The organism is Pseudooceanicola profundi, from assembly GCF_050897955.1.
GTDB lineage: Bacteria > Pseudomonadota > Alphaproteobacteria > Rhodobacterales > Rhodobacteraceae > Pseudooceanicola.
Genome location: NZ_JBPAXZ010000001.1, coordinates 1,611,587 through 1,668,920, shown reverse-complemented (window position 1 = coordinate 1,668,920; position 57,334 = coordinate 1,611,587). Strand labels below are relative to the sequence as shown.

Genomic DNA, 57,334 nt, shown 5'->3' with positions numbered 1-57,334 from the left:
GTGCGCTGCTGTCCAAGGCCGCCGTGCGCGACATCGGCCGGGTTCTGCAGATGCCCTATGGCCAGGTCGACCGGCTGTCCAAGATGATCCCGGTCGAAGGGGTGAAGCCAGTCAGCATCGAACAGGCGCTGGCGCAGGAGGAACGCCTGCGGCAGGAGGCCAAGAACGAGGAGGTCGTCGACCGCCTGCTGCAATATGGCATGCAGGTGGAGGGGCTCTTGCGGAATGCCTCTACCCATGCGGCGGGGGTGGTGATCGGCGACCGGCCGCTGGACCGGCTGGTGCCGCTCTACCAGGACCCGCGGTCCGACATGCCCGCCACCCAGTTCAACATGAAATGGGTGGAGCAGGCGGGGCTGGTGAAGTTCGACTTCCTCGGCCTCAAGACGCTGACCGTCATTCAGAACGCCATCGACCAGATCCATGCGGGCGGGCGCGATCTGCATACCGCCGCCGATGGGACGCAAATCTACGAGCCCGCGCCGGGGGCGGAAAACCAGATCAATCTGATCCCGCTGGATGACGAAAAGACTTACGACCTCTATTCCCGGGCCAAGACGGTTGCAGTGTTCCAGGTGGAAAGCTCGGGCATGATGGATGCGCTCAAGCGTATGAAGCCAACCTGTATCGAGGATATCGTGGCGCTTGTGGCGCTCTACCGGCCCGGCCCGATGGAGAACATCCCGACCTATTGCGAGGTCAAGAACGGGCTGCGCCAGATCACCTCCGTGCACCCCTCCATCGACCATATCCTGGCAGAGACGCAGGGCATCATCGTCTATCAGGAACAGGTGATGCAGATTGCCCAGGTGATGGCGGGCTATTCCCTCGGCGGTGCCGACCTGCTGCGCCGCGCCATGGGTAAGAAGATCAAGGAGGCGATGGACGCCGAGCGCCCGAAATTCGAGAAGGGCGCGGCGGAGAACGGCGTCGACAAGAAGAAGGCCTCGGAGGTCTTCGACCTGCTGGAGAAATTCGCCAACTACGGGTTCAACAAATCTCACGCGGCAGCCTATGCGGTGGTGTCCTACCAGACCGCCTGGTTGAAGGCGAACCATCCGGTGGAATTCATGGCCGGCGTCATGAACTGCGATATCCACCTGACGGAAAAGCTCGCCACCTATTTCGAAGAGGTGAAAAAGGCGCTGCAGCTGCCCTACGTGCCGCCCTGCGTGAACCGCTCGGACGCGTCGTTTAAGGTGGTCGAGGGGGCGCTTGTCTATGCGCTTGGTGCGCTGAAGAACGTCGGGCTGGAGGCGATGCGGCTGGTCACCGACGGGCGCAGGGTCGACGGGGTGGAGAAGCCCTTCGTCAATCTCTACGATTTTGCCCGCCGGGTTGAGCTGAAGAAGGTCGGCAAGCGGCCACTGGAGATGATGGCGCGCGCCGGGGCTTTCGACGTGCTGGACGGCAACCGCCGCCGTGTCTTCGACAGCCTCGATGCGCTGGTGCAGTATTCCGCCGCGATCTGGGAGCAGAAGCAGTCGAACCAGGTCTCGCTCTTCGGTGATGCGGGCGAGGATCTGCCAGAGCCGCGCCTGGCCCCCGTGCAGGACTGGCTGCCTGCCGAACGGCTGGCAGAGGAGTTCAAGGCGATCGGCTTCTACCTCTCCGGCCATCCGCTCGACGACTACGCCGGGGCGTTGAAGCGCAAGGATATCAAGACGCTGGACGAGGTCTCACGGCTGGCGCAGGGCGGGCCGCAGCTGGCCAAGCTGGCGGGCATCGTGGCGGGCCGGCAGGAACGCAAATCGGCGCGGGGCAACCGGTTTGCCTTTGCCCAGCTCTCGGACACGACGGGCGCTTACGAGGTCACGATCTTCTCCGACACGCTCGAGGCCAGCCGCGACTACCTCGAAAACGGCTCCATGGTGGTGGTGACGGTGGAGGCGACGGTGGAAAGCGACCAGCTGAAACTGCTGGCCCGTTCCATCGCGCCGCTCGATACGGTGGTGGCCGATGCAGGCGGTTCCGGGCTCAGGATCTTCGTGGACGATCCGATGGCGATCCCGGCGGTTGCCGAAGTGCTGGAAAGCGCGCAACAGGCCATGGCCGCCGCCGCCGCCCGCGCCGCCGCCGGACCAATCCGCTTCTGCCTGATCGGGTCGGACCTGCCGGGTGAGGTGGAGATCGAGACGGGGGCGGAATTCCCCGTGACCCCCCAGATCCGCGGCGCGATCAAAAGCCTCGCCGGAGTGATGTCCGTCGAAGAGGTCTGAGCTCCGGAGGACCACCCCGCCCCTTCATCTTTCCCGAAATACTCCGGGGGTGAATTGGCCGCAGGCCAAGAGGGGGCAGCGCCCCCCTCCGCACCGCCCTACCAGTGCGGCGGCTTCTCATCGGCGACGAATATGCCGCCGCCCTGAGCCTGTTCGCGCTCCGCTTCGCGTTCCAGCAACATATGGACGCGGCGGGTCAGAAGGTCGATCTCGTCCTGCTGGCGGGCGACGATCTCCGACAGGTCGTCGACGCTGCGTTCCAGATGGGCGATGCGTTCTTCCAGGGCCTGCATGGTCTCTCCCGCCGGGGCCGTCACGGGCCCGTTTCACTTGGCCTCTATAGCGGCCCGGCCTTGTGCCGCAAAGGGGCTTGGGCTAGACCGCGCCCCGGATGGCCCCCGTGCCTTTCGATGAACGCCAAGAGGTTCCCAGATGGCGAAAGAGAAGAAGACCCCGCGACCCCGGGCAGAGACGCCTAAAGGGTTCCGCGACTATTTCGGCTCCGAAGTGACCGAACGGTCCGACATGCTGCGCAGCATTGCCGGGGTCTATCATCGCTACGGGTTCGAAGCTCTGGAGTCGTCGGCCGTGGAAACGGTTGAGGCGCTTGGCAAATTCCTGCCCGATGTGGACCGCCCCAACGAGGGGGTCTTTGCCTGGCAGGAATCCGAGGAGGACGGCAAGGGGAGCTGGATGGCCCTGCGCTACGACCTCACCGCGCCGCTCGCCCGCGTTTATGCCCAGCACCGCAATGACCTGCCCACGCCCTACCGGCGCTTTGCCATGGGGCCGGTCTGGCGGAACGAGAAACCGGGGCCGGGGCGGTTCCGGCAGTTCTATCAATGCGATGCGGATACGGTCGGCACTGGGTCCGTGGCTGCAGATGCGGAAATCTGCGCGATGCTGGCGGATTGCCTGGAAGAGGTCGGCATTCCGCGCGGCGATTACATCGTTCGGGTGAACAACCGCAAGGTTCTGAACGGGGTGCTGGAGGCGATGGGCGTCTCTGACGCCGGTCAGCAGGCCGATGTCCTGCGCACCATCGACAAGTTCGACAAGGTCGGAGAGGCGGGTGTGCGGGAGCTGCTGGGCAAGGGGCGGCTGGATGCCTCGGGCGCCTATATCGACGGGGTGGGCCTGAGCGAGGCGCAGGCGGAGCCGGTGATTGCCTTCCTTACCTCCAAGGGTGCGAATGCGGCGGAGACGCTGGAGAACCTGCGCGCGGCCGTTGGTGGCTCTGCCATCGGGGCGGAGGGCGTGGAGGAGCTGGCCCAGATCGCCGCGCTGCTGGAGGCCGGCGGCTATGGCGCCGATCGCATCGATATCGACCCTTCGGTGGTGCGTGGCCTTGGCTATTACACCGGGCCGGTTTTCGAGGCGGAGCTGACCTTCGAGATCCTCGATGAGAAGGGCCGCAAGCGGCAGTTCGGATCGGTGGCCGGGGGTGGCCGCTACGACGGGCTCGTCAAGCGGTTCACGGGGCAGGAGGTTCCGGCGGTGGGGGTCTCCATCGGGGTTGACCGCCTGCTGGCGGCTTTGCGCGAGAAAGGCCGGATCGGCGGGGAGGCGCAGGGGCCTGTTGTCGTGACCGTCATGGATCGCGACCGGATGGCCGATTACCAGGCCATGGTGGCGGAGCTGCGCAATGCCGGCATCCGGGCGGAGGTCTACCTCGGCAATCCCAAGAACTTCGGCAACCAGCTGAAATATGCGGACAAACGCAACTCTCCAGCCGCCATTATCGAAGGCGCGGAGGAGAAGGCGCGTGGCGTGGTACAGGTCAAGGACCTGATCCTCGGCAAGCTGATCGCGGAGAATGCGACGCTGGAGGAGTGGAAGGAACGCCCCTCCCAGGCGGAGGTTGCGCGCGGCGATCTGGTCGCCCATGTAAAACAGCTTCTGGCCGGGCAGGCGGGCTGATGGCCGTCTGGCAGGGACATTCGCCCGAGGAGCGGGCGCAGGTCCGCGCCTGCGCCGCCCGGCTGCGCGCGGGGTTCGAGGCGGCGGGCGCCGTGCCCGTGGAATGCCCGATCCTGCTGCCGGAGGCGACGCTTCTGGACCTTTATGGAGAGGATATCCGGGCGCGGGCCTATGTGACCTCTGACGCGCTGCGCGGCGAACAGGTGATGCGGCCCGACTTCACCGTTCCAGTGGTCGAATTCCACATGGCACAGGGGGCGGAGCCCGCGCGCTACACCTATTCCGGCGAGGTTTTCCGTCGCCAGGAAGAGGATGAGGCGCGGGCCAATGAATATATCCAGGTGGGGCTGGAGATCTTCGACGGCTCCGACCCGGCGGCGGCGGATGCGGAGGTGTTTGCCCGCTTGCTGGCTGCGACCGAGGGGCTGACACTGACGGCCACGACCGGCGACATGGGCCTGCTGCTGGCGGCGGTCGAAGGGCTGAACACCAGCGAGACGCGCAAGGCGGCGCTGCGGCGTCATGTCTGGCGGCCGCAGCGGTTCCGGTCTCTGCTCGACCGGTTTTCGGGCCGGGTGCCCGTGCCCGCCTCGCGGGTCGCGCTGCTCACCAGTGCCGATCCCTTTGCCGAGGCCGGGCCGGAGCAGGGGCTGCGCAGCCGGGCGGAGGTTGAGGCACGAATCGCGGCGCTGCGGGCCGATGCGGAGGTGCCGCTGATCGCAGAGCGTGAGGTGGCGCTGATCGACCAGCTTCTGGGGGTCCGGGAAGTGCTGCCCTATGCGCTGGAGCACCTGCGCGACATCGCCGTCGACATGCCGGCCATTGCCGGGGCTGTGGACGGGGTGGCACGCCGGGCCGATGCGCTGGCGGCGCGTGGCATCGACATTGCGACGCTGGATTTCGAAGTCGCCTATGGGCGACTGCACATGGAATATTACGACGGGTTTGTCTTTGGCCTGCATGTGCCGGGGCGGCTGGACCTGCCGCCGGTTGCCACGGGCGGGCGCTATGACACGCTGACCCGTATACTGGGCCAGCGCGCCGGGAAACCGCAGGGCATTCCGGCGGTTGGCGGCGTGGTCCGTCCCGGGCTGATCGTGGAACTGGGGGGCGGGGCATGAGCGTGAAGCTGGGCGTGCCCTCCAAGGGCCGGCTGATGGAGAAGACCTTTGACTGGTTCGGCGAGCGCGGCATCGTGCTGGGCCGGGCCGGGTCGGACCGCGAATATGCCGGCCGGGTCGAGGGGATCGGCGGGGTGGAGCTGGTGCTGCTCTCGGCGGGCGAAATCCCGCGCGAGCTGGCGGCGGGGCGCATCCATCTGGGCGTCACCGGGACCGACCTGATCCAGGAGAAGCTGGCCCGCTGGGACCAGCAGGTGGAGATGCTGGCGGAGCTGGGCTTTGGCCATGCCGATCTGATCCTCGCCGTGCCGCAGGGCTGGGTCGATGTGGAGCTTCTGGACGATCTGGATGCGGCGGCGGCGGCCTTTCGGACGCGGCACGGGTTCCGGCTGCGGATCGCGACCAAGTATCACCGGCTGGTGCGCGACTTCCTTCGGGTCAACGGCGTGGCCGATTATCAGCTGGTCGACAGCCAGGGGGCGACCGAGGGCACGGTGAAGAACGAGACGGCAGAGGCGATTGCCGATATCACCTCCACCGGCGAGACGATCCGGGCGAACCACCTGAAAGTGCTGTCGGACGGGCTGATCCTGAAATCTCAGGCGACGCTCTTCCGGTCGCGCCGGGCGGAGATGTCGGATGTCGACCGGGCGGTGCTGGGCGAGCTGCTGGAGCGGCTGCACGTCGACTGACGTTGTGGGACCGGGCTGCGCCCGGTTGCCTCCGGCGGGGATATTTTCAGCAAGAAAAAGGGGGGCGTCAGAGCACGCCGATTTCCGCCAGCGCCTTGGAGAGGTCCTCGGGCAGGGCGTCTTCGTTCTGGCGGTGTTTTGGCAGGTCGGGCGGGGAGTCTTCGGGTTTGAGGTAGCGCCAGCCCTGGAAGGGGCGCCGGGGGGAGGCGGCGGTGGCGTGCAGCTCCGGGTCGAGGACGATGGCGCAGCGGCGGATGCCGTCGCCACGGTCGACCTCATCGAGGCGGATGACGCGCTGGCGGCACTGGATCATGCCTTTGATGACCCAGTAGATGGAGCCGCCGGAGATGATCTCGCCCTCCCGCTTGGGCCACATGCGGGTGACATGGCGGGGCAGTCCGTCGGTGGTCTGAGCAATGGGCTGGGATTGCCAGGCCGCGAGGTCTGCCATGCTTTCAGTGCCAACGGAAAGTTTGAGGATATTTGTAAAGCTGCCCATGCGATGATACAATATGTTGTGGTATGGTGTTCGTCAACGACTACTGTTAGTGTGGTGTTCGGTGATGGGCAGAGCGCCCGATCCTTGCCCGCAACCGCCTTGCGGTTCGGACGGGGCTGGTCCATCACGGCCTGCAATGTAAAACTAGCCCTTCCAAGGCACCATCCAAAGGTGATTCCGACATGACCCGCTTTGCCGCCCCCATCGCCGAACAGGTCTGGGACATGAAATACCGCTTCAAAGAGGCGGATGGCACCCCCATCGACCGTTCGGTCGAGGACAGCTGGCGGAGAATCGCGCGGGCGCTTGCCTCGGTCGAGGCGGAGCCGGAGGTCTGGGAGGAGCGGTTCTACGGCGCGCTGGAGGATTTCAAATACCTGCCCGCGGGCCGGATCACGGCAGGTGCGGGCACGGCGCGCAAGGTGACGCTCTTTAACTGTTTCGTCATGGGGACGGTGCCGGACAATATGGGCGGCATTTTCGACATGCTGAAGGAGGCCGCGCTGACCATGCAGCAGGGCGGCGGGATCGGCTATGATTTCTCCACCATCCGGCCCAAGGGCGCGGATGTGAAGGGGGTGGCGGCGGATGCCTCCGGTCCGCTCAGCTTCATGGATGTCTGGGATGCGATGTGCCGGACGATCATGTCGGCGGGGTCGCGCCGGGGCGCGATGATGGCGACGATGCGCTGCGATCACCCCGATATCGAGGAATTCATCGGCGCCAAGAGCGATCCGGCCCGGCTGCGCATGTTCAACATGTCTGTGCTGGTGACCGATCCGTTCATGGAGGCTGTGAAGGCCGACGGGCCCTGGGAGCTGGTTTTTGACGGCAAGGTCTATCACACGCTGCAGGCGCGGGATCTGTGGAACCGGATCATGCAGGCGACCTATGATTATGCCGAACCGGGCGTGATCTTCATTGACCGGATCAATCAGGCCAATAACCTCGCCTATTGCGAGACGATTGCCGCGACCAACCCCTGTGGGGAACAGCCGCTGCCGCCCTATGGCGCCTGTCTGCTGGGGTCGATCAATCTGGCGCGGCTGGTGACGGATCCGTTCACCGACAAGGCGCGGCTCGATCCGGCGGCGCTGGACGATCTGGTGCGCATGGCCGTGCGGATGATGGACAATACCGTCGATGCGTCGAACTTCCCGCTGGAGGCGCAGGCGCGGGAGGCGGAGGCCAAGCGTCGGATCGGTCTGGGTGTCACTGGCCTCGCCGATGCGTTGCTGATGCTGGGGCTGCGCTATGGCTCCGACGAGGCTGCCGCGCAGACGGAGGCCTGGATGCGGGCCATCGCACGTGCCTCCTATCTGGCGTCGGTCGATCTGGCGAAGGAGAAGGGGGCGTTTCCGCTCTTTGACCGCGACGCCTATCTGGGCTCCGGCACGATGCAGGCGATGGATGCGGATGTGCGGGCGGCCGTGGCCGAACATGGCATCCGAAATGCGCTGCTGACCTCGATCGCGCCGACGGGCACGATCTCACTCTATGCCGGGAACGTGTCCTCAGGGATCGAGCCGGTCTTTGCCTATGAATATACTCGCAAGGTGCTGCAGAAGGACGGGTCGCGGACCGAGGAGAAGGTCGTCGATTACGCGGTGAAGATGTGGAAGGATCTGAAGGGCGACGCCCCGCTGCCGGACTATTTCGTCAATGCGCAGACGCTGCCTCCGCTGGAGCATGTGAAGATGCAGGCGGCGGCGCAGAAATGGATCGACTCGAGCATCTCGAAGACGATCAATTGCCCGGAGGATATCTCCTTCGACGCATTCAAGGACGTCTACATGGAGGCCTGGGACAGCGGCTGCAAAGGCTGCACGACCTATCGCCCGAACGATGTGACGGGGTCGGTTCTGTCCGTATCCGAGGAGAAAGAAGAGGCGCCCGCCGTCATGCCCACCGAAGGCGGCGAGGTCATCTATATGGCCGATCCGCTGGACCGTCCGACCGCGCTGGAAGGCAATACCTACAAGCTAAAGTGGCCCGACAGCGAACATGCCATCTACCTGACGATCAACGATATTGTCGTGGGCGGGCGGCGGCGCCCCTTTGAGGTCTTCATCAATTCGAAGAACATGGAGCATTTCGCCTGGACCGTGGCGCTGACCCGCATGATCTCGGCCGTATTCCGGCGGGGCGGGGATGTGTCCTTTGTGGTTGAAGAGCTGAAGGCGGTCTTCGATCCGCGTGGCGGCGCCTGGATCAAAGGGAAATACATCCCCTCGATCCTTGCCGCGATTGGCGGGGTGATCGAGACGCATCTGGTCTCCATCGGGTTCATCGAGGGCGAGGGCAAGGGGCTGAAGGCCGATCCCACCGCCAAGGTCGTGGGGCTGGAGAGTGGCCAGCGCGGTAAGGCCTGCCCCTCCTGTGGCCAGTACACAATGCAGATGATCGAGGGCTGCATGACCTGCTCGTCCTGTGGGCATTCGAAATGCGGGTGACAGTGTTTCCCCCCCCGGGTGACCTGACGGCAAAGGTTTGGCTATCCGATTGATCGGACAGCCATTTGGGTGTCGGAGGCTGAGCCTTCCTGCACAGCGAAAGGCGTCGGTTCCGTCGCCGCTGTTTCCGTTGGTTCCTTGATCGGGTCCATGACCGGGGTTGTCGCAGGGTGCGCCGTGCGGGGGCCGGCCACCAGGCCCAGCCGCCTGTGGCCGCTGTATCCGGTTACAATGTGACCGGCTTCCCGTGCGGCGTGCGCAGATAGGCGGCCTCCCATTCCGCGCGCCGTATCTGGCGGGTATCCGGAGATATGCCGGCTTGTTCGGTGAGCGCTTCCAGCGCGCTCAGAACGGCCAAGTAATAGGTCTGCAGCGTGTCAGGTGCACCGCGGTCTTCGGCGTTTTTCAATTCTGCGCCAAGCGTGTCTGCCCAGGCCGATCCGGTTATATGGCCACCCCGGACCAGGCCCGCGGCCAGGGCAAGCGCCTGTGCCTGCCAGGGTTCGTCAAAAACCGGGCTGGGTGGATCCAGCGGATCGTCAGGTCGAAACAAGGTAGCTTTCCCACAGGTCCAGTGTGACGTCGTCGCGCGGATTGGCGCCGTCACCCCAAAGGGCAACGGCCCGGAAGCAAATGGTATAGAGGTGTTCGGGGACCTCAACACCTTCGGCGTTGCGGTCTGGCAGGACATGCGCGCCATGATGTGCGATCACCTCGCCTTCGCACCCACGGACATATCCGGGAAGGCGGGTGTGGTTCGACGTCATCAGCCGCCGCGCGCGCACCCTGTCGCCAATGGTAAAGAGGGGCGCCTGCGACGTCTGTCGCGCGAAATCAAACGCGGAGGCCGCAACACCCGCGATTGTATCCTCGACCGTCATCGCAGAGGGCGGCGCCACCGGGTCATTGACGTGCCCGCGCATCACATCGTCGAGCGTGATCGTCCCGGCCTCGAGCATGATCACCAGATCCGCAGTGCACCATTTCTGAAAATACGAGAAGTTGAGATAGTCTTTGGGGACCATCCTTTCGATGACATGGCGGAACCAGTCGATCGTGCTGCCCGACGTGATCGGCGACCAGTTCAGGGCCGTGACCCGCTTTTCCCAGTCCTCCAGGTCCCGGAACTCTTTGTCGCCGGTCGCAATGGGGATAGGGCCGAACCCCTGGGCCCCGCCGAGGTCATGAATGCCATTCATCACGCCGTCTCCGCCTGCAGGACGCGCTGCGTTCCGATCATGGCATTGCGGGTGACGAGGGCGGCTAGCTGCGGCTCGGTCCAGCCTTCTGTGCCGGCAGGGCGTTGGGGAATAACGAGATACCGGAGCTCGGCCGTGCTGTCCCAGACGCGGACACCCACGTCCCGGGGCAGGATCACGCCGAATTCTTCGAGAACCTTGCGGGGCTCGCGCACGGCGCGGGCACGGTATTCGGCTGATTTGTACCAGGCCGGGGACATTCCAAGCACCGAAAACGGATAGCAGGAGCACAGGGTGCAGACGACCAGATGATGCTGCGTGTCCGAATTTTCGACCGCTTTGAGATGGGCCGTCGCGTCGCCCTGAAAGCCGAACGCCGTTATCGCCTCTGCGGCATTCTCCAGCAGGCGGGCCCGAAATGCCGGGTCCAGCCAGGACCGTGCCACGACCTGCGCGCCGCGCTTGGGTCCGATATGTTCGGAGTAGGTTTCGACCCAGGCGTCGAGGCTTTCCGGCGCGACCAGACCCTTCTCCACGGCAAGGCTTTCGAGGGTCTTTACCCGAAGCGCGGGGTCAGACGGCAGATGTGAATGCAGTTCGCGGTGCAGCGCCGCCGCTTTTTCACTGTTGAATGTGGTCACGCAGCCTCTCCCTTCCGCCAGAGTAGCACCGAGCAGAGGCCGGGGGCGATAGTTTCTGCGGGAGCCGACCCAATTCGCGGGCCTTCGCCCGGAAATGGAGCGGTGCCGGGTCAGGTCCGTTTTCAATGCGTCGTTGGCTGAGACCGGCCCAGAAGGCCCATCACGGTGCTCACGATAGGGATAAGGGCCGCGCCCACGGCCAGACCGATGACGCCGTCGCAGAAGGCGGTGACCACCCAGGCGACGGTCCCATTGCCGTCAGGCGACACGCTGTGAGCAGCGGCTTCCGCCAGGTGGTGGATCGCCTCGTATGGCCAGGGCCAGCCGAGAACCTCCAGCCCGTGCACGAGAATGGACCCGCCCACCCAGATCATGGCGGCGGTGCCGACAACGATCAGGATCTGCATGAACACGGGCATGGCGCGCACGATAAAGCGGCCCAGGCTCCGCGTCGCGCCAAGGCGCCCCCGCGCCGCCATCGCAAGGCCAAGGTCATCGGCTTTCACGATCAGGCCAACCGCGCCATAGACGGCCAGCGTGATCAGGACCCCGGCCACGGCAAGCGCCATTGCCTGCATCCAGAAGGGCTGGCCTTCCGGCAGGGCCGACAGAATAATCGTCATGATCTCGGCCGAGAGGATGAAATCGGTCTTGATGGCACCTTTGACCTTCTGTTCCTCAAGATGGGCGCCGTCGGTGATCTTTTTCTCGACCGCCTCGGCCTGATCGTGGTGCGCGGGGCTGACCGCATGCCAGACCTTCTCCGCCCCTTCGAAACAGAGATAGCCGCCGCCAAGCATCAGCAAAGGATAAATCAAGATCGGCGCGAAGGCCGCGAGGAGCAGCGCGATCGGCAGCAGGATGACGAGCTTGTTGAACAGGGACCCGCGTGCGATCTTCCAGACGATGGGCAGCTCCCGGTCCGCGGAAAAGCCATGGACATATTTGGGCGTGACCGCAGCATCGTCGATGACCGCCCCGGCAGCTTTGGTGGAGGCTTTGACCGCCTGTCCGACCACATCGTCGATAGAGGCCGAGGCGACCTTGGCAATGGCTGCAACGTCGTCGAGTAGGGCGATCAGTCCGCTCATGTCAGGCTCCGGTCCGGGAAGTCAGTTCTGGCTCAAGGTAATGGTTTGGGCCGATCAGGGAAGGGGCAAGTCTCAGAAAGAGTGACGTTCTTTGTCTCTGGCCGGGCCGATGCCTGGCGACAGGCGCGCGCGGACATGCATATTGGGGCAGGCCATCAAGAGGTACGGATATGAGACATGGGTATGAGAGCGGGCGTCTGAACCTGCCATTTGTCGGGATCTGCACCTTCGGGAAATATCCATATGTGGAGGACTGGGACAGCATCGACGCGGATGTCGCGGTCCTGGGCGCCCCGTTTGATGGCGGCACCCAGTGGCGCAGCGGTGCGCGCATGGGGCCACGGGCCATCCGGGAAGCCTCGACCCTGTTTTCTTTCGGGCATGCCGGGGCATATGACCATGAGGATGACGTCACCTATCTGGAACCGCACCGGGTGAGCGTCGTCGATATCGGGGATGCCGATATCGTGCATACGGACACGCTGCAGAGCCATGCGAATATCGAAACGGGTGTGCGCAAAATCCTGTCGGCGGGGGCTTTGCCGGTTGTCATCGGCGGGGATCATTCGATCAATATTCCCTGCATCAGCGCGTTTGACGGGGAAGAGCCGTTTCATCTGATCCAGATCGATGCCCATCTGGATTTCGTCGACGAACGCCATGGCGTGCGGTACGGGCATGGCAATCCGATGCGGCGCGCCGCGGAGAAGCCCTGGGTCAGCGGCCTGACGCAGGTCGGCATCCGCAATGTTTCGTCCACGGCCAAGGACGGGTATGATGCGGCGCGGGCGATGGGGGCGGATATCCTGTCTGTCCGCCAGGCGCGGGAGCTTGGTGTGGCGGGCGTGCTGTCGCGGATACCGCCGGGCGAACGCTACTACGTCACCATCGATATCGACGGCTTCGACCCCTCCATCGCGCCGGGCACCGGCACGCCCAGCCATGGCGGCTTTCTCTACTACGAAGTGCTGGAGCTGCTCGATGGCATTGCCCGGCAGGGCGATATCGTGGGGCTCGATCTGGTTGAGGTGGCGCCCGATCACGACCCCGCCGGGATCACAAGTATCCTCGCGGCACAGCTTCTTATGAATGTGATCGGCCGGGTTCTGCACCATCGTGATGGCTAGCCGGTGGGGCTGGCCGGATTTATGTGCCGGGAGCGGCACACCGGCGCCACGTGAACAAACCTGTGTTAAATAAACCTGTGTTACAAGTTGGGCGGGTGCCGGTCTGGCCGGATGCAATCAGACTTGGTCTAAGAGCCGGTTTGAGATAGGCGTGCCGCAATCACCGGCAGGAGGAATCATGCCCGCTCGTCTGTTGACCCTTTTGTTCGTGCTGAGCCTCTTTCTTGTGTCCGGGGCGGGCCTGACGCAGGTCGCGCGGGCCGACCCCGCAGAGGGCGGATACCGCTATCTCGGACATGGCCGGATCGTGAACAACGATTTCTACGGGGACGGGCATGACCGCTGGCGGACCGGGTCGGTCATCGGCAGCCGCATCTACGGCCGGGGCTGGGAAGGCCGGCTGCCGACCCAGCCGGGCGACATTATCGAGATCAGGCTGGGCGGCGAGATTATCGCGCCGCGTCAGCTGTCGGGGCGAACCGCCGGGGACAGGCCCTATGCCGCGGCCCTGTCGCTGGGACTTCATACGCATTTCAGACTGGGCGAATGGGATACGGCGCTCGGGGCGGATGTGGTCGTGACCGGCCCGCAGAACGGGCTTACGGATCTGCAGAACTGGATCCATGACGGGCTGGGCGTGCGCAAGGCCTCTCCTGCCGTGCTGGCGGGGCAGGTGCCAGACGGGGTACACGCCGCCGCTGTCTGGGAGATGGGGCGTAACTTTGTGGCCGGATCGGCCACGCTCCGCCCCTTTGTCGAGGTGCGGGCCGGGCCGGAGGATATTCTGCGTGCCGGGTTCGATGTCAGCGTCGGTCCGGCCGGGCAGGGGGAACTGCTTGTGCGTGACCCGGTCACCGGTCAGCGGTTCCGCGCTATCCGCCGGGCGGCCGACGGGTGGAGCTTTGTGGCCGGAGCAGATGTCGCGCGGGTGATGGACAGCCTGTATCTGCCGGATGCGATCCGGCGGGACGTACGGTATCGCGTGCGAAGCGGCGTCCACTGGCAGAACAAGCGATGGACCGGATTTTACGGGCTGACGCTTATGGGGCCGGAATTTGTCGGGCAGTCTGAGGCACAGCTGCTGGGATCGCTTCGGATTCAGATCGCCTTCTGAGCAGTCGGCGCGTCGCGCCCTGTCCCTTTCCCGTGGCCTGCTTCTCTGCTATCGTGCGAACAGGGAAAGGCGAGCCGTCAGATGTTCGCCGCCCTGAGAGTGGTCCGCCGGCGCAAGACCGGCAGCAATACAGGCGGTATTCATGGCAACGGGCATTCGGGGCACGTTTGTGCTTTCTTTGCGTCAGATCGAGATCGACGGCATGCAGGGCCAGTCCAGCCATGCTCTGCGCGCCGGGTCGACATGGTCCTGGGAAGGGCGGGCGACACGGGTCGACGGTCCGGGCGAACTTCTGACGCTCGATCTTTCAGAGGCCGATATCCAGCTGCGTCGCCGGGCCGGTCGTGTTGCCCGGAGGTTGCTTGACGGGCGCGGCGCGGCCGCACGCGCTGCGGTGCCGGACATGGAGCCGGTCATTCCGAACAGTTTTGTGCTGACCGACGGGCTGAACCGTTTCACGGCCATGCTTGCATCGGGGCGCGACGGGCAGGAGGTTGTCATATTCGAGAACGATCTGCCGCCGGCGGGACGGATGCACTGGGTCGTGTCCTGCAATATCGATCCGCTGCCCGCGCGGGCGGATAATCGGGGCATGATCTGTTTCACCCCCGGCACGGTGATCAGCACGCCCCGCGGTCCGAAACTGATCGAGGCGCTGCGCGAGGGCGATCTTGTCTCGACCCGGGACAGCGGGCCCAGGGAAATCCTCTGGATGGGGCGGCGCAGGCTTTCCGGGGCGCGTCTGGCGCTGGAGCCGGACCTGTGCCCGGTCTGCATCGGGCCCGGGTCTTTTGGCATTCAGCGTCCGGACCAGAGCCTGCTGGTCTCTCCGGATCATCGGCTGTTGTTGCGTGGCGGTGCCGCCAGAGCCTTGTTCAATACGTCAGAGGTTCTGGTCTGTGCCCGAGATCTGCTGAACGGCACGACCGTGACGCGGGCGACCGGCCTCAGGTCTGTGGAATACATTCATCTGATGCTGGCCACGCATGAGGTGATCTGGGCCAATCGGGTCGAGACGGAAAGTTTTCACCCCGGGAGCGCCGATTTCTCCGAGCTGGATCCGGGGGACCGGTCGCGGTTGCTGTCGGGGCTGACCGGCGTGCGCACGGCGCCGGAAACCTATGGCCCCCATGCCCGGCGAAGCCTGAGCAAGGCCGAGGCGGCGATCCTGCTGCATGATGCGGCGTAACCACCGCTCAGGTCTGGCCAGCTCTTTTCCGTAAATCAGGCCGTTGACTCTCGGTTCCGGCGCAGTATAAGCGCGGCTTCATTGGTGTTGGTGGCCCCCGCAAGGGGATGCCTGTCAGGGTTCGCCCAGAGGACAACGCCCTTTATCGCCGCGGCAGGGCCGGGAGCGGGACTGACTTGGAACGGTTGGCCGGAGAGATCTCCGCAAACCGAAAAGTGGGACCCGGTTTTTGGTCAGGTTGCGGAGCCAAATATAAAGGAGATCAGCCGTGACCAAACGCACGTCTGCCAAGTACAAAATCGACCGCCGGATGGGCGAGAACATCTGGGGCCGTCCGAAATCCCCGGTCAACCGTCGTGAATACGGCCCCGGCCAGCATGGTCAGCGCCGCAAGGGCAAGATGTCCGACTTCGGCCTGCAGCTGCGCGCAAAGCAGAAGCTGAAGGGCTATTACGGCGACCTGACCGAAAAGCAGTTCAAGCGCATCTACGGCGATGCCGCCCGGACCAAGGGTGACACCGGTGAGAACCTGATCGGCCTGCTGGAGCGCCGTCTGGACGCGGTTGTTTACCGTGCGAAATTCGTGGCGACTGTGTTTGCCGCCCGTCAGTTCGTGAACCACGGCCATGTGCTGGTAAACGGCAAGCGCGTGAACATCCCCTCCTACCGCGTGAAAGAGGGTGACGTGATCGAGGTCCGTGACAAGTCGAAGCAAATGGTTGCGCTGCTCGAAGCCGTTCAGCTGGCAGAGCGCGACGTTCCCGACTATCTGGACGTTGACCACAGCAAAATGGTTGCAACCTTCGTTCGGACCCCGGGCCTGTCTGACGTGCCCTATCCGGTGCTGATGGAACCGAACCTGGTTATCGAATATTACGCGCAGAACTGATCTCTGATCTGCGTGAAAATCGGAAAGGCCGCATTCATCGAATGCGGCCTTTTTCATTTGGTCTCTGCGCCGGTCTTTTGGCGATCGCGTGACGTGCTGCGCGTTTCGGCCTCCGGTCCATGACGGAGCGGTCGTCAATCCGAGCAATCTGCTTCCGGTGACCGGCCCCGGCACATATTTCGCGCCAGTATCCGCAGCGGGCTCTGCCGTCGCATGGACCTTGCGGGCCAATCCGCTATTGTCGGGGTGAAATGCACATCCGACAGGAGACCCGTTTGACCTATCCCGTATATGCCAAGATAGATGGCCCAATTATCCTGATCGGTTTCGGGTCAATCGGACGCGGCACGCTGCCCCTGATCGAACGGCATTTCGACTTTGACCGCAGCAAGCTGACGATTGTCGAGCCCAACGAAGCGCTGGCGGAGGATATCGCGAAAACCGGTTATGCACATGTGGCCGAAGCGCTGACCCCCGACAACTATCGCCGTGTGCTGGGAGAGCTGGTCGCGCCGGGCGGGTTTGTCGTCAATCTCTCGGTCGATACGTCTTCGCTGGACCTTGTGCGCTTCTGCCGGGAGGCCGGAGTTCTTTATATTGATACGGTCGTCGAGCCCTGGGCGGGCTATTACTTTGGGACCGAAGACAATGCCGACCGGACCAATTACGCGCTGCGTCAGGCGATGCGCGATGAAAAAGCGGCCAATCCGGGCGGGACGACCGCCGTCTCCTGCTGTGGCGCGAACCCGGGGATGGTGTCCTGGTTTGTCAAAGAGGCGCTGCTGACGCTGGCCGCGGACCTCGGCGTGGAGGCCAAGCCGGAAACACGGGAAGACTGGGCAGGGCTGATGCAGAGGCTGGGCGTCAAAGGGGTTCATATCGCGGAACGCGACACCCAGGTCCGGCTGACGCCGCGCGCGCCGGGTCATTTCGTGAATACCTGGTCAGTGGAAGGGTTTATCGCCGAAGGCTTTCAGCCGGCAGAGCTGGGCTGGGGCACGGCCGAAAGCTGGATGCCCGAAAATGCGCATGGCCATGAGACGGGATGCCAGGCGGGGATCTGGCTGGAACAGCCCGGCGCCCACACCCGCGTCAAGACCTGGTGCCCGACGCCGGGGCCTCAGTTCGGGTTCCTCGTGACTCATAACGAGGCGATTTCGATCTCGGACTATTACACCGTCGGGCCCGCCGAGGCGCCGGAATTCCGTCCGACCTGTCATTATGCCTACCATCCCTGCGACGATGCGGTGCTGTCGCTGCATGAAATGTTCGGCTCCGGACAGATCCAGGAGGTTCATCATATTCTTGACGTGGATGAGATCGAAGCGGGCGGCATCGACGAGCTGGGCGTGCTGCTATTCGGGCATGAAAAGAACGCGCTCTGGTATGGGTCGCGCCTGTCCAACGAAGAAACCAAACGGCTGGCGCCGGATCAGAACGCGACCGGGTTGCAGGTGACATCGGCGGTGCTGGCCGGCATGGTCTGGGCGCTGGAAAACCCGCAGGCGGGGATCGTGGAGACCGACGAAATGGATCATCGCCGGTGCCTGGAGGTGCAACGCCCCTATCTTGGCCCGGTCGAGGCGCATTATACAGACTGGACGCCGCTGACGGACCGGCAAACCCAGTTCCCGGAGGATCTCGACGAGGAAAATCCCTGGGCCTTCCGGAATATCCTGGATCGTCAGGGCTGAGCGATGGGCGCGCCGGACCGCCGCGTCAGCGTCTGGTACGATACACGCGTCGTCCATTGGCCTGAAGCAGCCCGGGCCCTGCGGCAGATATTGCTGGATGGCCCGCTGGACGAGGCGTTCAAATGGCGCGGTCCGGTCTATGTTCTGGGTTCGGCCAATCTCTGCATGGTCGGGGATTACCGCGATGCCGCCGTTCTCTCCTTTTTCAAGGGCGTGCTGCTCGGCGATCCGGAAGGTATTCTGGAGCCGTCGGGCCCGAACAGCCGGGCGGCCCGGGTTGTGCGGGTCACTTCGGCCGAAGAGGTCGCAACTCTGCGCCCGGTACTGGAGGCCTACATCCATGAGGCGGTCGAGCTGGAAAGGGCCGGCGCGAAGGTCACGCTGCCACCAGATGACATGGATTATCCCGAAGAGCTGGTCCAGCGGCTGGATGGCTACCCGGAGTTTTTCGAGGCCTGGTCGGCGCTGACGCCCGGTCGCCGTCGCGGATGGGTTCTGCATTTTGCGGGGGCAAAACAATCCGCGACACGCGCCTCGCGGATCGACAAGGCCGAAGCGAAAATTCTTCTCGGGCGCGGGCTGCATGACCGCTAAAGGTGAATGAGGCAGGCTGAGAGGCCGCGCGAATCCGGCTGGATTTTTGAGTCATGAACGAGTCTCAACATTCTGAAATGTTTTAGTTTAATTGATGCGCGCCGGAATTTTGCGACGCCGTCCTGCCGCGGCCGCCGATAGCCGGAATATCCGTGCATCTTGCCCGACACACGCGATGCAGGTTGCTCTTCTGGCCTCCGTACCCGGGCGGGGTGTTCTGATCTTTGCGCAACAGGGGTGGGGCTGTAGAGTTGGGTGAAGGCTCACGGCCGCGCTGACCATGCGGCCCATATGACTGGAGGCCGGAGATGACAGAGCGCGCGATCTATCTCGGTCCGTTGACCGACAGCCGGCGATGGGATCAGGTCACGCTCCGGCCCGACGATGTGATTGTGGTTTCCCCGCCCAAATGCGGTACGACATGGATGCAGACGATTATCGCTCTGCTGCTCGCGGGGGATCCCGACATCACGCCGGAGTTTTCCGTCAAGATGCCATGGGTCGATATCCGTGTGCGTGACATGACAGAAGTGGCGGAGCGGCTTGAGGCCATGACCCACCGCCGCAGTATGAAAAGCCATACGCCAATGGATGGACTGCCGCTGCATGATGCTGTCCGGTACATCTGCGTGTTCCGGCATCCTCTGGATGCGCATTTTTCCTTCCGCAATTACGTCCGCAATCTACCGGTGTCGTGGTTCGACGCGTGGTATCCGCAGGAGGATACCGCCGGCGACACATTCCGGCATTTTCTGGCGGGCGGTCCGGATGGCGACACCTGCGATGCCATGCCGCTGGCTCATATCCTGCAGCATTACGAGGCGGCGCGGGCCCTGTCCCACCAACCGGGCGTCTCGCTGTTTCATTATGCGGATATGAAGCGGGATCTGCCGGGGGTGTTCGACCGGCTCTGTGCTCTGCTGGGGATATCATATCCTCCGCCGGTGATGGCGCGGCTTGTTGAGGCGGCGGGCTTTGAGAATATGCGGCGGAATGCGGACCGGTTTGCACCTTCGGGGGGCAAGGGGTTCTTTAAATCGGATGCGGATTTCTTTCGGAGCGGCACAAACGGGACCTGGCAGGGCCAGCTGACGCAGGAAGAGCTGGCAGCCTATGATGCCATCATGTCCGACAGGCTGTCGCCGGAGGACCGGCGCTGGCTGGAGTACGGCTCGGGATCGGGCGAGGGCGGTACGGAGCTGTAAGATGCGGTCGCGTCTCCGGCGGGGTCACAGCCGGATGTATTCGGCCAGCTCGCCCGCCCGGGCCGCAGGTGCATGAGGTGGCCGGACCAGAAGGGCGGAAGCCGCTGACAACACGGACAGCAAGGCGCTGTCCTGCCGGCGATCCGGGCGTATGCCATCGGCGGTCAGCTGTGCGCGCATATAGTGTTCGCGCGGGCCGTTTTCGGGAAGGTCCTCGATCAGCTGTGCCTGCTGACGCGGGGCGGGGGCGGCACCCAGGCCCAGCATGTGGCGGATGACCGGAACAACGAAAATATGGCCACAAACCATGGCCGAGACCGGATTGCCGGGCAGGCCGATCATCGCGGCCCCGTCCAGCCGCCCGGCCATCAGCGGTTTGCCGGGGCGCATGGCGACCTTGTAAAAGCTCTGCTCCATGCCGCGCCCCTGTGCGGCCTGCGCCACGAGGTCATGATCGCCGACCGAGGCGCCGCCGATGGTGATGACGATATCGGCGCCTGCTGCCATATCGAACACCGTTTCCAGGCTCTCGATCCGGTCGCGGGCAATGGGCAGAAGGCGCGGCTCTGCTCCTGCGGCGGAGAAGAGCGCATGCAGGCCGTAGCTGTTAGAGGCGACGATCTGATCGGGGCCGGGGGTCTCGCCCGGCTGGACCAGCTCGTCTCCGGTCGGGATCAGCGCGACGATGGGGCGCCGGGTGACCGGCACGCGGGGAATGTTCATCGCGGCCAGCAGCGCTACATCGGCAGGCGTCAGAAGACGGGGGGCACTGATCGTGTCGCCAATGCGGAAATCATTGCCGGCGGGTCGGATATTCGTGCCCTCGCCATAGGCGCCGGTTACGGTGATCCGGTCGCCGTCGCGGGTCACATCCTCCTGTATGACCACGCGGTCGGCGCCCTGGGGCAGGGGCGCGCCGGTGAAGATGCGCGTGCACTGGCCGGCACGCACTTGGCCGGCAAATCCGGCACCGGCTGCGGCCTCTCCTATGATGTCGAAGGTCGCGCCGGGGGCCAGATCGGCGTCGCGCAGGGCATATCCATCCATGGCCGACGCGGCAAAGGGCGGCTGATCGCGGCGGGCAGAGATATCACAGGCCAGGATACGGCCCGATGCCTCGGTAAGCGGGACCTCTTCGGCGCCGAGAGGCGCGGAAAGGGCAAATAGCGCCTCCAGTGCCTCGGCGACGGAAATCATTCCGCTGATCCGGTCGGTGCCTCGTAGCGCCCCGATTTGCCGCCATCTTTCAGCAGAACGCGGATGCCGCCGATTTCCATGCCGCGATCCACGGCCTTGCACATGTCATAGATGGTCAGCGCCGCCGTCGAGGCGGCGGTCAGGGCTTCCATCTCCACCCCGGTTTTTCCTGTGGTCTTGACCGTGGCTTCGATCCGGATGCCGGGCAGCGCGGTGTCGGGCGTCAGATCGACCGTGACTTTGGTCACAGGCAGCGGATGACACAGGGGGATCAGATCGGCGGTCTTTTTTGCGCCCATAATCCCTGCGAGCCGGGCAATACCCAGGACATCGCCCTTTTTCGTATCGCCCTGCAGGATCAACGCAAGTGTGTCCGGCAGCATGCGGACAAACCCGCCGGCGGTCGCAATGCGGTCTGTGTCGTGCTTGTCCGAGACGTCCACCATATGGGCCTGACCTGATTTGTCGAAATGGGTCAGGCTCACAGCGCGTGTCCCATCCCCATGCCGCCTGCCGGCTGTGCCAGCAGATCACGGGTGGCCTGTTCCACATCGGCCTGCCGCATCAGGCTTTCGCCGATCAGAAAACAGCGGGTGCCATATTGCGCCATATCGGCAAGATCGTCGGGCGTGAACAGGCCGCTTTCCGAAATCAGGGTGCGGTCTTCGGGTGCCAGGCGCGCAAGGGTCCGGGTGGTATCGAGGGTCGTTTCAAAGGTTTTGAGATCGCGGTTGTTAATACCCAGAAGGCCGGATTTCAGCGCCGATGCGCGTTCCAGCTCTTCCGCGTTATGCACTTCGATCAAGACGTCCATGCCCCAGGTTAGCGCGGCGTCCTCAAGCTCCAGCGCCTGGGCGTCTTCCAGCGAGGCCATGATCAGCAGGATGCAGTCCGCCCCAAGCGCGCGCGCCTCGGCCACCTGATAGGTGTCGTACATGAAATCCTTGCGCAGGGCGGGCAGGTCGCAAGCCGCGCGGGCCTGAACGAGAAACTCCTTGGCGCCCTGAAAACTGGGTGTGTCCGTCAGGACAGAGAGGCAAGTCGCGCCGCCGGCTGCATAGGCGGCTGCAAGGCTGGCCGGGTCAAAATCCTCCCGGATCAACCCTTTGGAGGGCGAGGCCTTCTTTATCTCGGCGATCAGGCCATAGCCGGTTCGGGCCGCTTCGTGCAGCGCCTCTCCAAAGGGTCGGACGGGCGCGGCATCGCGGGCGCGGGCCTCCATCTCGGACTGAGGGACCGCCTGCTTATCCGCGGCGATCTCTTCCAGTTTGTAGGCTTTGATACGGTCGAGGACGGTTCCGGTCATTCCGCGTGCGCTCCGATCCAGTCGATTTCGGGTTCTCCCCGGGATTTAAGCCAGTTGTTGACGGTTGAAAATGGGCGGGAGCCGAAAAATCCGCGACGGGCGGAGAGCGGCGAGGGATGGGCGGAGGCCAGGATCAGATGCCGGTCGCCGGATGCGGGGGGGCGGATGTGCTGGCGGAAGGATTGCGCGTGGTTGCCCCAGAGCACAAATGCACGGGGCCGGTCCGACAGCCGGTCGATCACCTGCATTGTCAGTTCGGCCCAGCCAAGGCGCGCATGGCCGCCGGCTTTGCCGGCAGGGACGGACAGGGCCGTGTTCAGCAGCAGAACCCCCTGCCGGGCCCAGAACCGGAGGTCGCCATTGTCGGGCTGTCCGCCAAGGTCGCTGCGTAGCTCTTTGAAAATATTGTAAAGCGATCGCGGCAGGGGCAGCACGTTGGGTTCCACAGAGAAGGCAAGCCCGTGGGCATGGCCGGGCGTCGGATAGGGGTCCTGTCCGAGGATAATGACCCGCGTCTGGTCGGGCGGGCACAGGTTCAGCGCGGCAAATCGCTGACATTCAGGCGGCAGAACAGCCGGCAGGTCCGAAAGGACCCCGGATATCCGGGGGTAGGAGGTTTCAAAGAACGGCAGCGCGGCCCATGGCTCCGGGATCATTTGGCAGCGCCCGAGGTCAGGCGTGCCAGGGCCTCGACCTTGGAGCGGGCGGCGCCGCTGTCGATGCTTTCGGCGGCGCGGCGGGCGGCGTCTTTCAGATCGGTCTCCTGCCCCGATACGACGAGAGCAGCCGCGGCATTCAGAAGTGTGGCGTCCCGGTAGGCGGTTTTCTCTCCGTTCAGCAGGGCGCGGAAGGCGCGGCCGTTTTCTTCTGGCGTGCCGCCGACGATGGCGCTGAAGGGATGTTGGGGGAGCCCCGCATCCTCGGGATGGAGCTCAAGGTCCGACACCGTGCCGTCCGGCGCCAGCGCCGCCACCCAGCTGACGCCCGAAATGGCCAGCTCGTCCGTGCCGTCCGATCCGTGGACAAGCCAGGCCTGTTCGGAGCCGAGAAGGGCCAGCGTCTCGGCCATCGGGCGGATCAGATCGCGTGAGAATGCGCCCGTCAGCTGACGCGTCACACCGGCGGGATTTGTCAGCGGGCCGAGGATGTTAAAGATGGTGCGGGTGCCAAGCTCCTGACGGACGGGCATCACATGGCGGGTCGCGGGATGGTGCATCGGCGCCATCATGAACCCGATCCCAACCTCTGTGAGGGCGCGTTCGACGATATCGGCCCCTACCATGACATCCACACCCATCTGAGACAGGGCATCCGCCGCGCCGGATTTAGACGACAGGTTGCGGTTGCCGTGTTTGGCCACCGGCACGCCCGCCCCCGCCACGACAAAGGCCGTGGCGGTCGAGATGTTGAGCGTACCCTTGCCGTCACCGCCGGTTCCGACGATGTCGATGGCGCCCTTCGGTGCGGAGACCGGCACGCATTTGGACCGCATGACCGCGGCTGCGGCGGCATATTCGTTCACCGTTTCGCCACGGGTCCGCATCGCCATGAGCAGCCCGCCTATCTGCGCAGGGGTGGCCTGTCCTTCGAACAGTATCTCAAACGCGTCCTCTGCCTCGGCGCGGGTCAGATTGCGATCCGCGGCTGCGGCGATGATCGGTTTCAACGCGTCACTCATGTGCCGCCTTTCCTGGCTGCGGAGCCGCGCGGACTGGCACAGGTTCCGACTTGTGATATCATGGCGTTCGACTGTCGCATTCAGGATGCACACCGGGGATGCCGAACCGGCCCTAGATGCGACACAGCCGGAGCCACCGTCAAGAGGCGCGGCCAACGGTGGAAGAACGGCAGATCGGGACAAAGCCCGGCAGAAGGAGAGCAGAAGGTGACGAAAGGTGTCCTTCCCGGACTCATGATCGGTTTTGTCGTGGCTGTGGTCATTGCCGCAATCAGTTCGCTCAGCGCTCCGCTGCCGGGCACTTTGAGCGATGGGGCCGGGACACGTCCGCCGGTGCCGGAAGGCGCCATGTTCAACGTGCCGCGTGACGATGCACCGGCCCAGATGCCAGCCATCGCCAGCCCGCCTGACAAAGCCGACAGCCCCGCCGCGCCCCGCGCCGACCGGGACAGTGTGCCGACGGCTGTGCAAGAGGCGCCGGCGGTCCGTGACGTGCCTGTGGAGACCGCCTATGACGGTCTGCCCGAGGCGGCACAGCCTGATGCCGGTCTGACGGAGGCCCCGTCGCCGGAGAATCCGGTGCTGCCCAGCCCGCTTGCGCAGGGGCCTGTGCCGGCCGCCGTCGATACTGCGCCCGATATCACGACCCGGCCTGCTCTGCCGCCACGGGCGGAGCCGGGCGAGGAGGTCACCGGATTTCCCGGGGCCGATCTGGCTCAGGCCGCGGATGGGCCGGAGGATGCGCCGTCCGGGGAGGCAGGCGGCGCGGATGCGCCCCCCGCTGGACAGGATCGTGAGGCTGTCACCAGCGCGGGCGACGGGGCTGCCGTCGCCGATACCGGCCCAGCGACTGGGGAAGAGAGCGGCACTGACGCCATGGTCAGTGAGGCCGATGCCGCCGAAACGGCCGCCGAAGATGTATCTGATGACGTTGCTGCCAGCGCGACCGAAGGCGCCGGCACAAGCGCTGTCGATGCGGGCAGGCCGGCAGAGCCTGAAGCCGTCGATGCCACAGATGCGCCGGATCAGTCGGTTGCCGAAACCGCCGATGAGACCGACCTTTCGGCAGGGGCGGACGCTCTCGTCACGGCTGCCCCGGAGGCGACCGAAGAGAGGCCGGAGGTTCAGGTCAGCCCCGCCTCCGACGCCCAATCCGGTGCCGGTCCGGATGTCGTGCCCGGCAGTGCGTCCGATCCGGAAGGGGCGGCTGATCCTGTCGTGACGGAACGCGGCACCGGCCCCGGTGAGGCCACGCCAGAGGATACCCCGCCCTCCGGCGCGGCGGATGAGGCAGAGCCGCAGGTTGCGGCAGCGGCGCCGTCTATGCCCGGCACTCCGGTTCGTCCCCTGACCGAGCGCGAGGCGGAAGCTGCCCCGGCCGAGGCGCCTGCAGAGCCACCGGCCGAAGACTTGCGCCCGCCGTTCGAGAAGTTCGCGAGCCCCCCGGTATCGGCAAGCGACCGGCCCCTGCTGTCTATCATTCTGATCGATGACGGGTCGGGGTCGCAGTCGTTGCCACGGAATTTTCCCTATCCGGTCTCGGTTGCAATCCCGACCACTTCGCCAAAAGCCGCAGAGATCATGCAGACATATCGCCGTCGCGGGATCGAAGTGCTGGCGCTGATGGACAGCCCGGCCGAAGGCGATATCGACGCGGCGCTTGGCGGTATCACCGAGGCGGTGGCCGTGATGGAAACCGGCAGCCGATCGCTTCAGGGGGGGCGGGCACAGTCCGAAAGGCTCGCCGAAGGGCTGAAAGAGGCCGGCTATGGCCTCGTCCTTTACCCCGAGGGGCTGGATACCGGGTTGAGGCTGGCGCAGCGTCAGGGGGTTCCGGCGGGCACGGTGTTCCGCGATCTCGATTCCGAAGGGCAGTCGGCAGATGTGGTGCGCCGGTTCCTAGACAATGCCGCCTTTAAGGCGGGGCAGGAAGACTCTGTGATTCTGGTTGGCCGGATGCGGCCCGAGACGATCTCGGCCCTGCTGGTCTGGGCGCTGGCGGACCGCGCCAGTCGCGTGGCGATGGTCCCGGTCACTCAGGCTCTGGCTGCGCCCGCCAACTGATCGGGGGCAACGCGCTTTTCTCCGGTCGGCGGCTACGCCATGCTGGCGCCACGCGGGGGTCCGCGATGTCCGGTGCTACGGAGGAGGATGCAGCATGACACAGCCCGTTTTGGGGTTTATCGGCCTGGGCGTCATGGGAGAGCCCATCTGCCGCAATATCATGACCGGCTCGGGCGGCCCGATGATCGTATCAGATCTGGCTACCGCGCCCATCCAACGGCTTGTGAGCCAGGGCGCGGTCGAGGCGCGCCCGGAGGCCCTGGCGGAGCAGGCGGATATCATCTTTCTGTCACTTCCCGGCGGACCCGAGGTCGAGACGGTTGTGTCCATGCTTTTGCCCACGCTTCGTGAGGGGCAGATTCTGGTGGATATGTCGACCGCGCCGGTTGCCCTGACGCGCGATCTTGCTGCGCGTGTGGCGGCGCGCGGCTGTGCCTATGCCGATGCTCCGGTGGCCCGGACCCGTGCCGCGGCCGAGGCGGGGACGCTGGCGATCATGGTCGGGGCCGATGATGCCACCTATGACACCCTGCTTCCGCTGCTTTCCCATGCCGGGGAGGATGTGCTGCATTGCGGGCCGGTCGGATGCGGCCAGATCGCCAAAATTCTCAACAATATGGTCCTCTTCCAGAATGTCGTCGCCCTGTCGGAGGCGCTGGCCCTTGGCCGGGCTGCGGGAATGGAGGGGGAGCGGCTTTTTCAGGTTCTCTCGCAGGGCTCGGCGGACAGTTTTGCGCTGCGCAACCACGGCATGAAGGCCATGCTGCCGGACACCTATCCCGAACAGGCGTTTCCGACCGGATATGCGTTAAAGGATGTGGGCTATGCGCTGGAGCTTGCGCGGGACAGCGGCCTTTCGGCGCCCGGGGCCGAGCTTGCCCGGGCGCGGATGGACCTGGCGCGCGAAGCCGGATTCGAAAGGGAATATTTCCCGGTTCTGGCACGTCTGGCCGGGCGCGATTCCGTCTGAAGCGCCGTTCTGCTGGCCGGATCAGGCCCTCTGCAGGCGTTCCGACGCGGGATCTGTGCGCAGGAGCGCGACTGCGCATCCGACATCTGCCACAGGCACATACCCGTCATACCATATTTTGCCCTTTTCCCCCTGCGGCATCCATGTAATAGGGAAGCGCCAAGTGAACATCCCCCATGGAGGTATCCGATGGAGATTCGCGAGGCCCTGACCTTCGACGACGTGCTACTTGTTCCCGCAGCATCTTCGGTGCTGCCGTCCACTGCGGATACCCGCACGAAGGTGACGAACTCCATAAATCTGAACATACCGCTGCTCTCTTCGGCCATGGATACGGTGACTGAGGCACGCATGGCAATTTGCATGGCGCAGGCCGGCGGGATGGGGGTTATCCACCGCAATCTCGACATCCAGCAGCAGTCGGACGAGGTACGCCGGGTCAAGCGGTTCGAGAGCGGGATCGTCTACAAGCCCATCACGCTGCGGCCCGATCAGACCCTGGCTGATGCCAATGCGCTGATCGACCAGTACCGGATCTCCGGCTTTCCGGTGGTGGATGCCGACGGACGGGTCGTCGGGATCCTCACCAATCGCGACATGCGTTTTGCCACGGACGAGAAAACCCCCGTTTCGGTCATGATGACCTCAAAGGATCTGGCGATCCTGCAGGAGCCTGCGGACCGCGGCGAGGCGATTTCCCTGATGAAGGCGCGCCGGATCGAGAAGCTGCTGATCACCGACAAGGCAGGCAAGCTGACCGGCCTGCTGACGCTGAAGGACAGTGAGCAGGCTGTGCTGAACCCGACCGCCTGCAAGGACGATCTGGGCCGCCTGCGGGTGGCTGCGGCGACGACGGTCGGGGATGCCGGGTACGAGCGCTCTGCTGCGCTGGTCGATGCGGGCTGCGATCTGATTGTGATCGACACGGCGCACGGCCATTCCGAAGGCGTCGCGCGGGCCGTCGAGCGGGTGAAAATGCTGTCCAACGAGGTTCAGGTGATGGCCGGCAATGTCGCCACCGCCGCCGCAACACGGGCGCTGATCGATGCCGGTGCGGATGCGATCAAGGTGGGAATCGGCCCGGGCTCCATCTGTACGACACGGATGGTGGCAGGCGTGGGTGTGCCGCAGCTCACCGCGATCATGGATTGCGCCCGGGAAGCCGGAGATACGCCTGTGATCGCCGATGGCGGCATCAAATTCTCGGGCGATTTCGCGAAGGCCATTGCTGCGGGTGCATCGGTGGCGATGGTCGGGTCGATGATTGCGGGTACGGATGAAAGCCCGGGCGAGGTGATCCTCTATCAGGGCCGGTCGTTCAAATCCTACCGCGGGATGGGGTCGCTGGGCGCCATGGCGCGCGGTTCGGCCGATCGGTATTTCCAGAAGGATGCGGCGTCTGACAAGCTGGTGCCCGAAGGCATTGAGGGGCAGGTGCCCTACAAAGGGTCTGCCGGCGCGGTGATCCACCAGCTGGTCGGCGGCCTGCGGGCGGCCATGGGGTATACCGGATGTTCCACGGTCGACGAGATGCGTCAGAACTGCCAGTTCGTGAAGATCACCGGCGCGGGGCTGAAAGAAAGCCACGTGCACGATGTTCAGATCACGCGGGAAAGTCCGAACTACCGGATTGGGTAGGCCGAGCTTTCGAGCGGAGCATCGTCAGTGCGTCCATGAAGTCTTGATGGCTTGAGGAGGAGACGTGATCGACGGTCGCCTGACGAGCTTCACGAGGTGGTTCGACCGGAACGAGGTCAGGCAGGGAACGTTTGTAGCCCAGCAGGTGGGTTGCGGGAAACGGGGCGGCGTGTCAGCTTGGTGTGCGCGCTATCGATACAGGGTTGAACGTTGACGAAGAAGCCGTTGAAGAACCGGTCGGAACTGATTTGTTCAGCACTTCGATCTGCCATTCTCGAGCGGGCCCTTCTGCCGGGCATGAAACTGCCCGAGGATTCTCTGGGCGAGCGTTTCGGCGCAAGCCGGACCATCGTGCGGCAGGCGCTGGAACGTCTGGCTGCCGAAGGTCTGGTCGAGCTGCGCCATAACCGTGGGGCGGCTGTTGCCTCGCCCAGTCTGGACGAGGCGCGGGACCTTTTCGAGCTGCGGGCGCAGATCGAGGATATGGTCATTGCGCGTCTCGCTGCCGGACTGACGGCGGATCAGGCGCAGGCGCTTGAAGATCATATCAAGCGGGAGGAGGATGCGCAGGACGGGCCCGAGCCGATCTCGATCCGCTTGGCGACCGAATTCCACATTCTTCTGGCAGAGCTGACCGGCAGCCCGGTTCTTGTCCGCTATGTCAACGAAATCGCTTATCGCTGCGGCCTGACCCTGTCGCAGTTTTCGCGCCCGCATTCTGCGGATTGTGGGATCCAGGAGCATCGCGAGATATTGAGCGTGCTGCGCTCCGGCGACGTCGCCCGCGCACAGCAGATTGCGCGGGACCATCTTGAATCCGTCTCCTCCCGCGCGCAGTTCCGGGATGCAGAGGCGGGCACGTTTTCCTACCTCGACGCGCTGGAGCCCTATGCCAGTCAGGTGCGCGAGGCCTCCTGAGGCGGGCAGGACAGGGGCCTATGTCTCAGGCCTCGATCCCGCGGGCGGTCAGGATACGTTCGGCGCTGTCGTTCCAGACGTCCATCTTCACGATCTTGCCGTTTTCAACGACGAACCGGTCAATATAGCGATTGCCTTCGAAGGGCGTCCCGTCCGGCCATTCGCCATAAAGATAGCCGGTGGAATAGACCACCGTCCCCTCGTCCCCCTGTGCCACATCGAACTGGCGCATGTCCTTCTTGACCCATGCGTAGCGGGCCGCGTTGAATTTGGCGGGGCCGGACGGATGGTGGAACACGCGGCCACCGGTGAAGGTGATGGTGACAGTGTCGGCCACATAGGTCGCGGCGCGCTCTGGGTCGGGCACCATTGAGGCTTCCAGAAAGTCGTGAACGATCCGGGCGTCTTCCGGCAGGCTCTCGGGGGCGGTCTTTTTAATGCCGGTCATGGCGGGTCCTTTCCTTTCAGATACGATTCGGTTTTCGCACCTCACGACCTGTCCGCCTAGCTGCATGCGAGAATTTCATACAAAGATTGCATGCAATCTGATGAAAGCTTGTGCAGGAGGGAGTTTTATTGGGTCAAATGGGCCTCAAAGGCCGCCAGATACTTTGACACCCGCCGCTCTCTTGCGCGCCATGGAGCCACCAAAACGCCCTTACCGGAGAAACCGACCATGAACCGCCGACTTCCCCTGACACGACGTACCCTGCTTGCTGGCGCCACCGCGCTTGGCCTTGCCACCGCTTTTCCCGCCACCGCTCAGGATGGCCCGATCAAGCTCGGCCTCGTCGCCGCGCTGTCCGGTCAGTCCGCCAAATCGGGCGAGGCGATCACCCGCGGCATCACCCTCGCCATGGACAAGATCAACGCCGAAGGCGGCGTGCTGGGCCGTCCGCTGGAGCTGGTCAGCCGCGACGATGAATCAAACCCCGGAAAAGGTCTGGTCGCCGCGCGTGAGCTGGTTCAGCGCGAAGGCGTTGCGGCCCTGATCGGCGGTCTGGACACGCCCGTCTCGCTGGCCATCGTGCCCTTTGCCAATGACGCAAAGGTGCCCTTCATGGGGCCGTGGGCCGCTGGCACGCCCATCACCATGAACGGCGCTGAAGAGAACTATGTCTTCCGTGTCTCCGCCGTGGACGAGATCGTGGACGAGGCGATCACCGAATATCTCGTGTCCAAGTACGGTTCGAAAAAGCCGGGCATGATCCTGATCAACAACCCCTGGGGCGAGTCCAACGAAAAGGGCCTGATGAAGGCGCTTGAGAAGCGTGGCATGGACCATGCGGGCATCGAGAAGTTCGAAAACAACGACGTTGACGTCGTCCCTCAGCTGACCCGCCTGAAGGAAAACGGCGCGGACGGCCTGTTCCTTGTGGCCAACGTCGCGCCCTCGGCACAGGTGGTGAAATCGCTAGACAAGATGGGCTGGGACGTGCCGGTCGCGTCGCACTGGGGCCCGGCTGGCGGTCGCTTTACCGAACTGGCTGGCGACAGCGGTGAGAAGGTGCACTTCGTCCAGACCTTCCTTTTCGACAGCGAAGAGCATCCGCTCTACATGAAGCTGACCGAGAAATTCCCCGAGGTGACCAGCCTTGCCGACGTGACCCCCGCGACCGGTATCGGCAATGCCTATGACGCGACGCTGCTTCTGGCCGCCGCGATCGAAGCCGCAGGCTCCACCGAAGGCCCCGCCATCCGCGAAGCGATGTACGGTATCTCGGGCGTGGAAGGGGTCATCAAGACCTATGACACCCCCTTCACCCCCGACAATCAGGATGCGCTTGGTCCGAACGACTACATCATGTCCCAGTTCGTGAAGGGCGAGATTATCCCGATCTCCGAATAAGATCGACATAAGATCAACGGCCCTTCCGGGAGATCCGGGAGGGCCAATCCAATCGAAGACCCGATAACGCGCCGGAGCAGGACATGACCCTACTGATAACAGCCCTTGTGACTGGCCTCGGCCTTGGGGCGATGTACGGGCTGATCGCCCTTGGCTTTCAGATCACCTATTCCGTCTGTTCGCGGGTGAACTTTGCCCAGGGCTCCATGGTCATGCTGGGCGCGGTGCTGGGCTATGTGCTGACCGCCCGCGCGGGCCTGCCGGCCATCGTCGCCTATCCGCTGGCGCTGGTTGGCTGCGCCCTCATGGGGATGCTGGTCGAACTGTTTCTGGTGCGCCCCTTTGCGAACCGCGGGTCCGAGGCGTGGCTCATGGCAACCGTCGCCGGGGGCATCCTGCTGGACAACGCGGTGCTGTTTACCTTCGGAAACGAACCCCGCAGCCTGCCGTCGCCGCTGGTCGGCCAGACCTGGCAAATCTTGGGAACCGGCGTCTATCCTCAACAACTTCTGATCCCGGTGGTCGCCGTGGGCCTTGCCGTCGCGCTGCATGTCCTGTTCCGCCGGACCCGTCAGGGCAGGGCGCTTCTGGCCGTCGTCCAGAACCCCGAAGCAGCCCGGCTGATGGGGATCAACACCAGCGCCATGATCTCTGGCTCTTTCGCGCTGTCGGCTGTGCTTGCGGGCATCGCGGGCCTGCTGATCGCACCGCTCTTCTCGGTGCATTCTGACATGGGCACGCTTTTTGGGATCAAAGCCTTTGCGGTCGCCATTCTGGGCGGCATGACCTCGGCCTCTGGCGTGATGCTGGCGGGCTTCATCTATGGGTTGATCGAGGCGCTGGTGACCACCTATCTCGGGTCCTCCTACACCTATATCGCCGTCTTTGGCCTGCTGATTGCTGTACTGGCGATCAAGCCAAATGGCCTCTTTGGCAAAGCCGCGCTGCGCAAGGTGTGATGTGATGAAACTGACCGACGCCCGCCTTCTCGACCTCACCATCCTTGCCGTTGCCGCCGTGTCGCTGGCCTGCCTTGGCCTGCTCAATGGCTACATGCAGTTCGTCTTCGGCCTTGTTGCGGTCTGGACGATCCTCTGCACCGGCCTCAACGTCTTCTACGGCCTGACCGGGCTGGTCTCCCTTGGCCAAGTCGGGTTCTTCGCCGCCGGGGCCTATGCCCATGCGATCCTTGTGCAGGCGGGGCTGAGCTTCTGGCTCGCGCTGCCCGCCGCCGCTATTGTCGCCGCGCTGATCGGCTGTGTTCTGGCCATCCCGGCAGTGCGCATGGGCGGGCCGTTTCTGGCCATGGTGACCATCGCCTTTGCCTTCATTATCGAACACCTCGCCATTGAATGGCGCGGGCTGACCGGTGGGCAGAACGGGCTCTTCGGCTTCGATCAGCCCAGCCCGTTCGGCTATACCTTCACTGAAACCAACCTCTTCGCGCTTGCGATCATTCTGGCCGCCGCCGGTCTGCTGGCCTATCGCCGCTTGTCCGTCAGCGGCTGGGGTATCGCCATGGCGGCGCTCAGGGATCAGGAGATCTCGGCCGGGTCGCTCGGCTACGATCCGATCCGCACCAAGTTTGCCGCCTTTGCCATCGCGGCGGGTGCGGCGGGTCTGGCGGGGGGCCTTTTCGCGCAGATGATGCAGTTCATCGCGCCGTCGAACTTTGTGCTGTCGCAGTCGATCCTCTTCCTCTTCGCCGTGATCCTAGGCGGCGCGGGCACCGTTCTGGGGCCCTTGGTGGGCGCGGCTGTCGCGGTGATGCTGCCGGAGTATCTGGCGGGGCTCGCGGAATACCGGCTGCTCTTCTTCGGGGCGCTGCTGGTCGCCGTCCTTCTGATCGCCCCGCGCGGGGTTGTGGGCACGGTGGCGGCCTTCCTGCCGCGCCGGTCCGATCCGGTCGCGCCCGCCGATCCGGCGCAGGTGATGGCATTCATCACCCCGACCGACCGTCAAACCCTGACCGTCACCGATCTTGGCATCACCTTCGGCGGCGTCCGCGCGGTCAATGGCGCGACCTTCGAGGCAAAGCCGGGCGAGGTCACAGCCGTCATCGGCCCGAACGGCGCGGGTAAGACCACGCTGCTCAACATGGTCTCGGGCTTCTACCGTCCGGGCGAGGGGCGGATCGAGACCGCGGGTCAAAACATCGCCGGCTGGACCATGCACGCCACCGCCCGTATCGGCATCGCGCGCACCTATCAGGCAACGCGTCTGTTCGGGGCCCTCACGGCCGAAGAAAACGTCATCGCCGGTTTCCCGCGCGGCGCCTTCGGCGGCATCTTCACCGCCCTCGGCACGCCCGAACGCCGCGCCATGGCGCGCGGGTTGCTCGACCTTGTTGGCTATCGCGGCGATCCCGCCACCCGCGCCTCTGACCTGCCGCATGTCGACCGTCGCCTGATCGAGATTGCCCGCGCGCTGGCCATGCGCCCCGGTGTGCTGCTGCTGGACGAACCCGCCGCAGGCCTGATGCAGGGTGACAAGCGTGCGCTGGCCGATCTGCTGCGCAGGCTGGCCGATACAGGCATCGCCGTTGTGCTGGTCGAGCATGACATGGAGCTGGTCATGGGCATTTCCGACCGCATCCTCGCGCTTGACGCGGGTGAGCCGATCGCCTTTGACACCCCCGCCGTCATCCGCAGCGACGCCCGCGTGATCGCGGCCTATCTGGGCGAAGGCACGCTGAGTGTGCCGGGGCGGGTGCTGGCCCATGAACCGGGCGCCATTGACCGTCTTGTTGCGCGGAACCTCTGCGCGGGCTACGGCGCGGCGGATGTGCTGCAGTCGGTCAGCCTGCATGTCCGTCAGGGGGAGATGGTTGCGCTTCTGGGCGCGAACGGCGCGGGCAAATCCACCTTCCTGCGCACCGTGGCCGGGCTGATGGCCCCGACCTCTGGCCAGATCGTCATGGACAATGCCGATATCCACGGGCTTCCGCCGCATCAGATCGTGGATCGCGGCCTCGTGCTGGTCCCCGAGGGGCGGCAGGTCTTCCCCGAACTGACCGTGGCGCAGAACATCGAACTGGGCGCCTATCGCCGCAAGACACAGCCCGAACCGGGTGAACTTGAGGCGCTGCTGACCCGCTTCCCGCGCCTGCGTGACCGTCTGCACCACCCGGCTGGGCTGCTGTCGGGCGGGGAACAACAGATGATGGCCATCGCGCGGGGTCTCATGTCGCAACCGCGACTGCTTCTGCTGGACGAGCCGTCCCTCGGCCTCGCCCCCGCGATGATCGAAGAACTTTACGCCATTCTGGCCGAATTGCGCGATGACGGGATCACCATCCTGCTGGTCGACCAGATGGCTTCGCTCGCACTGGCCGCATCCGACCGGGGCTATATCCTCGAACAGGGCCGCATCGTGGCCGAGGGCAGCGCGGCGGACCTGCTGGCGGATGACGCCCTGATCTCGGCCTATCTGGGTGGCGGAGAGGCACGGGCGGAGGCCGCGCAATGACGCTCGATCTGGTCATCCGGAACGCCCGCCTTGCGGACGGCGCATCCCCCGTCGATATCGGCATTGCCTGCGGCCGTGTCGCGACCATCGCACCGGGCCTCAAGGCCGATGCGCGAGAGCTGGACGCAGGCGGAGGCCGCCTGATCCGGGGCTTTGCCGACAGCCACCTGCATCTCGACAAAGCCTGCCTGCTGGATCGCGCCTCTAACCCCACGGGCACGCTGAAAGGCGCGATTGAAGCCGTGAGCGCTGCCAAGCGCGACTTCACGACCGAAGATGTCTATGCCCGCGGCGCCCGCGTGCTGGAGAAAGCCATCGGCCAGGGGACCAACCTTGTCCGCGCCCAGACCGAGATCGACCCCGTGATCGGCCTTGCCGGGTTCGACGCGGTGCGCCAGCTGAAGGCCGACTATGCCTGGGCGCTGGACCTGCAAATCTGCGTCTTCCCGCAGGAAGGCCTGCTGAACTATCCCGGCACCGAAGACCTGCTGCGTCAGGCGCTCGATCAAGGGGCGGATCTGCTGGGCGGCTGTCCCTATACCGATACGGATCCGAATGGTCAGATCGCGCGCCTGTTTGACATGGCGCGGGAGTACGACGTCGATCTCGACTTCCACCTCGATTTCGACCTCGATCCGGGCTGGCGGCACCTTGACGAAGTGGCGCGTCAGACGATTGCACACGGCATGCAGGGCAGGGTCGCAATTGGCCATGTGACCAAGTTGTCGATGCTTCCGGCCCGCGCGCTGGACGACACTATCGCGCTGATGCGCGACGCTGGCATCGCCCTGACCGTCCTTCCCGCAACTGACCTCTTCATGATGGGGCGCGAGCATTCCGAAGCGATCCCGCGCGGCGTCGCCCCGGCGCACAGGTTCCACGCGGCAGGGGTCTGCTGCACGGTCGCGACGAACAATGTGCTGAACCCCTTCACGCCCTACGGCGACTGCTCCCTGCCGCGCATCGCAAACCTTTTTGCCAATATCGCCCAGATCGGCGACCCGGCAGGGCTGAGTGCCTGTTTCGACATGATCACCACCGCGCCGAACCGCCTGCTGGGCCGGGACGACCGGATCGTGGAGGGAGACGTGGCCGACCTCGTACTTCTTCCCTGCGATGACGCGGTCTCAGCGGTGTCCGAAATCGCGCGCCCCCTCTGGGGGATGAAGGCGGGACGTCTGACCTTTGACGCGCCCCGGCCGACGCTTCTGCGGCCGGCACTGGTGCCAGCATGATGACGGGTCGCGCGGATCGGACCGCGCCAATCCATGCGGAAGGCGCGTACAGCAAGCAATTCAAAGCAAACAAGGGGTCCGCATGAGTGACGTCAGCTTTAATTTCGACGATCTCACCCCGAAAGAGCGTTACAAGCTGCTGATCGGGACAGTGATCCCGCGCCCGATTGCGCTGGTCACGACCCGGTCGCTTTCAGGTCAGGCCAACGCCGGCGCCTTCAGCTTTTTCAACGTGCTGACCCATGACCCCGCGGTCGTCGCCATGGGGATCGAATACAAGCCGGACGGCACCCCCAAGGATACCGCCCGCAATATCCTTGATACCGGAGAGTTCACGGTCCACATCGCCGATTACGCGCTGGTTGACCAGATGGAGATCTGTTCGATCAAATTCGCCCCGGAGATAGACGAGCTCGACGTCGCTGGCCTGGACACCGCTCCGGGTGACACTGTCCACAGTCCCCGCATCCTTGCCGCCCCCGCGGCGTTGGAGTGCACGCTGCTCCAGTCTATCCCCGTTAGCCCGGCACGGGTGATCGTGTTGGGACAGGTGAAGAAGTTATTCCTGCGTGAAAGCCTGCTCGACCCCGAGACGATGTATATAGATCAACAAGCCTTTGATGCCATCGGTCGTCTCGGCGGGTTTCTGTACGCGCGGCAGCGGGATCAGTTCGAACGCGTGACGCCGACGCCGAATGCGTTTTTCGCAGCAATCGATTAGAGTGTCGTCCAGGTCGCACCGGGGAAGGGCCGCCGCCTGTCACGGCGATACCGCGGCTGGCACTGCCTCTATGCACAAGACTCAGAGATCTGAATGGCATCCATCAGAACATTTTTGCTGAAAGTTCTTGCGACCCCATAGGGTTGCAGTTGTCAGTTTATGAGCTGGCCAAGCCTGCCCGCGTGCACGCCGTTCACATCAAACGGGAGAGGCGGGACGGACGTGTAAAGGAATGCGCGTGACCGAATTCCGAGACCGTGTGTTCGCGTGGCCAAGCTGACATGAAAGAGATTTTGTCCGCAGAAGCCGACAGCCCACCAACATGCGACGCAGGTAGGTGGTGTGGCCCTTTTCCAGCCAAAGCGTCTAACCGTTCAAGCCAAAGGTATCTGGGCCGAACCGACCATCGCGGCGCGATATCTTGCGTCAGGACGCCATGCGCCCGGTTTTTTGGAGCTTCGCCCAGATAGCAGTTTCGGCTTCTGCTTTCTTGCCAATCAGGCGCGTTGCGACCGTCGCGATTCTTGGGGTCGGCAGAATGTCGGAAAAGCTTGTCAGCTCACTACTGTTGTTCGTGTTCTTGATCATTGAGGCCGGGATCCAGGCGATCCCGACACCTGCCGCCGCGAGTTGCATGGCCGCGACAGTAAGGGCCGTTTCAACCTTCACCTCTTTGCGCCATCTCTGGTCGATGTGAGGGGTCACATTGGTGTCCATGAGTTTTCCGAGAAAGACGTCGGAGGGATAAGCGATGACGGACAGGTCTCCGTCCGAGATCCGGTCGCGCAGCGACGATCTGCCAACCGGGATCAGGTCTTCTTTGGAGAGGAGAATTTCTTCGACATATTCCTCGGACGGCTCCGCGAGTTCGCTCATCGACTTGTAAGTCAGAACGAGGTCAGCCTCTTTCGTGATGAGCATGCCCCAGCATTCAGACCGGTTGGCTGATCTCAGACGCAGATTGTAACCCAAATCGCCAAGGTGTTCTGAAATCAGCCCGGGAAGAAGGGACGTCGTGATGGCATGCTGGCTGGCGATAACAATGCGGCTGCTGACCTCGCGATCCGCTTTGCGAAGATCCACGACCAGGGCTTTGAGATCGGCCGAGAGCTGACGCAGGCGATCTTCTTGCTCGACCAGCATTCCGGTGGGGCGGGCAGGTTTCCGCGACCGGTCCATCAGTTCGACACCGAGATATTCCTCGATGCTGCGCACCCGGCGCGAGAATGCGGGCTGGGTCAGATACCGGCGGTTCGCCGCCTCGACCAGAGACTCGCTTTCAAAAATCGCCACGATGTCTTCAAGCCATTCCAGTTTCATGACTTACCCCTCAAACATGCATAAATCGCATGATAGGTCGGAAACTTGGCATTTGAGAAGCTGAAATCTTCGTTGCATTGTGGGGTGGAACGCTATGTCGGAGTTTATACTATGCATTTCGCGCGATTTGACCGCATTCGTCTGGCCCATTTGCCGACCCCTCTGGAACCCATGAACCGGCTGTCCGATGCGCTGGGCGGTCCGCGGTTGTGGATCAAGCGGGATGACTGCACCGGCATGTCGACCGGCGGCAACAAAACCCGCAAGCTTGAGTTCCTGATGGGTGAGGCTCTGGCCCGGAAGGCCGATGTGGTCATCACCCAAGGCGCGACCCAATCGAACCATGTCCGCCAGACCGCTGCCTTCTGTGCCCGTCTTGGGCTAGATTGCCATGCCATCCTCGAAGATCGCACCGGGTCCAACGATCCCGACTATCGGCTGAACGGCAATATCCTGCTGGACGGCCTGCACGGGGCGACAGTTGAACATGTGTCAGCGAACACCGATATGGTCGCCGCCTGCGAAACGGCGGCGGAAGAGCTTCGCGCCAAGGGCAAGTCGCCCTACATCATCCCCGGCGGCGGGTCGAACCCGGTGGGGGCGCTTGGCTATGCCAACTGCGCGCTGGAACTGGTCAATCAGGCCAACGAAATGGGGCTGAAAATCTCGCGTCTGATCCATGCCACCGGGTCTGCGGGCACACAGGCCGGTCTGGTGACCGGGTTGCGGGCGATCAATTCGGGTATCCCTCTGCTGGGCATTGGCGTCCGCGCCCCCAAGGACAAACAGGAAGCCAATGTTTTTGCTCTCGCACAGGCAACGGCAGATAAACTCGGATGCCCTGGAGTGGTGTCACGCGAGGATGTCGTTGCCAACACCGACTATGTCGGCGAGGGTTACGGTATTCCCAACGCCGGAACGATCGAGGCGATTGAAATGTTTGCACGCTACGAAGGTATTCTGCTGGATCCGGTTTACTCCGGCAAAGGCGCGGCGGGACTGATTGATCTGATCCGCAAAGGCACCTTTGACGGGGCCGAGAACATCGTCTTTCTGCACACCGGAGGATCAGCGGCATTGTTTGGGTATCGTCAGACGTTCGAAGAGCCGCGGCTCGTCACCCTGGCGGCATAGGCGGAACAGCGGGCTGGCAAAGCAGATGCGCAACGTGATCGGTATCCTCGGGGGAATGGGGCCAGAGGCCACCATTCTGATGATGTCCCGCCTTGTGGCCGCTACGCCAGCCTCCGACGATTCCGATCACATCCCGATGCTGGTGGACAATAATACGCAGGTGCCATCGCGTATCGCGCATCTGATCGACGGCACGGGACAAGACCCGACGCCGGTCCTGGTCGGCATGGCGCAGAAGCTTGCGTCCAGCGGGGCCGACGTGCTCGCCATGCCGTGCAACACGGCCCACAGCTATTATCCCGCCGTTGCCGGGGCGGTGCAGGTGCCGGTGCTGAACATGGTCGAGCTGACCGCGCAGGCCGTGGCCCGTGCGCATCCCGAGGGGCCGGTTGGCATCCTTGCGTCCCCGGCCGTTGAAATCACCGGCATCTTTGCCAAGGCCTTTGCCGCTCTTGGGCGGGACATTGTCTACCCGGCCGACCGCGACCGCGTGCTGTCGGCCATACGCGCCATCAAAGCGGGGCGCATCGACACCGCTTTGCCGATCCTTGAGGAGGCTGCGGACGAGATCGCCACATCCGGCGCGCCCGTCGCAGTGGTCGGCTGTTCCGAATTTTCAATTGTTGCGCCACAGCTGACGGGGGGACCGCTGGCGCTGATCGACAGTCTCGATGTGCTGGTGGACGCCTGTGTCGCCTATGCGACCGGTTCTGTCGCCGCATCCAATCAGGGAGCCAAGCTGGCCAAATGACCGTCACCTATATCAAATCCGCCAAGCCCCACGCGCCGGAACGCCAGATTGAACTGCGCGATCAGGTCACAGACATCCTGTTGGCGATCGAAAAGGGCGGCGAGGCCGAAGCGCTGGCCTATGCCCGCAAATTCGACAACTGGGACGGCGATGTCATCGTCAGCGATGATGAAATCAAGGCCGCCGCCGCACGCCTGTCGCCCTCGGTTCGCGAAGATATCGATTTCGCCCATGAAAACATCCGCCGCTTCGCCGAAGCACAGCGCGCGACGCTGACGGATATGGAGATCGAAATGGCGCCGGGCTTTATTGCCGGGCAAAAGTCGATCCCGGTTCTCGGGGCAGGGTGCTATGCGCCGGGCGGGCGGTTCAGCCATGTCGCATCCGCCCTGATGACAATTACCACGGCCAAGGCCGCCGGGGTCGATTTCGTGGCCGCCAGCTCTCCGCCGCGCGGGGCGCAGGGGATTTCGGACGAAATGGCCTATGCGATGAACCTGGCCGGGGCCGACCGCATCCTGCGCATGGGCGGGGTGCAGGCGATTGCCTCGATGGCGTTTGGCTTTTTTGGCATGCCGCCGGTCGATACCCTCGCCGGGCCCGGCAACGCCTGGGTGGCCGAGGCCAAGCGTCAGCTCTTTGGACGGGTTGGCATCGACATGGTCGCGGGTCCGACAGACAGCCTGATCCTTGCCGACCGCACCGCCCATGCCGAAGTTGTGGCCTGGGACATGGTCGGCCAGATGGAACACGGCGCGGACAGCCCGGTCTGGCTGGTGACCGACAACGCCATCCTTGCGCAGGACGTAGTTGATATGATCCCCTCGCTCATCACATCTCTGCCCGAGGCAAACGCCGGCTCCGCCAAGGCGGCATGGGACAATCTGGCCGAAGTGGTGGTTTGCGGATCGCGGGAGGAAATGGCGCAGATGGCAGACAGGTATGCGCCCGAACACCTGCATGTTCAGGCGGCCGATCTGGATTGGTGGCTGGGGCGTCTCAAAGCCTACGGGTCGCTGTTTCTGGGCGAGGAAACCACTGTGGCATTCGGCGACAAGGCGTCTGGTCCAAACCACGTCCTGCCGACCTCGGGCGCGGCGCGATATACTGGCGGCCTTTCGGTGCACAAGTTCCTGAAGACCGTGACATGGCAGAGGTCCAGCAAAGAGGCGGCGCAGCGCGTTGCCGAAGTGACCGCCCGCATTTCCAGACTGGAAGGCATGGAAGCCCATGCGCGCACGGCTGACATCCGCATGTCGCCGCGGTCCTGAGGAGAGCCGGCCTTGGATCATCATGAGACAACCGGCCGCGTGATGGGGGCTGAGCTTATGCTGCGTGCCACGAAGGCATGGCTGGCCCGCCACGGTCAGGGCCTCGCTCTGGCCGTGGCAACGGCGCTGTCTGCGGCCTTTCTGGCCGAACGATGGGGCGCGCCGTCGATGCTTCTGGCGCTGTTGCTGGGGATGGCGTTCCATCCATTGTCGGAAGACGAGCGATGCAAGGACGGTCTGGCCTTTGCCAGCGGAACGCTTTTGCGGGCTGGCGTGGCACTCCTCGGTTTTCGGGTCGAGTTGTCTGACCTTGCGGCGCTTGGACCTGCGCCCTTCGTCGGGACATCCCTGCTTTTGCTGCTGACTATCGGCACCGGATTGGTGATCGCCCGCCTCATGGGCCGAGACCTTGCCTTTGGATTGCTGGCGGGCGGCGCGGTGGCCATTTGCGGGGCCTCGGCCGCGCTGGCGATTGCCGCAGCCCTGCCGGCCCGCATGCTGCGCGGAAAGGATGTGATCTTCACGGTCGTCGGGGTCACCTCGCTGTCGTCGATTGCGATGGTTCTATACCCCATCCTCTTTGATGCCTTGGGGATGTCCGACCGACAGACGGGCTTCCTGATCGGCGCGACCATCCACGACGTCGCCCAGGTTGCCGCGGCCGGGTATTCGCACGGGGTGGAAACCGGCGATGCCGCCACGCTGGTCAAGCTGAGCCGGGTCATCATGTTGCCGGTCGTGCTTCTGGGCGTGGCCTTGGCCGTGCGCACGCCGGGCCGCAAGGGGTTCCCGCTGCCGCCTTTCGTGATCGTCTTTGGCATCCTGCTATGCCTGAACAGCCTTGGCATCGTGCCCGAGGCGTTCCGTCAGGCGATGGTGCATCTGTCCTCGGTGCTGTTGCTTCTGGCCATTGCCGCCCTTGGCGCGCGGACCTCACTGCCTGCGATGTTCAAGCTGGGGGGCGGGCATCTGGCCGTGCCTGTCGGCGCGACATTGGTCCTGCTGATTGCGGCCATCGGCTGGGCGGTTCTGTTCATCTAAGGCTACTCGACAACTCTGCCGACAAAGCAAACGAAAAGCCCCCGTCGCGATGACGGGGGCTTTTGCTGCTCGGTTCGGTTTATCCGGATTAGACGTCTTCGGCGTAGTGGCAGGCGCTCATGTGTCCCTGACCCATGTCGCGCAGGGCGGGAACCTCGGCGGCGCAGCGGTCCGTGGCCATGGGGCAGCGGGTGCGGAAGAAGCAGCCGCTAGGGGGATCGATCGGGCTGGGCACGTCGCCCTTCAGAACCACGCGGTTGCGATCGGCTTCGGGGTTGGGCAGCGGCACGGCGGACAAGAGCGCCTTGGTATAGGGATGGCGAGGGTGGCGGAACATGGCCTCGCGGTCGGCGATTTCCATGATCCGGCCAAGGTACATCACGGCGATCCGGTCGCTCATATGTTCGACCACGGCCAGATCGTGCGAGATGAACAAGAGCGCCAGCCCAAGGTCCTTTTGCAGGTCCATCAGCAGGTTGATGATCTGCGCCTGAACCGACACGTCCAGCGCCGACACGGCCTCGTCACAGATGATGATATCCGGCTCGGATGCCAGCGCGCGGGCGATACAGATCCGCTGGCGCTGCCCGCCCGAGAACTGATGCGGCATCCGCACCATCGCCTCACGCGGGAGGCCCACCTTTTCCAGCAGGTCGCCGACACGCGTCTGACGCTCAGTGCGGGTCTTGGCCATGCCGTGGCTGCGCAGGGGCTCGGCCACCAGTTCTTCCACCGACATGCGGGGATTGAGCGACGAAAACGGGTCCTGAAAGACGACATTCAGGCGTTTGCGCACCGGCTTCATCTGCGCCCTGCTCAGCCCGTCGATGCGCTGGCCGTCCAACGTGATCTCGCCCTCGGTCAGGGGGATCAGCTGGGCGAGACATTTGCCGACCGTGGACTTGCCACACCCGGATTCACCGACCAGCGACAGCGTCTCGCCCTTGGCGATGTGAAAGCTCACGTCGCTGACCGCGTGGACGGCCTTGTCGGATTTGCCAAACAACCCGCCGCCGCCAAGGGGGAAGCGTTTCACAAGGTTGCGGACTTCGATCAGATGAGGTGCGTCGGTCATGCGGCGTTGGCCTCTTTCGGGGCAAAGTGACAGGCGGCCAGATGGCCCGGGGCCTTGGCCTGAAGGGCGGGATCGATCCGGCGGCAGACATCCTGCGCCAGCGGGCAGCGGTCGGCAAAGGCGCAGCCCTGCAGGGGTTTCGACAGGTCCGGCACGCGGCCCGGAATTTCGGCCAGCCGGACGGAGCCGGCAGCCGACAGGGACGATCCCAGTTTCGGCACGGCGTTGAGCAGACCCTGCGTGTAGGGATGGCGCGGCGTGCGGAAAAGATCGCCCACCTTGGCCTCTTCGACCTTGCGGCCCGCGTACATGACCAGCACGCGTTCGGCGAATTCGGCCACGACGCCCAGATCATGGGTGATCAGCATGACGGCCGATCCGACCTTGGACCGCAGGTCCTGCATCAGGTCGAGGATCTGCGCCTGAATGGTCACATCCAGCGCGGTCGTCGGCTCATCCGCCACCAGAAGCGCCGGGTTGCAGGCCAGCGCGATGGCGATCATCGCCCTTTGGCGCATCCCGCCCGACAGCTGGTGCGGATATTCATTGACCCGCCGCTCGGGCGAGGGGATGCCGACAAGGCGGAGCATTTCAATTGCGCGGTCATGCGCCTCTGCCCGGCTGGCCTTTTCATGCAGGCGGACGGATTCACCGATTTGCTGCCCGATGGTGAACACCGGGTTGAGCGAGGTCATGGGTTCCTGAAAGATCATCCCGATCTCGGACCCGCGCAGCTTGCGCATCTGCTTTTCCGAGGTCTTCAACAGGTCCTTGCCGCGGAAATTGATCTGCCCGGAGATCTTGCCCGGCGGGGTCGGCAAAAGCCCCAGGATCGACATGGAGGTCACGGATTTCCCGCAGCCGGATTCGCCCACCACTGCCAGCGCCTCGCCCGCGTTGATGTCGAACGACAGCCCGTCGACGGCCCGGTTGACGCTGGTGGCGGTGCGGAAATGGATCTGAAGATCACGTACTTCGAGAAGGGCCATGGTCACACCTGTTTCGCAAGCCGGGGATCGACCGCATCCCGCAGCCCGTCGCCCAGAAGGTTCACGGCCAGCACGGTGACCGAAAGGAAGATCGCCGGGAAAAACACGATCGACGGCTTCACCTGCCAAAGAGCACGGCCCTCGGCCATGATGTTCCCCCACGAGGGGACCGACGATGGCATGCCCGCCCCGATGAACGACAGGATCGCCTCGGTGATCATCGCAGAGGCGCAGATATAGGTCGCCTGCACGGTCAGGGGCGCCAGCGTATTTGGCATGATATGCCGCCAGATGATCCCGAGGGTCGAGGTGCCACAGGCGGTGCCAGCCTCCACATAGGGTTGTTCACGCACCGACAGCACGACCGACCGGGTCAGACGGGCCACACGGGGGATTTCGGCAATGGTGATGGCAAGGATCACGTTGAACACCGACCCGCCGCGCATCAGGGTCATCAGCGCGATGGCCAGCAGGATCGCGGGGATCGACATCAGACCGTCCATGACCCGCATGATGATATTGTCCGCCCATCTGAGGAAGCCCGACATCAGCCCGATGGCCAGCCCGAAGACAGAGGCACAGATCGCAACGCCCGCGCCTACGATCAGCGAGACACGCGCGCCATAGACGGTGCGCGAAAAGATATCACGCCCCAGCATGTCCGTGCCGAACCACGCCTCGGCCGAGGGCGGCTTGACCCGGAACGCGGGGTTAAGCTCGGCCGGATCATGTGTGGCGATCAGCGGGGCGAAAACCGCAACCAGCGTGACGAGCACCAGAAGCGCAAGGCCGATCCACAACGTGGGATGTTCGATCAACAAGGCCATGCGGCGGCTGCGCTGCGGCGGCGGGGTGAGGATCTGCGGCCGTTCGGGGGCGGCGGCGAACTCAGCATCGGAGGAGAGGGGGGCGGTCAATAGCGGATCCTCGGGTCGATCAGGGTGTAGGACAGGTCGATCAGCAGGTTGATGATCACGTAGACAAAGCTGAAAATCAGGATGATGGCCTGAATGACCGGGTAATCGCGTCGCAGGATCGACTCGACCGTCAGGCGGCCCAGGCCGGGCAGGGCAAAGACGGTCTCGATCACCACGGCCCCGGAAATCATCAGCGCGATGCCAAGGCCCACGACGGTCACGATCGGCACCAGCGCATTGCGCAGGGCATGGACATACAGAACGGTGTGGCCGGCAGCCCCCTTGGCGCGGGCGGTGCGGATGTAATCCTGCTGCAGGATCTCAAGCATCGTGGCGCGGGTGATCCGGGCGATGAGGGCAATATAGACGCCCGACAGGGTCGCGGCGGGCAGGATCAGGCTGCGCAGCCATGGCAGAATGCCCTCGGCAATGGGTTTGTAGCCCTGCACAGGCAGCCAGCCAAGTTTCAGCGCCAGCGTCCACGCCAGCACATAACCGACCACAAACACCGGAACCGAAAAGCCCAGAACAGCGAACAGCATGATCGCCCGGTCCAGCAGAGACCCGCGTTTCCACGCCGCCGCAACCCCCATGGGGATAGCGATGACCAGCGCGATGGCCAGCGTCACGACCATCAGCGACACGGTCGGTTCCACCCGCTGCAGGATCATCTGCGTCACGGGTTCACGGGTGAAGATCGAGGTGCCGAAATCCCCCTGAAACACGCCGCCCGCCCATTCGGCAAAGCGCACGGGGAAACTGCGGTCCAGCCCCAGCTGGGTGCGGATCGCCTCGATATCCTCCTGCGTGGCCTGATCGCCAGCAAGGATCGCGGCCGGATCGCCCGGCGCGAGGTAGAGCAGGCTGAAGACGAAGATCATCACGAACAGGACGACCGGGATCGTCGACAGGATGCGTCTGAGAATATAGGCGCTCATGCGGGTTCAGTCCTTGGACAGGGCTAGGGGTGGGGGCAGGGCAGGGGCACCCGGTCTTGCCGGATGCCCGCTTGGATCGGCTCAGGCGCGATCCACGTTCCAGAACAGGCTGACCGAGGCCTGCAGCAGGCCGGTCAGATCGGTCCGGACGGCCCCGTCCTGGAAGGTCTGGCCAAGCGGTACGGTGGGCACCTGATCCAGCGCGCGGGCATGGGCCTTGTCGAAAAGCTGCTGCGCCTCTTCGTCGGACTGGGCCGAGAGCCATGCGGCGACGGTCTCTTCCATCTCGTCGTCCTTGTACCAGCCCCACCAGCCTTTTTCGCCTAGGCCGCGGGTTGTGGCATTGGTGGCCGGATTGTCGATCGAGATCGCGGGCCAGTTGGTGTGCGCGATGCTCCAGCCGCCATTGTCGACCGGTTCCTTCGACACGCGGCGCTGCACCACGGTGCCCCAGTCGGTGTCCTGCAGATCGACGTTCATGCCGATCTTGGTCAGGATATCGGCGGTGATCAGGCCATGCGGGTGGATCGACGCGATGTCCGTCGGGTTCAGGATCACGACACGCTCGCCGTTATAGCCCGCATCCGCCAGCGCCTGCTTGGCACCTTCGACGTCGAGCGAGTTGAGCAACCCTTCGCCCAGCTCGTTCACGCCCGGCAGACCGCATGGGAAGGAGGCCAGACATTCCTGACGGTTGGCATCGCTGGCCGTGACGGCCTGCATATACGGCGTCTGGTTGATCGCCTTCATCACGGCCTGACGCACGCCGACATTGTTGAACGGCGCCTGCAGGTGGTTGAACCGCATGACCGAGACCAGACCAAACGGGTCCTGACGGAAGAGATTCACATCGGGGCTCATTTCCATGAGCGGTGCAAGGTCGGGCAGGACCGAGGCGACCCAGTCCACTTCGCCGGCCTGAATGGCCGCGGCGGCGGTGGCCGGGTCGGGGATGACGTTCCAGATCACGCGGTCAAAGTTCACGACCTTGCCGCCCGAGGTCCAGGCCGCCTGCTCGGCGCGGGGCACATAGCCTTCGAATTTCTCGTACACCATCCGGTCGCCCGAGACATATTCGTCCGCGACCCATTTGAACGGGCCCGAGCCGACCATTTCGGTGACCTGCTCGGAAATGTCGGTTTTTGCCAAACGTTCCGGCATCATCATCGCGGGCGAGGAATGCGGTTTGCCGATCGCGTGCAGCAGCCGGCCGAAGGGGCGCGTCAGCTTGATCACGATGGTCTTGTCATCCTTGGCGGAAAAGCTTTCGGTCGCTGCGCCAAGCGCCTGACCAAAGCCGTCGCGCTTGGACCATCGCTCAAGGCTCGCCGCACAGTCCTGCGCGCGGACCGGCTCGCCATCGTGGAACATCAGCCCCTCGCGCAGGGTGATTTCCCATGTCAGGCCGTCGTCGGACACGATATGCCCTTCGGCCATCTGCGGCACCGGCTGCAGATTGCCGTCCATGCCGTAGAGCGTATCGAACACGCAATAACCATGCGTGATGGAGACCGCGGCGGGCGTGAACACCGGGTCAAGAATGGTCAGGTTCGAACTGGGAACATAGCGCAGGACTTTGGTTTTGTTCTGCGCGATCGAGGGGAGGGATAACAGTGGTGAGGCCGCAGCAGCACCCAATAGGGAACGTCTTGTAATCATGGTGTTTTCCTTCCTGAAGGTCGTGTGTTTTGGTTTATTTATGCGACATGTGGTACGGGCTGTGGGCTGTCGGTGTCGTCCGCGGGCCAGAAGGGCCGCTGACGTTTTTCCCAATCGACATCCTGCAACCGCAGCGGCGCTCCGCCGGGGCCATGCAGGGCGATGAACTGGACACCCGGCCCCAATAGCTTTCGATAGTTCATCAGGTTCTTGAACGAGGCAATCTTCATCTGAGTGATGTCGATCCCGCAAGCCGCGTAGTGTTCGTCCATATGCTCGTAAAACGGATAGCTGCCGACCAAAATCCGGATGCCGCCCTTGCGGAGCAACACAGTTGGCCCGGTCGATACCGTTGCGCCACTGGCCGGGCCGCCAGAATAGGTGAACACGCTGTCGCAGATTTTTTCAACGCGGGCATTGGCTTGCACAGGTTTGAACCACCGGTCATCCTGCTTCGCCCCGATCTGGAATTCCGCCTCGGACCCTTCGCCAAGGGCGATCGCCTTGGCCGCGGTTTCGGGGTCCACGATATAGACCGCGGCGTCCGTCTCGGGTGCGACGTCCAGCAGGGCCTGCAAAAGGGCGGGGCTGTCACCCTGCGCCCCCGCGCCCATGGCGTCAGGGGCATCCACGATCAGGATGCGGTCCGGAGAGGCCACGGCACGGGCCACCGCCTCGGCCGGAACAAAGGCGGGAAGCTCAAAGTCACGCCGACGGTCCCAGATGGCATCCAGAACCTCTTGGGCTGCATCATCCGCACCGTCCGGATCGTCATCGGTGACGGCGAGGCCGGTGATCCCGACATCGGCCATATCGAGCCACGGCTGAACAGGGAAATAGCTGACCGACAGGGCGCGCCCGTCCGCCTCGATTTTGCGCGATAGGGTTGCGACCTGTGCCATAGGTTCGTCATTCAGCGTCGCGCCGCCAAGAACGGGCACAATCGCATTATATTTCTTGATCCGTGTGACGGGCTTGATGTCACCTTTGACCGCCCGGACCAAAAGCGCTGCGGCGCAGGCACCGGTGCGATAGGCATCGACATGAGGATAGGTTTCGTAGCCGACAATGATCTGCGCCATATCCGCCATGCGCTGCGTGACATGGGCATGCAGGTCAAGACTGACGGCAATAGGGATTGACGGGTCGCCCAGGCGTTCGCGCACCGCCTTTATGACGCCGCCTTCGGGGTCCTTCTCGGTGGCGCAGATCATGGCGCCATGTAGCGACAGGTATACGCCATCAAGCGGTAACGCGGCCGCGATGCCCTCCGAGATGATCTGGATAACCTCGTCATAGAAAGCATCATCAACATGCCCGCCAGATACACAGCGTGACATGAAAATAGGCACAATCTCAGCACCGGCCTCTTGCAGAGTGTCGACGGCGCCGGTGACAGACAGTTGTTTGCCTGTCACAACCTTGATGACCTCTTCGCCGAGATAGTGGCCGAACCGCCCGAAGTCTTCCTTGCGGGCGACGCGCAGGGACAGGCTGTTTCCTTCGAATTCGAAACTGGCGATGGCTATTTTCATGGGGCTGGACGGACCTAAAGTTTGATGGCGGCTGCTGGATGACGGCGAAAACGGTCATGAGAAGGATTGGATGTATGCATTTATCGAGAAGTCTCGCAGCAGATTCCGCTGATTTCAAATGCGAATTGACAGGGTAAATATGCAATTGCTGCATCTTTGCCCGCTGCATGTGTGGTGGAGGTATTGCCGGCGATGGTCAACATGCCGGTCATAATTCTGATGGGTGCCAGCTTGGTCGGATAACCTGCGTGTCAGGCTTTCGCAGGAGTTACCTCGGCCAAACGTTGCGGGACTATCAGCGTCAGGGCTTCTCCGACCAGCCGCGCGGCACGGGGCAGCATCCGCCGCGCGTCAACCACTACGCTGACGGACTGGGGGCGCAAGCGTTTGTCGGTTAACGGCACAAAAGATAATGTTCCGCTTTGCAGCTCTGCCAGCATGTCCAGCCGCGACGACAGCGCGACAAGGCGCCCCTGTGCGAGAACCTGTTTCAATAGCTGAAGAGAGTTCGTCACCAACGCGGGTTCCACCGGGTCGAACAGCCAGCCATACCGCTGGTCAAGGTATTCGCGGGATGACAGGACCCGGCTTTGTGCTGCAATTGGATGCTGTGCCGCCTCTGCCAGTGTCATCCCGTCCCTACCCCAGAGCGGATGCCCGCGCCCGACGACGCAACCAAAGGGCAGGGGGCTGGACCATAATACATGGCGGTTGCGGTCACTGGGAAGATTGAAAGCGATGGCCAGATCGATGCTGCCGTTTTCAAGCTCCTGACCGGCCTCGCGCGGGGTCATGATCTCGATGGCGAGGTTGATCTTGGGGTACCGCACCGCAAAGTCATCGATGAGCGCAGGCAGGATCGTGTTGGCCATGCTGTCCATCGCCGCCAGACGCACCGTCCCGTGCTGTTCCCCGCGCATATTGCGCAGCTCGGTCTCAAGCCGGTCTTCATCCGCCCGCCAGCGCCGCGCCATCTGAAGCGCGGTCTCTCCGGCTGCGGTCAGACGCATGCCGCGTGCGTGCCGTTCAAAAAGCGGCGTCTGACAGCTTTCTTCCAGCGCGATGATCTGCCGGTCGATGGCTGAAGCGGCAATCCCGAGGCTGCGGGAGGCTGCCTGGATCGACCCCGTCCGCGCCACTGCTTCCAGGTATTGGAGCGTTCTGGGAAGGATATGCAGCGCCATGAACCTCACCTGAGCATTGCCATTTTGCGTATGCAGCGTGACCCATTTTGAAATATTTGGCAATGCAATGCTGCGCTAGGCTGACCGAGAACCCAGGAGGTGACTCGGTGATCGACACGGCCAAGACCCCATTCTCAATCAAGGCTCTCAACCGCGCCAGCGTGCCGGAAGCCCTTGATATGATGGACCGGATCGTCGAGCGGTCAGACTGGCTGGCAGCCCGCGCCGTGACAGCGCGCCCCTTTGCCGATGCCCCCTCGCTGGCCCTGTGGCTTGAGCGTGAGGTCACCGGCCTTCCGCGTCAGGACGCCATTCTGCTACTGCAGGCGCATCCCGAGCTTGCCCCCGCCGTGCCCTCCGCGATGACGCATGCGTCGCAGTCCGAACAGAGCCGCATGAGCCTGCTCAACCCGACGCCCGCGCTGGCGGAAAAACTGGCGACACTCAACGCCGCATACCGCGCCAAACACGGCTTTCCCTTCGTGATCGCCTTGATTGCCCAGCCCGATATGGAGGCCGTTCTTGCGCAATTCGAAAGCAGATTGGCGGCTGACACAAAAGAGGAACTGCCCCGGTCGCTGCGCGAAGTTGTGTCGGTCATGAAGGCGCGCTTGGCTCGTCTGACAGGGGACGCAAGCGTTGCGCAGGGGAGGGCGGCACCGGCTGAGACCTCTGCCCACATCACCGGAGATACCCTGTCATGAGAGACCTCCTCCTCAAGCTCCGCCGGTCCGAAGATGCCGCCCACGCCCCTCACGCATGGCTTGGCGCGCTTGGCGGCGTGGCCCTGCTGATCCTGTCGATCATTTTCATCGTTGGCGGCTATGAACTTGGCTTCGGCTCGCCCCGTCGGCTTGGTACCGGGGCCTTCCCGGTCATCACCGGCTTTACCCTCGCGGTCCTGTCGCTGGCCGTCATCGCCGGTGATTTCGCCGACAAGACGGACCTCGATAAGCCCGACTGGATCAGCTTCGCCGCGATCGGCGGCGCGCTGATCGTCTTTGCCCTGACCGTGGGTCGCCTTGGCCTCGTCCCCGGCGTCTTCCTGACAACGATCACCGCCAGCCTGCCTGATCCGGCGCTGAGATTCCCCGGCAAGGTCCTGCTTGGGATCATCGTCGCGCTTGGCTGCTGGGGCCTCTTCGTCGAGGTCATCAACCTTCCCGTCAAACCGTTCGTGGGGTTCTGAGCTATGGATATCATCACCGGTTTCGCCCAGGGCCTCATGGTCGCTGTACAGCCCGAGAACCTTCTTTACTGTTTCGTCGGGGTCTTCCTCGGCACCTTCATTGGGGTCCTGCCCGGCATCGGGTCCATGGCTGCCATTTCGATGCTGCTGCCGCTGACCTTCTACCTCGACCCGACGGCGGCGATCGTGATGATCGCGGGCGTCTATTACGGGGCGGAGTATGGCGGGTCGATCGCGTCGATCCTGATGAACATCCCCGGCACGCCGTCCTCGTCGATCACCTGTATCGACGGCTATCCGATGGCGCGTGAGGGGCGGGCGGGCATCGCGCTCTTCACCTCTGCCATGGCGTCCTTCGGGGGCGGGATCATCGGGATGGTCGTGATGGCCGTGCTGGCCCCGGCGCTGGCCAAACTGGCGCTGAACTTCGGGCCGACGGAATACTTCGCCGTCATCCTGCTGGGCCTCGTCGCGGCCTCGGCCGTGTCGAACGGATCGCCCATCAAGGGCGTGGCCATGGTCGCCGCCGGCCTTATGGTCGGGACCGTAGGCGTTGATATCACGACCGGCGCGGAACGCTTCACCATGGGCATCCCCGAGATGCGCGACGGCATCCACCTTGTCATCGTCGCCATGGGCCTTTTCGGGGTCGGAGAGCTGATCTCCTCGATCAAGGCCAACGCGACCGGCGCCCATCAGAACGAGATCGACTACAAGAAATTCTACCCCTCCCGCGCCGAATGGAAGGCCATGTTCGGCCCGGTCTGGCGCGGAGCCAGCATCGGCAGCTTTTTCGGCGCACTTCCCGGCACTGGCCAGACCGTTGCCTCTGCCGTGGCCTATGCGGTGGAAAAGAAGGTCTCTCCCAACAAGGCCAACTTCGGCAAGGGCGCGGTCGAAGGTGTTGCAGTGCCCGAGTCGGCCAACAACTCCGCCACCCAGACCGCCTTTATCCCGACGCTGACGCTTGGCGTGCCGGGCTCCGGGTCCATGGCGCTCGTGATCGGGGCGCTGATGATGTACGGCATCACGCCGGGCCCGCGCCTGCTGGTCGAGCATTCGGATCTGTTCTGGGGTCTCGTTGCCAGCTTCCTGATCGGGAACGTGCTGCTTCTGATCCTCAACATCCCGATGATCGGCCTCTGGGTCCGGCTGCTGCAGATCCCCTACAAGTACATGTACCCGACGATCATCGTGCTGATCTGCATGGGCGTATATTCCCTGAATAACAACGTGTTCGACATCTGGATGACGCTGCTCTTCGGATGGGCCGGCTACCTGATGAAGCTCTTCCGGTTCGAACCCGCCCCCTTCCTGATCGGCGTCGTTCTTGGCCCGATGATGGAAGAACAACTCCGCCGCGCCATGCTGCTGTCCCGCGGCGACCCGATGGTTTTCCTGACCCGCCCGATCAGCGGCACGATCATCGTGGTGACGGTGCTGCTGCTGGCCTGGTCGATCTTTGCCGCGCTGCGCGCCCGGCGTCAGGGCCGGATGATGCCCAACCTTTCCGACGAATAACCCAACCAACACATCCCAACCAACAAGGAGATTTACCCGTGAAACACCTCGTTACCCTCTCCGCCGCGGCCGTTCTTCTGGCCACCACCGCCGCTGTTGCGGAGCCCGGCAAATGGACAGATGAACCCGTCCGCATCGTCGTGACCTTTCCCCCGGGTGGCACGTCTGACCTGATCGCCCGGGTTCTCGCCCAGTATTTCGAAAGTGAATACGGCCAGAAAACCGTGGTCGACAACCGCCCCGGTGCCGGCGGCACCGTGGCCGCCGACTATGTCGCGCAGCAGGCCCCGGACGGCACGACCCTGATCCTTGGCAACAACGCGCCCTTCACGATTGCGCCGACCCAGTTTGAGACGCTGCCCTATGAGCCGCTCGGCAGCTTTACCCATATCGCCAACCTCGGCGCCTCGACCCCCGGTCTTTTCGTGCAGCCCAAGCTGGGCATTACGGACCTGCCCGGTTTCATCGAACTGGCCAACGGCGCGGGCGTGACCTACGGGTCCTCCGGTGTCGGGTCGATCACCCATATCCTTGGCAATGCGGTCGACAATGCGCTTGAGATCGAGACGATCCACGTTCCCTATCAGGGCAGCGCGCCCGCCATTCAGGACTTCCGCGCCGGGGTTCTGGACGCCTTCTACGACTCGCTGGCGCAGAACGCCTCGATGATCGAAGATAATGAAGTTGTGCCGCTTGGCGTCGCCTCGGCTGAACGTATGGCCCGGTTCCCCGATATCCCGACCTTCCGCGAACAGGGCTATGACGTGGTCATTCAGAACTGGACCGGTCTTTCGGGCCCTGCCGGTATGGACCCGGCGATGGTCGAGACGATCCACGACACGGTTGAGGCCGTCATGGCTATGCCGGCCGTCATCGAACAGATGGACGCCTGGGGCATCAGCCACACGCCCATGACCAGCGAAGAGTTCACCACCTTTGTCGGCAGCACGGTTGAGGTCTGGCGTCCGCTGATCCTCGCCGCCAAGGTCAACGGGGGCTGATATGGCAAACGCGGCCCGGGCGCAGGCACGGGGGGATCTCCTCCCCGTGCGGTTCATCCTGAACACCTTTTACTCGGGCCCGCAGGCCTGGTTTTTCCTCGCCGATGACAACGGATATTTCCGCGAAGAGGGGCTGGAGGTGACGTTCACCGAAGGCAACTCCCTCGCCCGAGCGGTGACGACGCTGACCTCGGGCGACTATGACGTCGGCTATGGCGACATGAACGAGCTGGTGCGCATCGCCGCCGAGGGGAAACGCGAAAGCCCCCTTGCGGTGATGGCGATCCACAACCGCCCGCCCTACACCATCGCGGTGGACGCGGCGGGGCCGGTGAAGACCGCCGCCGACCTGCCGGGGCGGCGGTTGATCTCCCACGATCAGGATGCGGCCTGGCTGCTGTTTCCGGAATTCTGCCGTGCCACCGGGATCGACCCGGCCTCGGTTCATACGACCATTTCCGGCCTGTCGCACAAGGTCATGGTGCCGCAGATGCTGGCCGGCGAATGGGACGGGATCTTTGGCTTCGTCAACACCGTCGCCGCACAGGCGATTGAGGCGGGTGTAGACCCCAAGGTCTCCCTCCATCACCTGGCCTGGCACGAGGCCGCGCCCGCCTTCTACGGTGGCGCGCTGATGGTGACGCGCGCCTTCCGGGAGGCGCATCCGCAGGCCGTTGCGGGTCTCTGCCGTGCGGTGAACCGGGGGCTGGCCGATACCGTCGCCGACATCGACGCCGCCGTTGACGCGGTGGCCCGACGTAACCCCGGTATCGACCGCGCAGCCAACCGCGCCCGCCTGATCGGCACGCTGGACCTTGAGATGGGCGATCTGGCGGCCCAGACCGACGGCATGGGCGATATGGACGACGCCCGCCTTGCCGAAATCGCGCGGCTGATCGTTGAGGCCAAGGGCTATGCCCATCAGCCAACGCCGTCCGAGGTTTTTGACCGCAGCTTCCTTGTTCCGCCGGAAGAGCGCGCACGGATGCCGGCGCCGGGCTCCTTTGCATGAAGATTGCCGTCTTCTTCGTGGGTGCGCTGCACGACACCGGCTTCAACGCCAATGCACTGGTCGGGGCAGACGCCGCCCGTGACCTTCCCGGCGCTGAGGTCGAGATCGTGTCGGGCACCCCGTTTGAGCCGGAGGCGATGACGGAGGCACTGGACGCCGCCGCCGCGCGGTCGGACGCGGTGATCTTCATCGGCGGGCAGGGCAACAAGGTCACGCCCGTGGTCGCAGCCCGCTACCCCGACCGCGCCTTTGCCGTGGTGCAGGGAGAGGTCACAGGGCCCAACATCGCCAGCTATGACGTTTTGCAGGAGCACTCGGCCTTTCTGGCCGGGTGTCTGGCGGCGGAAACCACCAAGACCGGCGTCGTTGGCCACCTGTCGGGCCACCGTGTGACGCCGGGGCTGAAAGGCCGCGCCGCGTATGCGGCCGGGATCGCGCATGTCGATCCCTCCGTCCAGCTGGTGACCGGGTTCTGCGGCACTCAGGACGACAGCGCCGTGACCGAGCACTGGGCCACGGCCATCGCCGGGCAGGGGGCGGATATCCTGTTCACCATGCTCAACGCCGCACGTGCGGGGGCGACGCGGGCCTGTCGCGCCGCCGGTATCAGGCAGATCGGCAATGTGGGCGACTGGACCGCTGTCGATCCCGAAACCTATATCGGATCGGCTGTCGCCCGGATTGACCTTGGCGTCCTGCAGGCCGCAACGGACCTGACCTCTGGCACGCGCCCTCTGGTCGTTCGGCATCTGGGTCTGTCTGATCACGCCGTGCGCCTCTGCATGGCCCCTGATGTGCAGCCGGGCATTGCTGCGAAATTGTCTGACGTTGCGGCAGAGGTTTCCTCCGGCAAGCTGATCGTTCCGACGGAGTATCGCGGCCCGGAGTTCACCCCGACAGAGCAGCATTAACCGGAATTAGCAGATCGTTCTGCTGAGACAGGTCGTTGCGTGTTCGCTCCGTCGTTCCTGATCCATTGGCCATTGGCGGTACTGACCGCCCTTTGCCCGGTCGGGGGGCTCATGTTTCAGTAGATGTGGCTGAACTTTTTTCTATTTTAGCTCAGGTGTTTAGGTGGAATTTGGCTTCCTAGTTTAGCCTGACCAGTACAGATTTCTTGACGAAATGTACTTAGTGGAACATTTTGGCGATCAGACCGAAAGGGGGAGGCGCTGCGGTCAATGTTGCCAGACGAACGTGAAAACAGGTCACCGGTGCGGTCCGGCCCGTTGCTGCTCGGGCTGGTTGGGCGGGGGATCCAGCTGTCCCGGACGCCGGCCATGCACGAGGCCGAGGCCGCGCGCCACGGGCTGCAGTGCCGCTATGATCTGCTGGATACGGATGCGGGCACAGAGGGCGACCTGGCGGAGATCCTGACGCGCGCTGAAGCCGAAGGTTTCGCGGGGCTGAACGTGACATTCCCCTACAAACAGGAGGTCATGCCGCTCCTTCACCACCTCTCGGATGCGGCACGGCGCGTCGGCGCCGTCAATACCGTCGTCTTCAGAGACGGTCAGAGATACGGGCACAATACGGATTACTGGGGGTTTCGCGAAAGCCTCAGGGCCGGTTTGCCCGATGTGGCGCTTGGGGATGTGCTTCTGATTGGTGCCGGCGGCGCAGGCGGGGCGGTGGCGCATGCTCTGGCCGACCTCGGGGTCGGGCGAATCCGGATCGCGGATATCCGCGACATCGCGGCGTCAGCGCTGGCGCAGCAGGTTGGCCCGCAGGCGGAGGCTGTCAGCGATCCCGCCGCGATCGTCGGGTCCGTCCAGGGGATCGTGAATGCCAGCCCGGTCGGGATGAGCAAACTGCCGGGAGTGCCGCTGGATACGGGCCTGCTTGAGCCACGGCACTGGGTGGCCGACATCATATATTTTCCACTAGAAACCGAATTCCTGCGCGCGGCCAGAGCCTGCGGTTGCCGGGCCCTCGGCGGCGAAGGCATGGCCGTTTTGCAGGCCGTGCGTGCGTTCTGGCTGTTCACCGGGGCCGCCGCCGATATGGACCAGATGCGCGATACCTTCCGGCGGTATGGGGAGGTGCGATGAGAACCGGGATCGCCACCGTCTCCATTTCGGGGAATCTCGAAGAAAAGATCGACGC

53 protein-coding genes (2 of these 53 cut by a window edge) are annotated in these 57,334 nt (G+C 64.0%); 33 read left to right on the top strand and 20 right to left on the bottom strand.

From position 1 onward, the window contains the following. Nucleotides 1-2,219, top strand: the 3' portion of a protein-coding gene (gene dnaE / locus ACRARG_RS08285) for a DNA polymerase III subunit alpha (RefSeq protein ID WP_432689540.1). It extends 1,306 nt beyond the left edge of the window; the window shows 2,219 of its 3,525 coding nt (coding positions 1,307-3,525); its start codon lies beyond the left edge, outside the window; it ends in the stop codon at nt 2,217-2,219. A 98-nt stretch (nt 2,220-2,317) separates the two neighbouring features. Here the strand turns inward: dnaE and ACRARG_RS08280 are convergent, their stop codons facing one another. Then, a complete protein-coding gene (locus tag ACRARG_RS08280) occupies nt 2,318-2,512 on the bottom strand; it encodes a SlyX family protein (RefSeq protein ID WP_432689539.1) in 195 nt (64 codons plus the stop codon). Between the two features lie 139 nt (nt 2,513-2,651). Here ACRARG_RS08280 and hisS point away from each other — a divergent pair, with 139 nt between their 5' ends. The 3 genes from hisS to hisG are packed head-to-tail and all read left to right on the top strand — an operon-like array spanning nt 2,652 to nt 5,952. Next, nucleotides 2,652-4,139, top strand: coding sequence for a histidine--tRNA ligase (gene hisS / locus ACRARG_RS08275; protein WP_432689538.1), 1,488 nt, complete (start codon nt 2,652-2,654; stop codon nt 4,137-4,139). Then, nucleotides 4,139-5,260: an ATP phosphoribosyltransferase regulatory subunit gene (locus ACRARG_RS08270; RefSeq protein ID WP_432689537.1), complete on the top strand. Its 1,122-nt coding sequence runs from the start codon at nt 4,139-4,141 to the stop codon at nt 5,258-5,260. The genes hisS and ACRARG_RS08270 overlap by 1 nt, the downstream gene beginning before the upstream one ends. After that, a complete protein-coding gene (gene hisG, locus ACRARG_RS08265) occupies nt 5,257-5,952 on the top strand; it encodes an ATP phosphoribosyltransferase (RefSeq protein WP_432689536.1) in 696 nt (231 codons plus the stop codon). The genes ACRARG_RS08270 and hisG overlap by 4 nt, the downstream gene beginning before the upstream one ends. 67 nt (nt 5,953-6,019) lie before the next feature. Here hisG and ACRARG_RS08260 read toward each other — a convergent pair whose 3' ends face one another. After that, a complete protein-coding gene (locus ACRARG_RS08260; RefSeq protein WP_432689535.1) occupies nt 6,020-6,451 on the bottom strand; it encodes a DUF1489 family protein in 432 nt (143 codons plus the stop codon). Nucleotides 6,452-6,633: 182 nt separating this feature from the next. Here ACRARG_RS08260 and ACRARG_RS08255 point away from each other — a divergent pair, with 182 nt between their 5' ends. Next, nucleotides 6,634-8,904: an adenosylcobalamin-dependent ribonucleoside-diphosphate reductase gene (locus ACRARG_RS08255; protein WP_432689534.1), complete on the top strand. Its 2,271-nt coding sequence runs from the start codon at nt 6,634-6,636 to the stop codon at nt 8,902-8,904. Between the two features lie 226 nt (nt 8,905-9,130). On the opposite strand, the gene ACRARG_RS08250 is transcribed toward ACRARG_RS08255, so the two are convergent. The 4 genes from ACRARG_RS08250 to ACRARG_RS08235 form a co-directional block, all read right to left on the bottom strand. Continuing rightward, a complete protein-coding gene (locus ACRARG_RS08250; RefSeq protein ID WP_432689533.1) occupies nt 9,131-9,457 on the bottom strand; it encodes a nitrile hydratase accessory protein in 327 nt (108 codons plus the stop codon). Beyond that, nucleotides 9,444-10,103 (bottom strand): nitrile hydratase subunit beta, encoded by a 660-nt coding sequence (nthB, locus tag ACRARG_RS08245; protein WP_432689532.1) that lies wholly within the window; start codon nt 10,101-10,103, stop codon nt 9,444-9,446. Before nthB ends, ACRARG_RS08250 begins: the two co-directional genes overlap by 14 nt. Beyond that, nucleotides 10,103-10,744: a nitrile hydratase subunit alpha gene (gene nthA, locus ACRARG_RS08240; protein WP_432689531.1), complete on the bottom strand. Its 642-nt coding sequence runs from the start codon at nt 10,742-10,744 to the stop codon at nt 10,103-10,105. Before nthA ends, nthB begins: the two co-directional genes overlap by 1 nt. Nucleotides 10,745-10,866: 122 nt before the next feature. Further along, on the bottom strand, nt 10,867-11,835 hold the full coding sequence (locus ACRARG_RS08235; protein WP_432689530.1) for a DUF808 domain-containing protein: 969 nt from the start codon (nt 11,833-11,835) through the stop codon (nt 10,867-10,869). Nucleotides 11,836-12,005: 170 nt separating this feature from the next. On the opposite strand from ACRARG_RS08235, the gene speB reads away from it, so the two are divergent. The 7 genes from speB to ACRARG_RS08200 all read left to right on the top strand — a co-directional run bounded on the left by speB (nt 12,006) and on the right by ACRARG_RS08200 (nt 19,647). Further along, complete coding sequence (speB, locus tag ACRARG_RS08230; RefSeq protein ID WP_432689529.1) at nt 12,006-12,962, top strand: agmatinase; 957 nt, start codon at nt 12,006-12,008, stop codon at nt 12,960-12,962. Nucleotides 12,963-13,140: 178 nt separating this feature from the next. Further along, a complete protein-coding gene (locus ACRARG_RS08225; protein ID WP_432689528.1) occupies nt 13,141-14,076 on the top strand; it encodes a lipid A-modifier LpxR family protein in 936 nt (311 codons plus the stop codon). A 142-nt stretch (nt 14,077-14,218) separates the two neighbouring features. Further along, on the top strand, nt 14,219-15,265 hold the full coding sequence (locus ACRARG_RS08220; RefSeq protein WP_432689527.1) for a Hint domain-containing protein: 1,047 nt from the start codon (nt 14,219-14,221) through the stop codon (nt 15,263-15,265). Between the two features lie 268 nt (nt 15,266-15,533). Continuing rightward, nucleotides 15,534-16,154 (top strand): 30S ribosomal protein S4, encoded by a 621-nt coding sequence (gene rpsD, locus ACRARG_RS08215; protein ID WP_432689526.1) that lies wholly within the window; start codon nt 15,534-15,536, stop codon nt 16,152-16,154. Nucleotides 16,155-16,405: 251 nt separating this feature from the next. Further along, nucleotides 16,406-17,848 carry a homospermidine synthase gene (locus tag ACRARG_RS08210; protein ID WP_432689525.1) on the top strand — a complete coding sequence of 481 codons (1,443 nt, stop codon included), beginning with the start codon at nt 16,406-16,408 and terminating at the stop codon, nt 17,846-17,848. Between the two features lie 3 nt (nt 17,849-17,851). Next, on the top strand, nt 17,852-18,442 hold the full coding sequence (locus ACRARG_RS08205; protein WP_432689524.1) for a YdeI/OmpD-associated family protein: 591 nt from the start codon (nt 17,852-17,854) through the stop codon (nt 18,440-18,442). A gap of 308 nt (nt 18,443-18,750) precedes the next feature. Continuing rightward, nucleotides 18,751-19,647, top strand: a complete 897-nt coding sequence (locus ACRARG_RS08200) for a sulfotransferase domain-containing protein (RefSeq protein ID WP_432689523.1) — start codon at nt 18,751-18,753, stop codon at nt 19,645-19,647. Nucleotides 19,648-19,671: 24 nt separating this feature from the next. Here the strand turns inward: ACRARG_RS08200 and ACRARG_RS08195 are convergent, their stop codons facing one another. Genes ACRARG_RS08195 through trpD form a run of 5 tightly spaced genes read right to left on the bottom strand, consistent with a single transcriptional unit; the run spans nt 19,672 to nt 23,828 of the window. Continuing rightward, nucleotides 19,672-20,844, bottom strand: a complete 1,173-nt coding sequence (locus ACRARG_RS08195) for a molybdopterin molybdotransferase MoeA (protein ID WP_432689522.1) — start codon at nt 20,842-20,844, stop codon at nt 19,672-19,674. After that, entirely contained in the window at nt 20,841-21,329 is a 489-nt protein-coding gene (moaC, locus tag ACRARG_RS08190; RefSeq protein ID WP_432689521.1) for a cyclic pyranopterin monophosphate synthase MoaC, read from the bottom strand. Before moaC ends, ACRARG_RS08195 begins: the two co-directional genes overlap by 4 nt. Continuing rightward, complete coding sequence (gene trpC / locus ACRARG_RS08185) at nt 21,326-22,150, bottom strand: indole-3-glycerol phosphate synthase TrpC (RefSeq protein WP_432689520.1); 825 nt, start codon at nt 22,148-22,150, stop codon at nt 21,326-21,328. The genes moaC and trpC overlap by 4 nt, the downstream gene beginning before the upstream one ends. Continuing rightward, nucleotides 22,147-22,806 (bottom strand): uracil-DNA glycosylase, encoded by a 660-nt coding sequence (locus ACRARG_RS08180; RefSeq protein ID WP_432689519.1) that lies wholly within the window; start codon nt 22,804-22,806, stop codon nt 22,147-22,149. The genes trpC and ACRARG_RS08180 overlap by 4 nt, the downstream gene beginning before the upstream one ends. After that, entirely contained in the window at nt 22,803-23,828 is a 1,026-nt protein-coding gene (trpD, locus tag ACRARG_RS08175) for an anthranilate phosphoribosyltransferase (RefSeq protein WP_432689518.1), read from the bottom strand. The genes ACRARG_RS08180 and trpD overlap by 4 nt, the downstream gene beginning before the upstream one ends. A gap of 207 nt (nt 23,829-24,035) precedes the next feature. On the opposite strand from trpD, the gene ACRARG_RS08170 reads away from it, so the two are divergent. The 4 genes from ACRARG_RS08170 to ACRARG_RS08155 all read left to right on the top strand — a co-directional run bounded on the left by ACRARG_RS08170 (nt 24,036) and on the right by ACRARG_RS08155 (nt 29,418). Continuing rightward, complete coding sequence (locus ACRARG_RS08170; RefSeq protein ID WP_432689516.1) at nt 24,036-25,892, top strand: divergent polysaccharide deacetylase family protein; 1,857 nt, start codon at nt 24,036-24,038, stop codon at nt 25,890-25,892. Nucleotides 25,893-25,986: 94 nt separating this feature from the next. After that, nucleotides 25,987-26,862 (top strand): NAD(P)-dependent oxidoreductase, encoded by an 876-nt coding sequence (locus tag ACRARG_RS08165; protein ID WP_432689514.1) that lies wholly within the window; start codon nt 25,987-25,989, stop codon nt 26,860-26,862. A gap of 189 nt (nt 26,863-27,051) precedes the next feature. Then, nucleotides 27,052-28,500 carry an IMP dehydrogenase gene (guaB, locus tag ACRARG_RS08160; protein ID WP_432689512.1) on the top strand — a complete coding sequence of 483 codons (1,449 nt, stop codon included), beginning with the start codon at nt 27,052-27,054 and terminating at the stop codon, nt 28,498-28,500. 210 nt (nt 28,501-28,710) lie between these two features. Then, on the top strand, nt 28,711-29,418 hold the full coding sequence (locus ACRARG_RS08155; protein WP_432689510.1) for a GntR family transcriptional regulator: 708 nt from the start codon (nt 28,711-28,713) through the stop codon (nt 29,416-29,418). A 25-nt stretch (nt 29,419-29,443) separates the two neighbouring features. Here ACRARG_RS08155 and ACRARG_RS08150 read toward each other — a convergent pair whose 3' ends face one another. Beyond that, a complete protein-coding gene (locus tag ACRARG_RS08150) occupies nt 29,444-29,866 on the bottom strand; it encodes a nuclear transport factor 2 family protein (protein ID WP_432689508.1) in 423 nt (140 codons plus the stop codon). 228 nt (nt 29,867-30,094) lie between these two features. On the opposite strand from ACRARG_RS08150, the gene ACRARG_RS08145 reads away from it, so the two are divergent. From ACRARG_RS08145 to ACRARG_RS08125, 5 genes are all read left to right on the top strand, one after another. Then, a complete protein-coding gene (locus ACRARG_RS08145) occupies nt 30,095-31,267 on the top strand; it encodes an ABC transporter substrate-binding protein (RefSeq protein ID WP_432689506.1) in 1,173 nt (390 codons plus the stop codon). Between the two features lie 83 nt (nt 31,268-31,350). Further along, a complete protein-coding gene (locus ACRARG_RS08140) occupies nt 31,351-32,226 on the top strand; it encodes a branched-chain amino acid ABC transporter permease (RefSeq protein ID WP_432689504.1) in 876 nt (291 codons plus the stop codon). A gap of 4 nt (nt 32,227-32,230) precedes the next feature. Next, the gene (locus ACRARG_RS08135) at nt 32,231-34,735 is read left to right on the top strand and encodes a branched-chain amino acid ABC transporter ATP-binding protein/permease (RefSeq protein WP_432689503.1); all 2,505 of its coding nucleotides are present in this window, start codon (nt 32,231-32,233) and stop codon (nt 34,733-34,735) included. Beyond that, nucleotides 34,732-35,970, top strand: coding sequence for an amidohydrolase family protein (locus tag ACRARG_RS08130; protein WP_432689501.1), 1,239 nt, complete (start codon nt 34,732-34,734; stop codon nt 35,968-35,970). The genes ACRARG_RS08135 and ACRARG_RS08130 overlap by 4 nt, the downstream gene beginning before the upstream one ends. 82 nt (nt 35,971-36,052) lie before the next feature. Continuing rightward, nucleotides 36,053-36,691, top strand: a complete 639-nt coding sequence (locus ACRARG_RS08125; protein WP_432689499.1) for a flavin reductase family protein — start codon at nt 36,053-36,055, stop codon at nt 36,689-36,691. Nucleotides 36,692-37,117: 426 nt separating this feature from the next. On the opposite strand, the gene ACRARG_RS08120 is transcribed toward ACRARG_RS08125, so the two are convergent. Then, a complete protein-coding gene (locus tag ACRARG_RS08120; protein ID WP_432689498.1) occupies nt 37,118-38,011 on the bottom strand; it encodes a LysR family transcriptional regulator in 894 nt (297 codons plus the stop codon). A gap of 111 nt (nt 38,012-38,122) precedes the next feature. On the opposite strand from ACRARG_RS08120, the gene cuyA reads away from it, so the two are divergent. The 4 genes from cuyA to ACRARG_RS08100 are packed head-to-tail and all read left to right on the top strand — an operon-like array spanning nt 38,123 to nt 42,208. Then, nucleotides 38,123-39,145, top strand: a complete 1,023-nt coding sequence (gene cuyA / locus ACRARG_RS08115) for a D-cysteate sulfo-lyase (RefSeq protein WP_432689496.1) — start codon at nt 38,123-38,125, stop codon at nt 39,143-39,145. A 25-nt stretch (nt 39,146-39,170) separates the two neighbouring features. Then, the gene (cuyB, locus tag ACRARG_RS08110; RefSeq protein WP_432689495.1) at nt 39,171-39,896 is read left to right on the top strand and encodes a cysteate racemase; all 726 of its coding nucleotides are present in this window, start codon (nt 39,171-39,173) and stop codon (nt 39,894-39,896) included. Beyond that, entirely contained in the window at nt 39,893-41,167 is a 1,275-nt protein-coding gene (gene hisD / locus ACRARG_RS08105) for a histidinol dehydrogenase (RefSeq protein WP_432689493.1), read from the top strand. Before cuyB ends, hisD begins: the two co-directional genes overlap by 4 nt. A gap of 12 nt (nt 41,168-41,179) precedes the next feature. Beyond that, complete coding sequence (locus ACRARG_RS08100; protein ID WP_432689492.1) at nt 41,180-42,208, top strand: YeiH family protein; 1,029 nt, start codon at nt 41,180-41,182, stop codon at nt 42,206-42,208. A gap of 88 nt (nt 42,209-42,296) precedes the next feature. Here the strand turns inward: ACRARG_RS08100 and ACRARG_RS08095 are convergent, their stop codons facing one another. From ACRARG_RS08095 to ACRARG_RS08065, 7 genes are all read right to left on the bottom strand, one after another. After that, the gene (locus ACRARG_RS08095) at nt 42,297-43,283 is read right to left on the bottom strand and encodes an ABC transporter ATP-binding protein (protein WP_432689490.1); all 987 of its coding nucleotides are present in this window, start codon (nt 43,281-43,283) and stop codon (nt 42,297-42,299) included. Beyond that, on the bottom strand, nt 43,280-44,272 hold the full coding sequence (locus ACRARG_RS08090; protein ID WP_432689488.1) for an ABC transporter ATP-binding protein: 993 nt from the start codon (nt 44,270-44,272) through the stop codon (nt 43,280-43,282). The genes ACRARG_RS08095 and ACRARG_RS08090 overlap by 4 nt, the downstream gene beginning before the upstream one ends. A gap of 2 nt (nt 44,273-44,274) precedes the next feature. Next, on the bottom strand, nt 44,275-45,189 hold the full coding sequence (locus ACRARG_RS08085; protein WP_432689487.1) for an ABC transporter permease: 915 nt from the start codon (nt 45,187-45,189) through the stop codon (nt 44,275-44,277). Next, complete coding sequence (locus tag ACRARG_RS08080; RefSeq protein ID WP_432689486.1) at nt 45,186-46,127, bottom strand: ABC transporter permease; 942 nt, start codon at nt 46,125-46,127, stop codon at nt 45,186-45,188. Before ACRARG_RS08080 ends, ACRARG_RS08085 begins: the two co-directional genes overlap by 4 nt. Before the next feature lie 81 nt (nt 46,128-46,208). After that, nucleotides 46,209-47,786, bottom strand: coding sequence for an ABC transporter substrate-binding protein (locus ACRARG_RS08075; RefSeq protein WP_432689485.1), 1,578 nt, complete (start codon nt 47,784-47,786; stop codon nt 46,209-46,211). A gap of 38 nt (nt 47,787-47,824) precedes the next feature. Then, nucleotides 47,825-49,321 carry a M81 family metallopeptidase gene (locus tag ACRARG_RS08070; protein WP_432689484.1) on the bottom strand — a complete coding sequence of 499 codons (1,497 nt, stop codon included), beginning with the start codon at nt 49,319-49,321 and terminating at the stop codon, nt 47,825-47,827. Between the two features lie 251 nt (nt 49,322-49,572). Next, nucleotides 49,573-50,505, bottom strand: coding sequence for a LysR family transcriptional regulator (locus ACRARG_RS08065; RefSeq protein ID WP_432689483.1), 933 nt, complete (start codon nt 50,503-50,505; stop codon nt 49,573-49,575). A 107-nt stretch (nt 50,506-50,612) separates the two neighbouring features. Between ACRARG_RS08065 and ACRARG_RS08060 the strand changes: the two genes are divergently transcribed. From ACRARG_RS08060 to ACRARG_RS08025, 8 genes are all read left to right on the top strand, one after another. Further along, nucleotides 50,613-51,209 (top strand): 2-oxo-4-hydroxy-4-carboxy-5-ureidoimidazoline decarboxylase, encoded by a 597-nt coding sequence (locus ACRARG_RS08060; RefSeq protein WP_432689481.1) that lies wholly within the window; start codon nt 50,613-50,615, stop codon nt 51,207-51,209. Further along, nucleotides 51,206-51,694 (top strand): tripartite tricarboxylate transporter TctB family protein, encoded by a 489-nt coding sequence (locus ACRARG_RS08055; protein ID WP_432689480.1) that lies wholly within the window; start codon nt 51,206-51,208, stop codon nt 51,692-51,694. The genes ACRARG_RS08060 and ACRARG_RS08055 overlap by 4 nt, the downstream gene beginning before the upstream one ends. Nucleotides 51,695-51,697: 3 nt before the next feature. Next, entirely contained in the window at nt 51,698-53,215 is a 1,518-nt protein-coding gene (locus ACRARG_RS08050) for a tripartite tricarboxylate transporter permease (protein ID WP_432689479.1), read from the top strand. A 38-nt stretch (nt 53,216-53,253) separates the two neighbouring features. Further along, nucleotides 53,254-54,216 carry a Bug family tripartite tricarboxylate transporter substrate binding protein gene (locus ACRARG_RS08045; RefSeq protein ID WP_432689477.1) on the top strand — a complete coding sequence of 321 codons (963 nt, stop codon included), beginning with the start codon at nt 53,254-53,256 and terminating at the stop codon, nt 54,214-54,216. Nucleotide 54,217: 1 nt separating this feature from the next. After that, nucleotides 54,218-55,228, top strand: a complete 1,011-nt coding sequence (locus tag ACRARG_RS08040) for an ABC transporter substrate-binding protein (RefSeq protein ID WP_432689476.1) — start codon at nt 54,218-54,220, stop codon at nt 55,226-55,228. Further along, complete coding sequence (locus ACRARG_RS08035) at nt 55,225-56,139, top strand: BMP family protein (protein WP_432689475.1); 915 nt, start codon at nt 55,225-55,227, stop codon at nt 56,137-56,139. The genes ACRARG_RS08040 and ACRARG_RS08035 overlap by 4 nt, the downstream gene beginning before the upstream one ends. Nucleotides 56,140-56,409: 270 nt before the next feature. Next, complete coding sequence (locus ACRARG_RS08030; protein WP_432689473.1) at nt 56,410-57,279, top strand: shikimate dehydrogenase; 870 nt, start codon at nt 56,410-56,412, stop codon at nt 57,277-57,279. Further along, nucleotides 57,276-57,334, top strand: the start of a protein-coding gene (locus ACRARG_RS08025; protein WP_432689472.1) for a bifunctional sugar phosphate isomerase/epimerase/4-hydroxyphenylpyruvate dioxygenase family protein. 1,831 nt of this gene lie beyond the right edge of the window; 59 of the gene's 1,890 nt are visible here — the first part of the coding sequence; its start codon is at nt 57,276-57,278; its stop codon lies beyond the right edge, outside the window. Before ACRARG_RS08030 ends, ACRARG_RS08025 begins: the two co-directional genes overlap by 4 nt.

Coding starts and splice junctions, on each gene's coding strand:
- ACRARG_RS08280 (WP_432689539.1), bottom strand. CDS start 2,512: ATGCAGGCCCTGGAAGAACGCATCGCCCATCTGGAACGCAGCGTCGAC.
- hisS (WP_432689538.1), top strand. CDS start 2,652: ATGGCGAAAGAGAAGAAGACCCCGCGACCCCGGGCAGAGACGCCTAAA.
- ACRARG_RS08270 (WP_432689537.1), top strand. CDS start 4,139: ATGGCCGTCTGGCAGGGACATTCGCCCGAGGAGCGGGCGCAGGTCCGC.
- hisG (WP_432689536.1), top strand. CDS start 5,257: ATGAGCGTGAAGCTGGGCGTGCCCTCCAAGGGCCGGCTGATGGAGAAG.
- ACRARG_RS08260 (WP_432689535.1), bottom strand. CDS start 6,451: ATGGGCAGCTTTACAAATATCCTCAAACTTTCCGTTGGCACTGAAAGC.
- ACRARG_RS08255 (WP_432689534.1), top strand. CDS start 6,634: ATGACCCGCTTTGCCGCCCCCATCGCCGAACAGGTCTGGGACATGAAA.
- nthB (WP_432689532.1), bottom strand. CDS start 10,103: ATGAATGGCATTCATGACCTCGGCGGGGCCCAGGGGTTCGGCCCTATC.
- ACRARG_RS08235 (WP_432689530.1), bottom strand. CDS start 11,835: ATGAGCGGACTGATCGCCCTACTCGACGACGTTGCAGCCATTGCCAAG.
- speB (WP_432689529.1), top strand. CDS start 12,006: ATGAGACATGGGTATGAGAGCGGGCGTCTGAACCTGCCATTTGTCGGG.
- ACRARG_RS08225 (WP_432689528.1), top strand. CDS start 13,141: ATGCCCGCTCGTCTGTTGACCCTTTTGTTCGTGCTGAGCCTCTTTCTT.
- ACRARG_RS08220 (WP_432689527.1), top strand. CDS start 14,219: ATGGCAACGGGCATTCGGGGCACGTTTGTGCTTTCTTTGCGTCAGATC.
- ACRARG_RS08210 (WP_432689525.1), top strand. CDS start 16,406: ATGCACATCCGACAGGAGACCCGTTTGACCTATCCCGTATATGCCAAG.
- ACRARG_RS08205 (WP_432689524.1), top strand. CDS start 17,852: ATGGGCGCGCCGGACCGCCGCGTCAGCGTCTGGTACGATACACGCGTC.
- ACRARG_RS08200 (WP_432689523.1), top strand. CDS start 18,751: ATGACAGAGCGCGCGATCTATCTCGGTCCGTTGACCGACAGCCGGCGA.
- ACRARG_RS08195 (WP_432689522.1), bottom strand. CDS start 20,844: ATGATTTCCGTCGCCGAGGCACTGGAGGCGCTATTTGCCCTTTCCGCG.
- trpC (WP_432689520.1), bottom strand. CDS start 22,150: ATGACCGGAACCGTCCTCGACCGTATCAAAGCCTACAAACTGGAAGAG.
- ACRARG_RS08180 (WP_432689519.1), bottom strand. CDS start 22,806: ATGATCCCGGAGCCATGGGCCGCGCTGCCGTTCTTTGAAACCTCCTAC.
- trpD (WP_432689518.1), bottom strand. CDS start 23,828: ATGAGTGACGCGTTGAAACCGATCATCGCCGCAGCCGCGGATCGCAAT.
- ACRARG_RS08165 (WP_432689514.1), top strand. CDS start 25,987: ATGACACAGCCCGTTTTGGGGTTTATCGGCCTGGGCGTCATGGGAGAG.
- guaB (WP_432689512.1), top strand. CDS start 27,052: ATGGAGATTCGCGAGGCCCTGACCTTCGACGACGTGCTACTTGTTCCC.
- ACRARG_RS08150 (WP_432689508.1), bottom strand. CDS start 29,866: ATGACCGGCATTAAAAAGACCGCCCCCGAGAGCCTGCCGGAAGACGCC.
- ACRARG_RS08145 (WP_432689506.1), top strand. CDS start 30,095: ATGAACCGCCGACTTCCCCTGACACGACGTACCCTGCTTGCTGGCGCC.
- ACRARG_RS08140 (WP_432689504.1), top strand. CDS start 31,351: ATGACCCTACTGATAACAGCCCTTGTGACTGGCCTCGGCCTTGGGGCG.
- ACRARG_RS08135 (WP_432689503.1), top strand. CDS start 32,231: ATGAAACTGACCGACGCCCGCCTTCTCGACCTCACCATCCTTGCCGTT.
- ACRARG_RS08130 (WP_432689501.1), top strand. CDS start 34,732: ATGACGCTCGATCTGGTCATCCGGAACGCCCGCCTTGCGGACGGCGCA.
- ACRARG_RS08125 (WP_432689499.1), top strand. CDS start 36,053: ATGAGTGACGTCAGCTTTAATTTCGACGATCTCACCCCGAAAGAGCGT.
- ACRARG_RS08120 (WP_432689498.1), bottom strand. CDS start 38,011: ATGAAACTGGAATGGCTTGAAGACATCGTGGCGATTTTTGAAAGCGAG.
- cuyA (WP_432689496.1), top strand. CDS start 38,123: ATGCATTTCGCGCGATTTGACCGCATTCGTCTGGCCCATTTGCCGACC.
- cuyB (WP_432689495.1), top strand. CDS start 39,171: ATGCGCAACGTGATCGGTATCCTCGGGGGAATGGGGCCAGAGGCCACC.
- hisD (WP_432689493.1), top strand. CDS start 39,893: ATGACCGTCACCTATATCAAATCCGCCAAGCCCCACGCGCCGGAACGC.
- ACRARG_RS08095 (WP_432689490.1), bottom strand. CDS start 43,283: ATGACCGACGCACCTCATCTGATCGAAGTCCGCAACCTTGTGAAACGC.
- ACRARG_RS08090 (WP_432689488.1), bottom strand. CDS start 44,272: ATGGCCCTTCTCGAAGTACGTGATCTTCAGATCCATTTCCGCACCGCC.
- ACRARG_RS08080 (WP_432689486.1), bottom strand. CDS start 46,127: ATGAGCGCCTATATTCTCAGACGCATCCTGTCGACGATCCCGGTCGTC.
- ACRARG_RS08075 (WP_432689485.1), bottom strand. CDS start 47,786: ATGATTACAAGACGTTCCCTATTGGGTGCTGCTGCGGCCTCACCACTG.
- ACRARG_RS08070 (WP_432689484.1), bottom strand. CDS start 49,321: ATGAAAATAGCCATCGCCAGTTTCGAATTCGAAGGAAACAGCCTGTCC.
- ACRARG_RS08065 (WP_432689483.1), bottom strand. CDS start 50,505: ATGGCGCTGCATATCCTTCCCAGAACGCTCCAATACCTGGAAGCAGTG.
- ACRARG_RS08055 (WP_432689480.1), top strand. CDS start 51,206: ATGAGAGACCTCCTCCTCAAGCTCCGCCGGTCCGAAGATGCCGCCCAC.
- ACRARG_RS08050 (WP_432689479.1), top strand. CDS start 51,698: ATGGATATCATCACCGGTTTCGCCCAGGGCCTCATGGTCGCTGTACAG.
- ACRARG_RS08040 (WP_432689476.1), top strand. CDS start 54,218: ATGGCAAACGCGGCCCGGGCGCAGGCACGGGGGGATCTCCTCCCCGTG.
- ACRARG_RS08035 (WP_432689475.1), top strand. CDS start 55,225: ATGAAGATTGCCGTCTTCTTCGTGGGTGCGCTGCACGACACCGGCTTC.
- ACRARG_RS08030 (WP_432689473.1), top strand. CDS start 56,410: ATGTTGCCAGACGAACGTGAAAACAGGTCACCGGTGCGGTCCGGCCCG.